The sequence below is a fragment of the Lysinibacillus sp. HST-98 genome (assembly GCF_016757845.1).
Classification (GTDB): Bacteria; Bacillota; Bacilli; order Bacillales_A; family Planococcaceae; genus Lysinibacillus; species Lysinibacillus capsici.
On record NZ_JAENHX010000015.1, the window covers coordinates 1 to 57,671 of the forward strand.

The following is a 57,671-nucleotide window of genomic DNA, read 5'->3' on the forward strand; positions in this document are numbered from 1 at the left end:
AAGATGAGATTTCCCATTACGCAAGTAAGTAAGATCCCTCAAAGACGATGAGGTAGATAGGTTCGAGGTGGAAGTGTGGTGACACATGGAGCTGACGAATACTAATCGATCGAGGACTTAACCAAAACGTTTGAAACATTCAATGTATCGTTTATCTAGTTTTGAAAGAATAAGTCTTTCAGCTGAATAAGTGAAGTGATGATGGCAAAGAGGTCACACCCGTTCCCATACCGAACACGGAAGTTAAGCTCTTTAGCGCCGATGGTAGTTGGGGGCTTCCCCCTGTGAGAGTAGGACGTCGCTTCGCTTATTTTTTGTGGAGGATTAGCTCAGCTGGGAGAGCATCTGCCTTACAAGCAGAGGGTCGGCGGTTCGAGCCCGTCATCCTCCACCATTTTGGTCCCGTGGTGTAGCGGTTAACATGCCTGCCTGTCACGCAGGAGATCGCCGGTTCGATCCCGGTCGGGACCGCCATTATTATTGCCGGTGTAGCTCAGTTGGTAGAGCAACTGACTTGTAATCAGTAGGTCGTGGGTTCGACTCCTATCGCCGGCACCATTCCCTTGGAGGGGTAGCGAAGTGGCTAAACGCGGCGGACTGTAAATCCGCTCCTTAGGGTTCGGCGGTTCGAATCCGTCCCCCTCCACCATTTTAGGGGCATAGTTCAACGGTAGAATAGAGGTCTCCAAAACCTTTGGTGTGGGTTCGATTCCTACTGCCCCTGCCAGGTATTGAGGTACTCGTTCATAATATAGCTAATATAATTTATATAGTGGCGATTGTGGCGAAGTGGTTAACGCATCGGATTGTGGTTCCGACATTCGTGGGTTCGATTCCCATCAGTCGCCCCATTTTAAAATTGGGGTATAGCCAAGCGGTAAGGCAACGGATTTTGATTCCGTCATGCCTAGGTTCGAATCCTAGTACCCCAGCCATTTTTAATTGCACGAGCCATTAGCTCAGTTGGTAGAGCATCTGACTTTTAATCAGAGGGTCGAAGGTTCGAGTCCTTCATGGCTCATCATTTTTTAATTAGCATGCGCCCGTAGCTCAATTGGATAGAGCGTCTGACTACGGATCAGAAGGTTATGGGTTCGACTCCTGTCGGGCGCGCCAATAAAATCATGTTTACGGAATGTAGCTCAGCTTGGTAGAGCACTTGGTTTGGGACCAAGGGGTCGTAGGTTCGAATCCTGTCATTCCGACCATCTTTCATGATAAATGGGGCCTTAGCTCAGCTGGGAGAGCGCCTGCCTTGCACGCAGGAGGTCAGCGGTTCGATCCCGCTAGGCTCCACCATTGTAATATTTTTGGAGGTATACCCAAGTCTGGCTGAAGGGATCGGTCTTGAAAACCGACAGGCGGGTAACACCGCGCGGGGGTTCGAATCCCTCTACCTCCTCCATTTTTCGGGTCAGTAGCTCAGTTGGTAGAGCATTAGATTGAAGCTCTAAGTGTCGGCGGTTCGATTCCGTCCTGACCCACCATTATTGCGGGTGTAGTTTAATGGTAAAACCTCAGCCTTCCAAGCTGATGTCGTGAGTTCGATTCTCATCACCCGCTCCAAAATGGGCCTATAGCTCAGCTGGTTAGAGCGCACGCCTGATAAGCGTGAGGTCGATGGTTCGAGTCCATTTAGGCCCATCATTATTCCGAAGTAGCTCAGTTGGTAGTAGCACCTGACTGTTAATCAGGTTGTCGCAGGTTCGAGTCCTGCCTTCGGAGCCACGGCCCGTTGGTCAAGTGGTTAAGACACCGCCCTTTCACGGCGGTAACACGGGTTCGAATCCCGTACGGGTCATCAAGCATGTAGCACAGATGTGTGTTACATGCTTTTTTCTATTCTCCTTTAAGATATTCTCCTTTTTCATGTTGTTGAGAAAAGATCACTAGCAGAAAAAGACACCTATTAGCAAGGTAAGAGGTTGATTTCCGTTCCGCCAGCTTCCTTTCCAGGGGGCGTCCGATGAGCCACTTCACTCATTTACGTTTGCTCCAGGGTCTCATCTGTGACGCTGGCTCCACTACAATCAACCATTCTGCAAAGTGTCTTTACTTTACTTTTTTCATAGTAGCATAGCGATCAAAAAGCCCATTATCTGTATGCTTAGAGGGGATAAGCTCTTATTTTCAATGTGGAGTAGGGAATCAGTTACAACAGCCATCCATAAGTGAATACCTTCAATTTATTTGTGGGATAAAAGAGGAAGACTACTTGATTGCCGGGGTTAGCCAGAAAGAGGCTAGCCGCACCGCGAAAGCCAAGCGTCAGCATGTAATTAGCCTAAAATGGAAAGACTTTTATCTTTCACAAAAATTCTATTGATGGCTTTGCTACAACACTATGAAGGTTACATGATTAATGTAGACTTTTTACAATAGTTAGGATCCCTCTCCCTTACATTCTCTTAAGAAAGAGAGTCTATAGAGTAAATATGAACAAACTATTTCATATATAAAATATGTATGTTTTTTCAATTACTATTTTCATGGTGCTTGTTGTTTTGTTCCTCTAATATGAGGATAAGTGGAGGAATCGATATGAATATACAGGAGATACAGCAATTTTTAAGTCTATATCAGACAGAACAAAATGAATCAGAACTTTGGTTAAAGAATAGATTACAGGCAGTTAAGGATGCAGGTGAATATCACCCAACAACAGAGGAGCTAGTTTTTGGCGCACGGGTGGCATGGAGAAATAGCAATAAGTGTATTGGACGTCTGTTTTGGCAGTCACTGCATGTAGTAGATGCACGTGATGCTTTAGATGAAAAGGCTATTTTTCAAAAATTACTAGAACATATTGATTATGCGACAAATCATGGGAAAATCCGTCCAACTATAACAGTGTTTGCTTCAGATAGAGTACGGATTTGGAATCATCAACTAATTCGTTATGCTGGCTATGAAACGGAGGCAGGCATTATTGGTGATTCGCAGTCCATTAAATTTACAAAAGTGTGTGAGTCGTTAGGATGGAAAGGTAAAGGAACTGATTTTGATGTACTACCACTCGTTATCCAGGTGGATAATCGTGCTCCTCAAATGTTTGTAATTCCTGAAGAAAATATAGTAGAGGTCTCAATCCGTCATCCAGAGTCAATCGATGTGGAGAAATTAGGAATGAAGTGGTATGCCGTACCTATTATTTCGAGTATGCGTTTTCAAATGGCTGGAATTGATTTTCAAGCAGCTCCATTTAACGGCTGGTATATGGGAACAGAGATTGGTGCACGAAATTTAGCAGATCATGATCGTTATAATATGTTACCTGCAATTGCAGAGATTTTTAATCTTGATACAACCAAACAAGCGTCTCTTTGGCGTGATCGTGCTTTAGTAGAACTTAATATTGCTGTTCTTCACTCATTTAAAGAAGAGGGTGTGAGCATTGTTGATCATCATACAGCAGCTCAGCAGTTTAAATTGTTTGAGGAGGCAGAAAAATCAACAGGAAGAGAAGTTACTGGCAACTGGACATGGTTAATCCCACCACTTTCCCCTGCCACAACTCACATATTCCATAAACCCTATGTAAATATATATCATACACCAAATTATTTTTATCAAAAACCATGCTATTAGTGTAAAGGAATTGTTTACTTTCAACAATTTTGATGAGAGAGGGCGCTTACTATGTTAAATCAGCAAATTCCCAATATCCCATGGAGACAATTGACGACACCTTATGGTAGAGGTACAGCCATTCCTAAGCTGATAGAACAGGAGCAATACACACAACTAGCTGAATTAATTGAACATCAAGGTACACTGTGGCAGGTGACACCATGGGTTTTGCTTGTCCTGCTAAAAAAGCTTACTAGTAAAAAATTAGAGGTTGTCTCCTTACAAGAGGTACAGTTATATTTAGCTGTGGCACATGCTATTACCAAGGATTATCTCGACCCAGTCAATACTGTTAAAAATATGCAGGAGCTATTAGACGTCAACTATTTGTGGATAGAAAATGAAGATAATGATGAGCAGGAGTGGGAGAAAGAAACGCCAAAGGGCTATGAGGAGCAAGCTTTTGTAGGCTATTACTTTTATAGTTATCTGCTTTTACAAGAGGCTGTTCCTATTTTTTCTACTATAACAGCTCGTAATAATGAAGCATCAGAATGCCTTGCTGAATTGCTAACATTACTCCGCAATCCGACAATTAAGTAATGTTTAAACACTATAGAAATAGAGCAGATGGAGGAATCTAATCCACCTGCTTTATTTAATGTTAATGCACATACTCATCCTTAGAGGCTCTCATTGAGCAAAAGAAGAGTAACATTGCTACAACGACAAAGAGCCATCCCGCAATATTCCAGCCACCAAATAAATCATGCAAGTAGCCAAAAAGAATAGGACCAATTGCGGCAAATAAATAACCCAAAGATTGTGCAAAGCCTGATAAATCTGCTGCTTCAAATGCAGTACGAGTACGGAGAGTGAAGAACATCATTGCTAGGGCGAATGAAGAACCACCTGCTAACCCTAGAAGAACCATCCACAGGACCCCAAGACTTGTCCATTCCATGACAACTCCAACAAAGCCTACTAAATAGAAGGATGTAAACATCAATACAAGTGGGCGTTGAGAAGTCATTTTACCTGCAATAATAGGGACTGCCAAAGCCATTGGTACTTGTGAGAATTGCATGATTGAAAACATCCAGCCAGCATTATCAGGCGCTAAACCTTGAGCAATATAAATCTCAGGTATCCACGCTGCTGTTGTATAGAATAATAAAGACTGTAAACCCATTGCCCCTGTGACAGCCCAAGTAACAGGTGATTTCCATAAAGGTGTACTGGTCTTTTTAGATGTAGTAACTGGTTCTGGGTAATTTGACTTTAGTTGAGGTATCCAAATTAAGATTGTAATTAGAACGAGTATGAGTGCAATGGAAAGCGCACCTTGCCAGCCTAACGATGAATTAGCTATCGGATAGCTAATACCAGCTCCAAGGCCAGCAGTAAAATTCATGGACATGGTGAAAAAGGCCATTAATAAACCCACATGATAGGGAAATTTCAATTTTAATAATCCTGGAATTAGTACATTTCCAAAAGAAATGGCTACGCCAATTAACACAGTACCCAATAGAAGTAATTCTGTCGTACCAAGTGAACGTAGGACAATTCCTAAGGCCAAGAGAAAAGTTGATAAAAATAATGTTAGCTCAAGCCCTAGTTTGCGTGCTACAACTGGTGCAAATGGAGATATAATAGCAAAAGCCAGCAATGGAATCGTTGTTAGAAAGCCTGCCAATACATTAGATATTCCAAGATCTTCACGGATAAAGGATATAATTGGACCAACAACAGTTAGTGGCATTCGTAATGTAGAGGCTATAAAGATAACGCCAAAGACTAAAAGTAAGGTTGTTCCTGTCCAGCTAATTTTTTTACTTGGATAACTAGTGGTATGATCATTTGTAGTCAAAATAAATCCCCCCTAATAATAACCATTCTAATTGAACTACTATAACACTTTATCACACTATTAAAAATAGTAGAAGATTCATAAAATACGGAACATTTCTTGCAGTATTGAAATGTCTATGGTCTTATGTTAGTATAATAAACATCATAAATTTAATAATTATATGCCTCATGTTTGTATTGAGGTAGAGGTCGCGATATTTATAAGTATGCTAATTGAAATGACAAGCATTGATGAGATTAGCTGAAAGGAAATATTGCCGAAGTGTGAGGGGACTTGAAAACCTCATGCTGGGGCTGTCTCCGAAAGGAACAGAACTGTCACGTTTGTACAACGTGTTGAGCTATCATGTAGGGAAAACTGAGGATTAACGTAGCCATCACAGTGTATATGTGATGGCATTTTTTTGCCTCATAAATAGGAAGGAAGCTATATCGTGAGTGAAATAAAAGTAAATCAGCTCGGACATAAAGCGCCGAAGCTGAAAAAAGAATTAAAAAGCCGTCATATTACAATGATTTCTTTAGGCGGTACAATTGGTACGGGGCTATTCTTAGCTAGTGGAGGTGCTATTGCTCAGGCAGGGCCTGGGGGAGCATTGCTTGCCTATGCTTTAATCGGTATTATGGTGTATTTTTTAATGACAAGCTTAGGGGAAATGGCTGCCTATATGCCATCATCAGGTTCATTTAGTACGTATGCAACCAAATTTGTAGATCCCGCTTTGGGCTTTGCATTAGGCTGGAACTACTGGTATAACTGGGCAATCACCATTGCTGCCGAAATTGCTGCTGTGTCATTAATTATGAAATATTGGTTCCCAGAAAGCTCATCAGCACTTTGGACAGTATTATTTATTGCTGTTGTATTGACGTTTAATTTACTATCCGTAAAAAGTTATGGTGAAAGTGAATATTGGTTTGCCATGATTAAAGTAGCAACGGTTATTGTTTTTATTATCATTAGCTTACTAATGATTTTTGGTATTTTAGGTGGGCAGGCTCCTGTAGGTTTTACTAATTTCTTTGTTAGTGATGGGCCATTCCATGGTGGCTTCCTTGCTACATTTGGTATTTTCCTAGCTGCAGGATTCTCATTCCAAGGGACAGAATTACTAGGAATTACAGCTGGTGAAACAGATAATCCTGGTAAAAATATTCCGAAGGCTGTTAAATCTGTATTTTGGCGTATTCTATTGTTTTATATTTTAGCGATTGGTGCAATCGGGATGTTGATTCCATTTACAGACGAACGTTTGTTATCAGAAGATATCGCAGTATCACCGTTTACACTAGTGTTTGACCGTCTAGGTATTGCCTTTGCTGCTTCTTTAATGAATGCCATTATTTTAACGGCTATGCTGTCAGCAGGAAATTCAGGACTATATGCATCTTCTCGTATGCTATGGCAATTAGCAGTGGATGGACATGCACCTAAATTTTTTGCAAAGCTAAGTCGTAGAGGTATTCCGATTTATGCACTTATGGCAACATTAGCTGTAGGCTGTTTAGCATTTTTGGCATCCTTCTTTGGCGATGGAGTGGTATATATCTGGCTATTAAATGCTTCTGGAATGTCTGGCTTTATTGCATGGCTAGGTATTGCGTTTAGTCATTATCGTTTCCGCCGAGCGTTTGATGCACAGGGCTTGGATCCAAAGTTATTACCTTATAAAGCCAAATTATATCCGTTTGGACCACTATTTGCTTTTACAGTTTGTATGATTGTAGTCATTGGACAAAATTACACAGCCTTTACAGGCGATAAGATTGATTGGTACGGTATGCTTGTTTCGTATATTGGGATTCCATTATTTTTAGCATTATGGTTGGGCTATAAAATAAAGCACAAAACAAAAATGCTTCCACTTAAAGATTGTGATTTAAAAGTTGAAGATTAAATAATAGGGCTGTTCTGTAAACCTAAGAGTGATGGTTTATGGGGCAGTTCTTTTTTCAACACTCATAAACAAAATCTCTCTAATCAAACATCATAAATATGGTAATGTAATATACATATGGAAATTGGGTTTGATAGGAGAGGTGCATGATAGTGCAAAAGCATATTTTACTTGTAGAAGACGATGAAGCCATTCGTGAAATGGTTGATAATTACTTAACGATGGAAGGTTTCAATGTCACAACAGCGACTAATGGCGAAGAGGCATTACATAATTGTTTGCAAAATACCTTTGATTTGGTCATTTTAGATATTATGATTCCTAAATTAAATGGATTGGAAGTATTAAAGATTATTAGAGAGCAGGCAGCACTTCCTATCATTATTATGTCTGCAAAAGACAGTGATGTTGATAAAGCGTTGGGCTTAGGATTAGGGGCAGATGATTATATCGCTAAACCCTTTTCTATGCTGGAATTTTCAGCACGTGTAAAGGCTGTTATCAGAAGAGCGACGAAATACTCTAGTCAAGCTGAACAAAAGCAAGAGGTCCTCGAAATTGATAATTTAAAGATAGATATCGTTAATTTCTCAATAGCAAAGAGTGGACAAGAGATAAAGCTGACATCAAAGGAATTTTCCATTTTAAAATTGTTTGTGACAAATCGTCAACGGGTTTTTACCAAAGAGCAAATTTATCAGATGATATGGAAAGATGCCTATTACGGAGATGAAAATATTATAAATGTACATATCAGAAGACTACGTGAAAAAATAGAAGATGATCCATCAAATCCTCAGTATATTAAAACTCTATGGGGAATCGGCTATAAGTTTGAGGGATAAAAATATGATGATATTTCTATTAATAATAATTGTATTGCTAATCGGAGTCCTAATTTTTCAATGGAAAGTCAAGAGGGAACAAGAACGCGCTATCCAATACATTCATAGTAAACTACACGTAATTGTAAATGAACAGACATATGAAAAGATTCTAGTAACAACTACAAATTCAGAAATTCAACAGTTACTTATTACACTGAATGCTTTGCTAGATCAGCATCAAAAAATCCAGGCTACGCATCGTAAAATGGAAAATTCCATGAAAAAGATGTTGGCCAATATTTCGCATGATCTTAAAACACCTTTAACCGTTGTACTTGGCTATATTGAAATGCTTCAACTTCAAAATGCGATGAGTGACGAAGAACGCCAACGATTACTTACAGGTGTACATGCTAAAACATTAGAAGTGTTAAAAATTATCCATACATTTTTTGACTTGGCAAAATTAGAGGCTGGGGACACAGATTATCCAATCACTAAAATCAATGTCAGTGAAATATGCCGTAAAAATATTTTGTCTTTTTACGATCTGGTTACTTCAATGGGATTAGATATTAATATTGATATTCCTACAAGCCCCATGTATGCCCTTGGTAATGAAGAAGCATTAAATAGGGTTCTAAACAATCTACTGTCTAATGCTATTGCGTATGGAGCAGATGGCAATGTAATTGGAATTACCGTAAGACATGAAGAAGCCAATATTGATATTGATGTGTGGGATTGTGGCAAGGGTATTGATGAATATCATATCGATAGCGTATTTGAAAGGATGTATACACTTGAGGATTCTCGAAATAAATCTTTTCAAGGCAGTGGTTTGGGACTAACGATTACAAAGCGGCTAGTAGAAATAATGAATGGCTCCATCCGGTTATCGAGTATTCCTAATGAAAAAACTACTTTTACCATTTCGCTAAAACGAATGATGTATTGAATCCAATTGTGCTTGTAAAGCTTTAAGGCTTTGCAGGCTTTTTTACTTAAGAAATTTGTAAGAATGCAGTAATAAAATAGAGAGTTTCATTTTTTATAATGAAGCTAGTCACAATTGAGGGAGAGAATTACATGACATACATTGTAAAAACAAATCAGCTTACGAAAGTTTATGATGGAAAAGAAGTTGTTTCAGCTGTCAATATGAACGTTAAGAAGGGGGAGATTTATGGATTTTTAGGTCCCAATGGTGCAGGTAAAACCACTGTTATGAAGATGCTAACTAATCTAACGAAGCCTACTAGTGGGGATGTAGAAATTTTAGGGGAGAAATTGACAGACAAATCCTATGAATTACTAAAAAGAATGGGAACAATTATTGAATATCCTATTTTCTATGAAAAATTAACGGCTAGTGAGACCCTGGAATTACATTGTGAATACATGGGTTATTATGATAAGAAAGAAATTGCACATGTTCTTAATTTAGTAAAGTTAACCAATACAGAGAATAAGCAGGTTAAAGATTTTTCTCTTGGGATGAAACAGAGATTAGGCATTGCAAGAGCCATCATTACAAAGCCAGAGTTACTTATATTAGATGAACCAATTAATGGATTGGACCCAGTTGGGATAAAGGAGTTAAGAGAGCTTTTCAAGATGCTTTGTAAGGAGTACGGCATAACTATTATTATCTCTAGTCATATTTTGGCTGAAATAGAACAATTGGTCGATACAATAGGTGTTATTAAGAATGGAAGGCTCATCACTGAGGTAGCAATGGATACTATTAATCGTGATCAGGTAAATTATACCGAAGTGATCGTAAGTGATGGGAAAAAGGCAGCGTTTATTATTGAAAGCGAATTAAACATTACTAATTTTAAGATGATGGATGATAACTCTATACGTATATACGACTCAACAGTATCCCAACAAAGCCTATCAAGAGCATTAATTGAACATGACGTGGAGATTGAAGAGATTAGTAAAAAAACAAGTTCATTAGAGGATTATTTCTTAAAGCTAATCAATGGAGGCGTTGTCCATGCTTAATTTAATGCGTTTAGAAATGAAGAAATTCCATTTAGGATCATATGTTAGAGGAGCTATCATTGCTAATTTAGTCATTCTCGGGTTTCTGTTTATGATTTTATTTATTTCTAAAGTAGAAGGAGATCCAGGGCTTGAAAATTACAAGGTTGCTTTAAGTGTCATTGATTCATTTGTAAGAGCAGTTTTTATTATTTTTGCTTCTACGTTAATAGCTAAGTTAATCATCGGAGAATATAAATTTAAAACCATTACTTTAGCCTTTATGTATCCGATAAGTAGAAGGAAATTGATGGTCGCAAAGCTTGCTATTGTCATGCTATTTACTTTCAGTATGATCATTATCTCCAATGCTCTTATTACAGCCATTTTTTGTGTCGTAAGCGATCGATATGAATTAATTCCAGATGTACTATCAAGTTCTTTAATTATTCAGCATATACCTTCTGTATTGATGAATGCGATAGCTGCCTCAGGCATAGCTTTAATCCCATTGTATTTTGGGATGAGAAAATACTCTATACCGACAACTATCATTTCATCTATTATAATTGTGTCTGTAACTTCGTCAAATTCAGGTGACTTTACTTTAAACGATATAATTATTATTCCAATTACTTTAGCAATCGTGGGTCTGGGTATTGCTTATTTAGCCATTAGAAATATCGAAAAGGTGGATGTTTAATCAAAAAGATACCAGGTGCTCATTCCTATAGAGTACCTGGCTTTTTATTATCCAAAAATTGTTTCCCAAAGTAAGTAAATGTTTAACGTAACAACAATGACTACGACAAACCAACCTAAAACAGTTGTAATACGGTGATTAACTAGGCTTCCCATGATGTCTCGTTTACTTGTAAACATAACAAGAGGGACAAGTGCAAAGGCAATACCAAATGATAAAACAACCTGACTAAGAACCAAAGCATAGGTAGCATTCACACCAGAGGCAATGATTGCAAGTGGTGGCACCATGGTAATCGCTCTACGTAAATAAAGAGGTATTTTTCTTTGAATGAAGCCCTGCATCACTACGTCACCGGCTAAAGTCCCTACAGAGGAGCTAGCAAGCCCTGCAATAAGTAAACCAAGACCAAAGGAAATGGCAGCCAGTGGGCCGAGCGCATCTTTTAAGCCATTATAGGCAACATCTAAATCTTCAACAATAACGCCTTGGGTATGGAATACTGCTGCGGCAATTATGAGCATGCTCATATTGATGGCACCAGCAATAATCATAGCGATGATAATATCGATAAATTCAAAACGGAAAATACGTTTTTTTTCTGCCTCATTTCGACCAATAATACGACTTTGTGTTAAAGAGGAATGTAAGTAAATAGCATGAGGCATAACGGTTGCACCTAAAATACCTGTTGCTAATAATAGTGAATCTACACCTTCAAAGTGGGGTGTGAACATACCGATCGCTACATCGCCCCATGCTGGCTGCGCTAAAAATGTTTGGAAGGCAAATGCCAATACAACAATTAATACCATGCCAGAAATACCTGCTTCAAAGGCTCTAAATCCTCTTCTTTGCAGCTCTAAAATAGCAAATGAACCCACTGCTGTAATCAATGCGGCGGGAAGCATTGGGATATTGAAAAGTAAATAAAGCCCTAATGCTGCTCCGATAAATTCAGCGAGGTCAGTGGCAATGATGACCAATTCTGCCTGTATCCATAAAAAGATAGATGTTTTTTTAGAAAAATGCTCGCGTGCGACTTCAGGTAAATTTTTTCCTGTCGCAATTCCAAGCTTGGCAGACAGAGATTGAATTAACACAGCCATTAAATTAGAAAAGGCTATAACCCAAAGTAGCAGGTAGCCATATTGAGAGCCTGCTGTAATATTTGTAGCAAAATTACCAGGATCGATATAGGCGACTGCTGCAATGAAAGCAGGTCCTAGAAATGGTAAAAATCTTCGCCAACCTTTTATATCTCCATCTAAAACCGCCTCTGCAGCCGATTTTGTGACTCGTTTGTAAACCATATTGTTCCCTCGTTTCAAAAAGTATCACCGATGAAATAAAGTTTCCTATAGGAAAATGAGATATTAGTATTCTAACGCTAGGAATAAAAAAAGTGAAGTGGTTTGCTTTATCTTTCTGTAAGTATGTGCCATTCTCATCATTTTCTAATTAGACTTTCACCACTTGTATCGTATACGATGAAAAGAAAAGGCGAAGGACGGATTCGACATGACACATCGAATTTTAATTATAGAAGATGAAGAAAATATTGCGAGAGTGCTACAACTGGAGCTTCAATTTGAAGGATATGAGGCAGCAATGGCCCATACAGGAACAGAGGGCTTACTACAATACCGTGAGCAGCAATGGGATTTAATTTTACTTGATATCATGCTACCTGAGATGAGCGGTATTGATGTGCTAAAGCGTATTCGTGCAACAAAATCTCAAACACCTGTTATCATGCTAACTGCCAAAAGCGAGGTAGAGGATAAGGTAAAGGGCTTGGATTTAGGAGCCAATGATTATGTGACAAAGCCTTTTGAAATTGAGGAGCTACTGGCACGAATTCGCAATGCATTACGGTTTTCGCAGAAGGTAAGTCCAAAGCAAGTTGCACTTTCATTTGGCCATTTATCGATAAACGAGCAAACAAGGGAAGTTGTATATTTTGATAAGGAAATTCAGCTGACACCTCGTGAGTATGATTTGTTGTTCTATTTACTAAAGCATCCTAAACAAGTACTGACAAGGGAGCAAATATTAGAGGCTGTGTGGGGCTATGATTATTATGGGGATACGAATGTTGTGGATGTTTATATACGTTATGTACGACAAAAGCTTGAGGCTGCTAATCCAACACCTCTTATCCAGACAATTCGAGGTGTTGGATATGTGCTAAAGGAACATAGTTATGAGACTTAAAACAAAAATCCATCTACTAACAACATTGCTTATGCTAGTTATAGTAGTGGCAACAAATAGTGGAATTTATTTGTTGTATGAGAAATTTGCCTATGATACGGAATATAATCAGCTTCAGTCACGGGCAAATGAGTTAAGCTCTACACTGAGTCAGTTAAATGCACAAACCAACCTACAGCAAGTATTAAGAGCCTATATGCCAACAGATGGTGCCGTTTATATAAATGATGGTGAACTTTTGAAAACGAAGGTTCAGGCTACACTCGAAATGCAAGAGGTACCTTCTATTACCTATACAATGCCTGCCATTTGGATCGACGGAACGGTGGTGGACATAACTTTGCAGCAATCTATGGAAGAAGTAGAGCGGACATTAGATTTGTTAAAGTTCATCTTAGTTGTTGTATCTGTTGTGGCATCGATTCCTATTTTCCTAGCGAGCTTTGTACTCGGTCGACTTATTTTATTACCGTTAGAACGTTTAAATGAGACCATGCGCAAAAGTGCATCTACTGGGAAATATGAAAAAATAGATACCACAGAAAAAGGTGGGGACGAATTAACAAACATAAACCGCACTTTTAATATGATGATGGAGAAGCTTGAACAACATTATCAGAAGCAACAAGAATTTGTATCAAATGCCTCCCATGAATTAAAAACTCCTATAACTGTCATTGAAAGCTATGCAAAACTACTCCTAAGGAGGGGGTTTGATAATCGGGAGGTTGCTCAGGAATCCTTACAAGCTATTGCCAATGAATCATCTCGTATGCATGAAATGGTATTGCAATTGCTAGAACTAGCTAAAAACAAAGAGCAATTGGACGTTCATTTCGAACAACTAGAGCTTGCCCCGTTCTTAAATAAAGTAGCTTTACAAATGGAACAGGCTTATCATCGAACATTTAGAATTGATGAGCAGATTCCAAAGTATATTTATAGTGATGAAAAAATATTGAAGCAACTACTTTTTATTTTGCTGGATAATGCTAGGAAATATAGTGAGGATGAAGTACGTATTCAAGCCACTGAAACAACCAATCATGTACGTATTACCATCCAAGATTTTGGTATTGGTATTCCAATCGAGCATATTCCTCATTTGTTTGAGCGTTTTTATCGTGTAACAGAGGATCGTAATCGTAAAACAGGTGGTTCGGGGCTAGGGCTAGCAATAGCACATGAACTGGCACAACAACTAGGTATAACAATAGATGTGAAAAGTAAGCTAGGGGAAGGCTCGAGCTTTACTTTATGTATACCAAAGGAGGGACAGCAATGAAAAAGTGGATGTTAGTAATTGTTGGTATTATCCTTTGTAGTGGAGTAATTTGGTTTGTTCAACATCGTTATTTTTACGTTCAACCTATTAGTGAAGCGGAGGCTATTCGCCATATTGAGACTATCTACAATGGTCATGTTACACAAGTTGAAAAACAAGGAAATACCTTGGAAATGCTTTTTACGCGAGAGAATGTCAAGTATGCAGCTATACTTGATGTTACGACACAAAAGGTAACTGCTCTAATCATGAAAGAAGGACAAAGTAAATTACTATTAACAGAAAAGCAGATCAGACAAATGGTTAAAAAGGAATATGGAGATGTAGAAAGCGTTATGCTTACAGACTCCGTTTATACTGTACGTGTTGAAAATAAGAAAATTCAAATGGATTTAACCCTTGATGGTTATACTGGCGAACTACTGGCAGAGAAAAAGGTTGAGCCACAAGAACAACCTATCGAAGAGCCTATTATTACTGAGCAACAGGCTATTCAAATAGCTCTTAAGCAATTAAAGGGTGAAGTGGATTCAGTTGATTTTGAAGAAACCTCAGAGGGTGGTTACTATTTAGTTGAGATTGAAACGCAGGAGGACGAAGCTACATTTCAAATTCATGCTGTTTCAGGAAAAGTACTGTCTGTAACATGGGATGACGATCATTAAATCATTCTCATGAAATTCTAATGTTCCTCTTATAGTTCTATCATCTTCACTTGGTAAGCTAAGTTTAGATAAAACAAAGGAGAGATGAACATGAAAAAAATGATAATGATTCCAGCACTAGTAATTACTCTTGGAGTGGGTGCAGCGATTGGCTCGACGACTTTATTATCAGGAAATGCCCAAGAAAAAAAGGTCTTATCCATGCAGGAAATTGAGAAGAAAGCGCTAGCGGTAGTGGATGGTACAGTTGCCAATATCGAATTTGACCAAAATCAGTTTAGCTCTATTTATGAAGTAGAGGTGTATACAGATACAGAAGAATATGATTTAAAATTTGATGCTTATAGTGGGAAATTACTCAAGCAGAAAAAGGAACGTCTAGATGACGATGATTGGGATGATCATATTCCTGCTACGACTGCTACAACAAAAATAATTACAAAAGAGCAGGCTGTCAAGACAGCCCAAACAAAAGCAAAGGGTAAAGTGACAAAAATTAAACTTGATGATGGTGTATATGAAATTGAATTAAAAGACGGTCAATATGAATACGAAGTAGATGTGGATGCAGTCTCTGGGAACATTATAGATTTTGAACAAGGCTTTGATGACTAATTTAATGAGCTGTCTTAAAGGGAGAACATACCTTTAAGGCAGTTTTATTGTTTTTATTGTGGGTATTTACTAGATATTCAGGAAATTTACTTTAAGAAGTGGTTATTTATATGTTCAAAAAAGAAAAATTTTCTTCTTTACTTTTTCAATTAGCAGGCGTACTATGACATCATTATAAAAGTTTCAAATTTCTAAATCGCTGAAGCAACTAAACGCGGGGGAACCAATTTTGATGGATGGCATAGCCATTCTTGGGGTGAATCTCTTCCTTTTGGAGGAGTAGGGCTACTCAGGCCCGAATCCGACAGCTAACCTCGTAAGCGTTAAGAGCAGAAAAGTGGAGCTTGGCAGACGGATGAGCGTCTACAAGTCTTATTTAGTGATGACTTGTAGGCGTTTTTTGATGTCATTTAGAAAGGCGAAACACATTCTATGAAACTAGAAGGTGTTTATCAATGAAATCCTCATTCAAACGTTATGTAATCGGCAAACCATTAAGATCCGATGCGTTAGGGGAACAAAAGCTAAGTAAAACAAAGGCATTGGCTATATTATCGTCAGATGCATTGTCGTCAGTAGCCTATGGACCAGAACAAATTTTAATTGTTCTGATGACGGTAGGTACAATGGCTTTTTGGTATACTTTACCTATTGCCGCTGGAGTGGTTATTCTACTCGTGGCATTGATTTTATCCTATCGTCAAGTTATCTTCGCCTATCCACATGGGGGAGGCGCTTATGTCGTATCACGAGAAAATTTAGGCGTGAATGCAGGTCTTGTTGCAGGGGGTTCTTTGCTTGTTGATTATATTTTAACGGTAGCAGTAAGTGTGTCGGCTGGGACAGATGCCATTACATCTGCATTTCCAAGTCTTCATGCTTATAATGTACCCATTGCTATTATATTTGTGATTTTCTTAACGATTTTAAACTTGCGAGGTGTAACAGAGTCAGCCTCTATCTTGGCTTACCCAGTTTATCTATTTGTAGGCGTTATGCTGTTGCTAATCGGGATTGGGCTCTATAATGTGGCAACTGGACAGGTGCCTGCAGAGTTACATCCAAAGATTGGTACACCAGTGGCAGGGATTAGCCTATTTATTTTATTAAAGGCATTTGCATCAGGAAGTTCAGCGTTAACAGGAGTAGAGGCTATTTCTAACGCCATACCTAATTTTAGAAATCCTGCTCCAAATAATGCTGCTAAAACGCTTTTAGTAATGGGCGCCATTTTAGCCGTTTTATTCATCGGGATTGTTAGTCTAGCTTATTTTTATGGCGTTGCACCAACAGAAGAAGCAACAGTCGTTTCCCAACTAGCAGAAGCTAGTGTTGGTCGGAATTTTCTTTATTATATTGTCCAGGGGACAACTGCAATGATTTTAGTACTTGCCGCAAACACAGGGTATTCAGCATTTCCCTTGCTTGCTGTGAATTTATCGAAGGATGGTTTTATCCCAAGAATCTTCCAAATCCGAGGGGACCGTCTTGGCTATTCAAATGGTATTTTAATGCTAGGTATTGCTGCCATTGTTTTAATTATACTTTTTGACGGGGCCACAGAGCATTTAATTCCGCTCTATGCAGTAGGCGTATTTATTCCCTTTACATTAGCGCAAACGGGGATGATGAGAAAATGGTGGCGCGAAAAACCTAAAGGCTGGGTAGCAAGATTTACGATCAATACAATTGGGGCCGCTATCTCTTTCATCGTGGCAATGATGTTTTTTGTGACAAAAATGTCTCAAGTTTGGCCAGTGTTTATCTTTTTACCAATTATTATTTTTGTATTCCATCGCATTAAGCAACATTATCAAGCTGTTGGAGAACAGTTAAGATTAAATCATGAGGAACTGGCTACTATTGAGGGGAATGTTTTCATTGTGCCAGTAGCTGGTATAACAAAGGTGGTTGAAAACTCTCTACATTATGCCAAATCACTTAAGGTTGATAAAGTGATAGCCTTTTACGTAGCTTTCGATCAAGCAGATGCAAAAGCTTTTGAAGAGAAGTGGAATGTCTGGCAACCTGATGTACGATTAGTTACCTACTATTCACCATATCGCAGCATTACACAGCCATTAATTAAATTTATTGATAAAGTAGAACATCAATGTACGAAGACAGGTCATAAAGTAACGGTTGTTATCCCTCAATTCTTACCGAAAAAAGGGTGGCATCATATGCTACACAACCAATCGAGTCTTCTCATTCGTACATCATTGTTATTTCACAGAAATGTCGTCATTATGACAGTACCGTTCCATTTATCAAAATAATGCTAGCAAGCTAGAAAATAGTCTGTTATAATCAGTACGTTGATTGAAAACACGAACGTTTACAATTAAAAAGTTCCAGAATACCATTAAATTCCGAAAAATCAAACTTTTTTTGGTGAGAGATAGTAGCTCTTGCCGAATAAAGTGATAAATTGGTTATTCTGATAGTTTCATACAAATTCACTCATATAATAGCGAGAATAGGGCTCGCAAGTTTCTACCGATTTACCGTAAATGAATCGACTATGGGTAGCAATGCTTTTAGAGAACTTCTATTTTAATGATGTTTTCTATTCATTTCGACGTTTTTGCGCTGAATGCTTTGCTCCACTCGTAGCAGAATGGAATCAAAGTATTCAGCGTTTTTTTATAATTTTTTACGAAAGAAGGATATGAAAGAAATGAAGTTATTACAAGACAAAATTATGCAAGAGGGTAAAGTATTATCTTCATCCGTATTAAAGGTTGATACATTTTTAAACCATCAAATTGATCCAATGCTAATGAAGGAAATTGGTCATGAATTCGCAAATCGTTTCTCTGATCAAGTGATTACAAAGATTTTAACAATAGAATCTTCAGGTATTGCCCCATCTGTGATGTTAGGCTTAGAAATTGGCGCACCTGTCGTGTTTGCTCGTAAACGTAAATCATTAACGCTTTCAGATAACCTTTATTCATCAAAGGTACATTCATTCACAAAAAATGAAACAAATGAGATCTCAGTCTCACGTAATTTCTTAAGCGAAGATGACAATATTTTAATTGTAGATGATTTCTTAGCCAATGGTGAGGCTGTCAAAGGCTTACTTGATATTGCTGCACAAGCGGGTGCAAATGTTGTGGGAGTTGGAATTGTTATTGAAAAGGGCTTCCAAGATGGAGGGAAATTATTGCGTGAGCAAGGTGTTCGCGTTGAGTCATTAGCAATTGTAGATTCTCTTGAAGATGGCAAAGTAACATTTGCTATGGAGGCTCGCGCGTAATGAATACCTTTAAATCGACTGCGCTAGCGATTCAACATTTACTTGCAATGTATGCCGGAGCCATTTTAGTGCCACTGATTATCGGTGGGGCAATTGGCTTCGATTCAACACAAATGACGTATTTAGTAGCGATTGATATTATGATGTGCGGGATCGCTACACTTTTACAAGTTTATTCAGGTAAATTCATTGGTATCGGCTTACCTGTAGTACTTGGCTGTACATTCACAGCGGTAAGTCCAATTATTGCGATTGGTACAAACCCAGAGCAGGGTATTACGGACATTTATGGTTCTATTATTGCCTCTGGTGTAATTGTAATGATAATTGCGGGCTTCTTCGGTAAGCTTGTGAAATTCTTCCCACCAGTCGTAACAGGTTCAGTTGTTTCAATTATCGGTATTTCCTTATTACCAGTAGCATTAAACAATATGGCAGGTGGACAAGGTGCTGAGGATTTTGCTTCTGCTTCTAATGTAGCTTTAGCCTTCATTACATTGGTTATCATTTTAGTCGTTTATCGCTTTTCTACAGGCTTTGTTCGTGCTATTTCTATTCTGATAGGATTAGTAGTAGGTACCGTTTTAGGTGCCTTCATGGATAAGGTAGATTTCACGCCAGTTGCAGATGCGAATGTATTTCACATGGTACAACCTTTCTACTTTGGCATGCCAACATTTGATGTAACGGCGATTATTACCATGACACTTGTAGCAATGGTATCTTTAGTAGAATCATCTGGTGTCTATTTTGCGTTAAGTGATATTTGTAATAAAAAATTAGATTCAAAAGATTTGGCTCGTGGCTACCGTTCAGAAGGTCTAGCTTCAGTAATTGGTGGTATTTTCAATGCCTTCCCATACACAACATTCTCACAAAACGTGGGACTAACGCGTATGTCAGGTGTTAAAGATCGTAAAGTCATTTACATCACAGGTGGTTTACTAGTAGCACTTGGCTTCCTACCAAAAATCGCAGCGTTAACAACGATTATTCCTACATCTGTACTAGGTGCCGCAATGTTAGCGATGTTCGGTATGGTCATTACACAAGGTATGGGGATGCTCGTACCAGTTATGAACGAGTCAGCAGAAAACGCGATGATTGCTGCTATTGCAGTCAGTTTAGGTGTTGGTGTATCAGTCGTTCCTGGCATTTTTGATGCACTACCAGAAAAAGTTTCTATTTTAACATCTAACGGTATCGTTTGTGGTTCAGTCACAGCGATTATCCTGAATATTTTATTCAACATGATTGGGCCAAAGCATAAAAAAGACCCGATGCACGGGGAAGTATAAAGAAAAATATTAAAAATCATCTAAGTGCTCTATTTTTAATTAAAACAATATTGTCACCTGCTTTTATCTATTATTCTAGATTTGAGGAGGTGGCATTTTTTTGAAGGGCTATTTAATGATGATGTATTTTAAAGTGGGATAATGGGCGTGCTTACTTGCTTAAATGAAAAGATTGTCATGTATAATTAAATAAGGGAGAGATGCAGATGGAAAACTTTGAAGATCTTTTGCCAAGACATAAATCTGATAATGCGAGAGTAGAAATGATTAAGAAAATGGAAAGAGATAAAATAATGCCTTTACTGCCTAGCCTCCTTGAATGGGTTCAAGATATGAATTGGCCAGTGGCCCCAAGTGTATTAGAGTTACTTTTAACTTTTCCAGAAGAAATTGTGCCACATGTGCAAGAAGTCTTATCTTCAGATGATGATAACTGGAAATGGTTTATTTTAAACTATTTAGTTATTCAATTACCAGTAGAGTCTAGAGTTCAGTTTAAAAAATATTTAACAAGAGTGGCTGAAAGACCTACACAGAATGAACTCGCAGAAGAAGTTAATGAAATTGCAAAAGAAATTTTGGAGACAATTTAAAAAATAGTATGTAGAGAAATATTTAGTTTAGTTTCTTATTATTTTTGTCACGTATAATAACTTCATATGGAATTTCCTCGATGGATAGTTCTTCTTTTTTCAATTCTATTATCTTATCCACATAATACATTAGCTGCTTAACCTTTTTGTTATATTGCCAAAACCCTTTTGGTTTTTCTAAGTCAGTTTTAATAATTATTTGTAACGGTTCAGGGTGGAACGAATATGCAAATCCTCTGTATTCCTTAAATTGTTTTTTAGTTTCGTCTCTGATTGCACTAAATACAGGTTGCCATTCTTGGTCTTTGATTTTACTTTTGCTTTTTTCTTTTATTAAAACCTTTAAGTTCATGTTGGTATTAGAATAAACTGAACTGGCGATAAGCTTTTCGATTTCATTCTTATTTATTAATTCCCCGTTTATTACCTCAATTATGATTCCCTTACTTGGGTCAATAGTTAATGAATAATTGGTTTTATCATAACCATTCGCTTTTAATAAATCTAAGGTTATTTTTAGTACTTCATTTAACTTACCATGTTCCTCACTTAATTCGTAACCATCCAATACAATGTAATCCACTTTGAAGTTTTTGAAACCCGACTCTTTTGTAATATTTAAGATAATATTATCAATAATACTCTTATTCCTTTCAATAAAGTCTTTATCTTTGGCTTGAATTGTAAATACACGGTTATCTTCGGAAAAACCAAATCCTATTTGATCGAATCCTTTTTTAGTAAACTCTAGGGAAATTTTGTTTAATATCTCGTTTTTCTGCTCAATTTTCTTTTTAGTTTCCTCCATACTTTTAACTAAAGTCATTTTCAACTTTTCTTCAGAATGAGCAGACCTTGATTTATCTACATTTATCGTTATGACCATGGCAATAATGGTAGTGGCAGTTATAAAACCAATTAAGGTTTTTTTCATAATAGTCACCCCTCAAGTAAAATTTTATGTTTTTAACTATTGATTATGATTTTTGTTAAAATTTGTTCCTTTAAAATAACTCTAGACAGTCATATGGAATGTTTAACATTAGAACTAAAAGGGAATTTAAAATAGAGTTGTTGAAATCGCATGTAACTCTCTCTTTCAACATATACTTATATAAAACTACTCTCAGAAAGGTCTAGTACAAATGCAAAGTATTGTTTTAATTTTAATCCTACAATTAGTATATGTACCTTTTTTAACATTACGAACAATATTTTTAGTAAAGAATATCACGTTCCTTGCTGCGATATTTGGGATGCTGGAGATGTTGGTGTATGTATTTGGCCTTTCACTCGTTTTCAGTGGGAAGCAAAGTATGTTATCTATGGTTGTCTATGCAGTTGGGTTTGGATTAGGTATATTTTTAGGAGCAAAAATAGAACGAAAGCTAGCGATAGGCTATGTTTATACAACCATTAATACGCAAAATAAGAATGAAGACCTTGTGAAATTTCTTCGCAACGAAGGGTTTGCAGTCACGATTTATATAGGAGAAGGGCGAGATAGTAACCGCTATAAATATGAGATCTTAACGAAGAGGAATCGTGAAGGAGAGCTCTTTCAAATAGTAGAGCAATTTGAGCCGAATGCGTTTATTATCTCGTATGAGCCTAAATCATTTAAGGGCGGCTTTTTACTTGCTCGTATGAAGGCCAAGCAAAAATAATAGTCTATATGAGAGGACCTTCGCTAAAAGCGAAGGTCCCTTTTTACATTTTTGTTTCAACCCAGTTTTTAAATAAGTCATAATCTGTATAGACGGTTTCTTTGTAGCTCATTGCTTGTAAAATTGTATGTTCTATAAATACATTTCGTTCTTTACCGATCGCTTTTAAAATCTCCTCCTCGCTGTGATAGGTAAAAACATGAGAATAATCGATGTCAGCTCGTGCATGTATTTTAGCGGCAATTTTCCCCATAAGTGATGTTGTTGTAAAGTAATCCTCTACATCCTTATAGTTTTTGGGCTTAATCTTCTTTTTATAAGGAGAACGTTCTCGAATATAAAATTCCTGACCATTCATCGTAATAAAGGCTAAATGTGGATCCTCTAAGTGGTGCATGGCTTTTTGAGTTCCAACTACTCGTGCTCCTTGGTGTTCATAATGAGCCCAAAATAGATCCTGATAGGGAAGAAAGTAGGCAGGAATGGCTGTGCGTACTTCTTTCATTTCTAACACTAAATTTTCAACTCCTGATGCACCCTTATCGTCTTCCACTAAAATATAGTAACGTTTTAAACCGATAGATGCTGTCCCAGAGCCATACTTATAAGCTATGTCCCTAATTTTATAAGTAGAAAGTGCGTTTGAAATGGCACTGTATTCCTCAGCAGTGACTGGTTGAATTTCTTCATTCCATAAGAAAGCACGTTCGCCATCTTCATTGAGATACGTAATATCTTGTAAAAAGTAAGATCTTTGGCGTTTTTCAAGCTTTTTCAATAACCTCTTTGCGGGTCCCTTTGTATTATCTTTTGTAAAAATGAGTGTTAGAGGATCATCCTGTTTACGCTCAAATCGTTTTAGCTGATCAATATAACTGTTAAGAAAATGTTGAATAGCCGTTTCTTGGGTTACCTTATGTAAGCCTTGTTCCTCTAAATAGAGCGCAATACTAACACTCATTCTAACAATGTCGTATAAATAAGAGCCAACATAGCCCTCATCGAAATCATTGACATCAAAAACAATGGAGCCAGCTTCATTTTGAAAAGCACCGAAGTTATCCATATGCATGTCACCTTGAATCCAAGTCGGTTTTCTATCAGGAGTATGGAAGATTGAAGCTGATTTTGTCATATCAAAATAAAAGAGATAGGCACTTCCACGGAAAGATCGAAAAGGACTTTCAAGCATTTTACGGTATTTCTCCAAGCGCTGTCCCTCTGTTAAACGCATTCGTTGACCATCAAACTCTTCAAAGATTGTTTCCAATTGTTCTTGTCTTAAAAAAGTTCTTGTATGTTTAACTTGTTCCAATAAAGCATGCTCCATATCATAATCCCCTTTGTTAATTTAAAATTTATCTGTATATACGGAAATAAATTGAATAAGTTTCGAAGAAATTTAGCAAATGTACTCGATAAAAATGGCTAATCATCTAAGGTTATTTCATAACATGTTCAATAACCTATTTTCATACTATAAGACATGCATAGACACGGAGGGGGGTTGTATGTATTTCTTTACAAAAAGTCTTGTCATTATAATAGGAAGTATTTCATTGTCGTTAGGAATAAACTTATTTTTAACGCCCTATGAAATTTTAGATGGGGGAGTAGTAGGGTTAGCGCTAATATTACATTATTTATATAAGCTCCAAATTGGTTTAATGATTATTATCATTAGTATTCCGATTTTTATTATTGCGTGGTTTAAATATAAAACCTATTTTTACAATAGTATACATGGCTTACTAACGTCTTCCTTCATTATCGATTTTTTAAAGCCTGTCCGCAATCTTGTGCAAATTGATGCGCTCTATAGTGCCATTCTTGGAGGAATACTTGTAGGCTTTGGTATTGGTCTAATGCTGCGTTTTCAGACAAGCACAGGGGGGACTGACTTGATAGCACAATTTATCTGTGATAAAACGGGTATCAATGTTGGGGTATTGATATTTTTTATTGATTCCATCGTGATTGTTATAGGCGGATTCCTCCTATCCACCTCGACCTTTCTATTATCTATAATTACAGTGCTAGTTGTGGGGATTACGACAAGCATTATTACTAGTCGAGTTTAATAAACAAAAAAAGTTCCAGTATAAACTGAAACTATTTGGGGGGCTGATTATCGAGTGCTTTCATTAGCTTCTTTTTTGGATGTGCGGGTTTCACTTCGGCAATTAGTATAGCTAGTAAAATAAGTACGGCACCAACGACCATACGGCTTGTTAGCATTTCATGCAAGAAGATTACGGATAAAACCATGCCGAAAAAAGATTCAGTTGATAGTATAATCGCAGCTTTTGTGGCAGTTGTATATTGATTGGCCACATTCTGGAAAAGATAAGCTATGGTCGTAGAAAAAATCCCTAAATAAACAAGAGAGTAAATTGCCTCTTTTTCAAGTGACGTAGGAATTTCACCTTGGCTAATGACAACGAGAACACCTATAAAGGAAGCTGTGAGAAACTGAATAATAGTTAGAGCAATGGCATCTTCCTTTTGAACAAAAAGGTTAGTACAAAAGATATCAAAGGCAAAAGCAACAGCACAAGCTAATGATAGGGCATCACCTATATTCATTGTCAAGGAGCCTTGTAATGATAAAAAGCCAATGCCCACAATCGCCATTATCGAACCAATGATTTCGTAGCCATCGATACGACGTTTATAAACGGCATATGCTATTAAAGGAACAATGATGACATTTACTGCGGTTAAAAAGGCATTTTTAGATGGTGTAGTATATTGCAGTCCGACTGTTTGAAGGGCAAACGCTATATATAAAATCGTACCTAATAAAGCTCCCTTCCAAATTACTGATTTCGAAGCCTTTTTTAATCGGGCGCCAAATAAAACGGTTAATATGATGGAAGCTAATAAAAATCTGCCAGCCATTACTTGATAAGCTGTTAAATATTCTAGAGCAATGGCTGTTACAACAAATCCACTACCCCACACGATTGCAGTAACTAATAACATGCCATCAGCTATGTAAGTTTTCATGTTTTCTTCCTCCTAACTTCAATAGAATAGCATAAGAGAGAAGAAAAGAATTTGATTTTATTTCTAAATATTCAGGCGTTTTTTTGTACTTATTCCAAAGCGATTAGTCATTGTTCATTTTGCTATGTAATAAGTACAATTTAACGGCTGCAGCTAGGCGTTCATAAAAAACATAATCATTATCTATGGGTGCTACTAGCTGACGTATTTTAGCCATACGATAGCGAATTGTATTTGGATGACAGAATTGTGCTACAGCCACTTCCTTAATATTTCCTTTTTTAATGATATAAGTTATGGCGGTTTCCATTAAGTCTGGATCAGCCTTATCATCAAGTAGAGGGGCTAAAAAGGAGGTAACATAGTCCATAGCGAATGTTGTATCTTTACGGTATAACTCGATTAATAAACAATCGGACGCGAGATTCTTATAATGACAGTTAGGGAGCATATCGATTTCAGCAAAAATATTGGCAAAAAAAGCTTCGCGTAATGCCGTTGGGAATCCAGTCTGGGTATCATTACAACTGCTATAGCCGAAAGTGATGGTATCAGTGGGTATGGCGTATAATGCTAGCCATTCATGTAAAACCCTTTCAAATTGGAATTGCTGAGATGGATGTGTCATGATGATAAATAGACTTTTTTTATAAGAACAAATCATACCCGATTTTAATAGTGGCTCCAACGTGTAAAAGGGCTGCATCCAGCTCGGATGGATTGTGTCACTAGCTCGTAAATTTGCTATAAATACATATTTTTCAAAGGGCTTATTGAGCTGTTGTAAAATGGATTTGATTTGCTCCTGTGTTACATCTTCCTCCATTAGCCTTCGTAAAATCGTTTCTATAAAATAGGAATAATCCTGTGTCTTAGCGTAAGCCATTGTTTCTAAAATGATTTTTTCAAAAAACTCATCTCCACCAAAGCGCAATATAGGGAAATTATGCTGCTCTGCATACATCAAAACTTCTTCAGGTAATTCCTTAAAAATAACAGGCTTATAAGCTAAAGCACTAGCCCCAAGCTCAATTAGATTTTTAACAGCATTGAGTAAATACTCAGGCTTTTGTTTAGCAAATAATAAACTACTTAACACAACGCTGTTGGGGGTAAAGATGGTATCTCTGACATGGTGGATGTCAGGTGAAAATTCAAAGTCTAATATTTCTACATTTTGAACAGCTTTATGTAAGCCGCTGTGACCAGCAATAACAGTGAAGTCTTTTGTAATAGGTAGTTGTAAAAATTTCTCTACATTCATGTGTGGATCATTGCCTTTCCTGTAATAAGCTTCTTGCTTCTATTATAAAATTACTTGTACATAAAAAACCATTAGTATAAATGCTAGCAGGTTTCTCCCACAAAAAAATCTGCTCATTCAGCGGTATACCGTGAAGTGAGCAGATTTCCAGTGCTTAACGTTTAGATATTAGCAAAAATATTTGGTTTTCTAGTTCTCTGTGGATTTGCTTGCTCAACAGCATAGCCTACATTTAAAATGCGTCCTTCTTTAAAGGCTGGTCCAATAATTTGTAGACCTATTGGTAAGTTTCCTTTAAAGCCACAAGGAACCGAGAGGGCAGGTAAGCCTGTTAAGTTACTAGGGCCTGTAAAGCGGATAATATTATCAATTAAATCTACCTTTTTACCGTTTAACACTGCAAAATCATCCCCAATTGTACTAGCTACAACAGGTAGGGTAGGGGAAATGAGCACATCTACCTTATTAAAAATCTCTGTAAACTCCTGCTTGATTTGACGACGTACCTGCTGAGCCTGCAAGTAATCGACTGCAGAAGGCAATTCACCAAGCTCAAATAGCAGACGAATATCGTCACCAAAGTCTTGTGGTCTCTTTTGTAAATCTGAATGGTGTATAGCTGCTGCCTCTGAAAGAGACGTCACAAGCTCTGCCCATTCTGCATATTGTAGGGAAGGAATACGCACCACATCTACTTTAGCGCCTTGATCCACTAAGCTTTGAATACTTGCTCTAACAGCCTTCTCTACATCAGTATCAACATTATTAAAGAAGTACTCTTCATTGATACCAATCACTAGATCCTTGATATTGCCAGTAAGCTGCTTCTCATAGTTGTCTATTGGAATATCAATGCAGGTAGGGTCTCGATGATCAAAACCAGCGATAACTTCGAGCAAGCCCGCTGCATCCTTAACGGTCTTTGTCATCGGGCCAATGTGGTCTAAGCTCCATGCTAGCGGGTAGCAGCCGTATTTACTTACACGACCGTGTGTAGGTTTTAAACCTACAATGCCGCAAGCAGAGGATGGAATTCGAATAGAGCCTGCTGTATCTGTCCCTAGTGAAGCAACACTTGCTCCAGCTGCAACAGCCGCACCAGAGCCTCCACTTGAACCACCAGGAATTTTATCTAAATCCCATGGGTTACGGACAGGGCCGTAATGAGGGTTGTTATTGGTAATTCCCCAAGCATATTCATGCATGCTTAATTTTCCAGTGAAAATAACACCAGCGTCACGAAGCTTTTCAACTACTGTCGCATCATAATCAGAAACGAAGTCCTTATGAATTTTTGAGGACATCGTTGTTATTTTATCTTTAAAATACAAGTTGTCCTTTAAGGCCATAGGTATCCCATGATACATACCCTTATAATGACCTTGGAGAATCTCCTGTTCAACTTCTTTTGCCCTTGCTAAGGCTTCTTCCCGATAAAAGGCCATATAGGAATTAATTTTAGGCTGACTTTCCTCAGCAAAATCTAAAATAGCTTTCGTTAATTCCACGGGAGATAGCGACTTTGATGCTAGTAAAGGTGCCAACTCTTCAACAGATTTTAAATGTAAATCAGTTGTCAATATGATCACCTCCAGGAATACTACGTATAGCAATGTCCGCATCATCAATCGCAATACCTTCTAAATTGCTGCGAAGTGACTGCATACCTTCCCAGCGTGTTTTTAATAGTTCAAGGTGTTCAGGTTTCGGTGTAATTCCTTTGTTCTCCAATAACTGTTGAATAGACAAGCTCATTAACAGGATCCTCCCTTGAATAATTTTTATCTAAATAGGTTTCCCTATTAAGACCAATACAGTAAAAACACAAAAAAATATAATAGGTAATATAAACCTATTATTACAATCATACACTAATATCATTTTATATCAAATAAATTATTTGTAATAGTTTTAATATTGTGAAATATTAACTAGAAAAGCGTTTTGTTAAAACCTATTGCTAGAACTTGCTCTTTTTACATTCGGTTCACAGTCTATTTACAATCAAAGCGTACAATGAACCATAATAACCAAATTGAAGAGGTGCAAGAATGGAGTCTGCAGTGGGACAAAGTATAAAAACAAGTAATATATTTTCTTTTTTTAAATATTTATATGGGCAGCATCAAAGCAGTTCATTATATATGAAACGTTTAAAGGCATTGAAACAAATTATTCAGCATAACGATTTACATACATACTTTCAACCTATTGTAGATTTACAGTCAAAGCAAACAATAGGATTTGAAGCATTAAATCGACCATTACCCTCAACATTATTTAACAGTGTGGATCAGTTTTATGAGTTTGTAGGACAAACAGATTGTGTTTTTTTATTTGAATGTTTTTGTAGAAATCTTTCCTTGCAACGTTTCAAGGAACGTTTACACAAAGACTTGGTGAATAAAAACTTTTTAGTGTTCCTTAATATACATCCGAATGTTTTATTAGATAAAAAATATCACAGTGGCGAAACGTTACAATTATTGAAGGAGCTTGGTATTAAGCCTCAGCAAGTGGTTTTTGAACTGACTGAGCGGAGTGCAGTAATAGATTTTATGGAGTTTGAACGTGTATTATCGCATTATCGATCACAGGGCTATCGCATTGCCGTCGATGATGTGGGATCTGGCTATAATAGTTTAAAAACGCTCATCTATTTAAAGCCAGAATTTATTAAGCTAGACCGTTCATTAATTCAATTCATAGACCAAAATAATGAACAACAGCAGCTCGTCACATTGTTAATGAAATATGCTGAACAAGCCAATACTAAAATCATCGCTGAAGGGATTGAACGACAAGAGGAGCTTGATTATCTCCATCGTATTGGCATTCATTATGCACAGGGGTATGCGATAGGAAAGCCAGCAAAGGAAATATATATGGGGAAAATAAGGGTGGGTGACCATGAAGATAGGGGAAGTCATTGAGAAAGTTCCATGTATTGATGAATTTGTGAAAAATAAAGAAGTAGATGTACTTTTTACAAGTAATCCATCGTTGCGTAGCGTTGTTGTTGTGCGTGATGAAAAACCAATTGGCCATATTACACGCACACATTTCTATCAAAAAATCGGTACTCGGTATGGCTATCATTTATTAATGGAACGTCAAAATCAGCTGATGATCAAGAAAAATCCTTTAATCGTTGATCGTAATACACCAATCACAGAGGTTAGTACATTAGCTATGGCTAGACCTCCTGAGGATTTATATGATGATGTCATCGTCACGAAAAACAATCTTTATTATGGCATGGTTAGTATTCGAGAGTTATTGTTAAAGCTTGTTGATACACAAGTAGCCATTGCAAGCTTCCTGAATCCATTAAGTAGTCTTCCTGGCAATAAATTAATCGATGACAAATTAGAGGAAGCATTACAGCTATCGCAATATAGTTTAATTTATTTTGATTTAGATCACTTTAAATCCTACAATGACACATATGGCTTTAATAAAGGCGATAAAATTTTACGGTATTTAACAGAAATACTAAAAAGACATATTTGCGGCGTAGAAGATTTTTTAGGACATATTGGTGGAGATGATTTTGTAGCTATTCTGCCGTATTATGAGGTAGAAAAGATTTGTCAAAAGATTATTGATGACTTTGATGCCAACATACTTAGTTTTTACGAGTTAGAGGATTTAGCATATGTTCAGGTAGCTAGTAGATCAGGCGAATTGGAACCTTTAACGTGTACATCCTTATCCATTGCCATAATTACGAATGAATATCAGTATTTTGACTCTGTCGAACAATTATCCAATGCGGTAACACATGTGAAAAAACAGTGTAAAAAAATCGCTGGTAGTTGTTACCTCATTAATAAACAACAAAACTATTTTGTTCATTAGACAAATTATGCTAGATTTGTGGAACTAATATGTAAAATATATGAAAAATTAAAATTTGGTTACAAGAGGTTTAGATGGATTCAAGAAGACTACACATTTGGCAACCTGTCACCTGCTTAGAAAGAGCCTAAATTTTAGAAAAATGCTTAAAAGGCTGCCCCTACACTGTTAAAAACTAACAGTATAGGGGCAGTTAATCATTTGTCACCAAATGTAGTGCAATTGATTAAACTAGCTATACAACTACACTCTTTCCTTTGTCGGAGGATGATTGTTACGCCATTATTCGGGGAATAATTCTAAGCAAGAAAGCATTCTGTTATAGGAATTTATTAATCTTAATAAAACATACTTGAATTATAGGGATTATGGGTATATAATTCGATTACATTATTATAAAACATCTTAGGAGGCATTCCATTGTCGAATTTACAAATCATTCTTAACGTAGCAGTGTTACTTGTGTTCGTTGGAATTTTATATGTTATGAATAAAAAGCACGTGAAGTTTTCTAATCGTGTTTTTGCCGGTTTAGGCTTAGGGATTGTACTTGGTCTTGGACTTCATTTTATTTATGGTCTCGATTCTGAAGTATTAGCCAAAACAACATCTTGGTACAATATTATCGGTACTGGGTATGTGAAACTGCTCCAAATGGTAGCAATGCCATTAGTATTTATCTCCATTTTAATTGCATTTACTAAAATGAAGATTGGTAAAAATTTCGGAAAAATGGCAGCTCTTATTTTAGCCATTTTAATCGGTACAACAGCCGTTTCTGCAGCTGTAGGTATTCTTTCTGCAACAGTCTTTGATTTAGATGCAACACAAATTTTACAAGGTGATGCTGAAACTGCACGTGGTCAATACCTTGAAGAGAAAACAACGGGCTTAGCGGCTCCTGATTTACCAACACAAATTATTGAGTTATTCCCAGCAAATCCGTTCCTTGATTTAACGGGTGCTCGTTCTACTTCAACGATTGCGGTTGTAATTTTCTCAGCATTCCTAGGTTTTGCTTATTTACGTGTGGCACGTAAAGATGAGGGAACTGCAGCTACAATTAAAAAAGGTTTAGATGCCATCTATGCCCTTGTAATGGGTGTCGTAACAATTGTATTACGCTTAACGCCATACGGAATTCTCGCGATTATGGCTCGTACTGTCGCAACATCTGATTTTGGAGCGATCTACAATTTAGGTAAGTTTGTCATTGCTTCTTATGTAGCACTATTTATTGTTTTAATCGTACACTTATTAATCATTACATTAAGTGGTTTAAATCCATTTACGTATTTGAAAAAATCTGCAGAAACATTATTATTTGCCTTTACATCACGTTCTAGTGCCGGTACTTTACCGATGAATATTAAAACGCAAACAGGTCGCCTTGGGGTATCTGAGGGGATTGCAAACTTCTCAGGCTCATTCGGATTATCAATCGGGCAAAATGGTTGTGCCGGTGTATATCCTGCGATGTTAGCCATTATGATTGCACCAACAGTCGGCATTAATCCACTTGATCCTGTGTTTATTATTACAGTTATCGCAGTAGTAGCGGTTAGCTCGTTTGGTGTAGCAGGTGTTGGGGGTGGTGCAACATTTGCAGCTATCCTTGTATTATCAGCACTTGATTTACCAATTGCTCTAGCAGGTGTATTAATCTCTGTTGAGCCTTTAATTGATATGGGTCGTACAGCGTTAAATGTAAGTGGTTCAATGACTGCTGGTGTTACAACAGCGCGTATTACTAAAGAATTAGATACAGAAATGTATAATAATAAAGAGTTAGGTGCTCAAGTAGCAGACCTATAAGATCGAAGAAGCCCCGTTAAAGTTTTAACTTTAACGGGGCTTCAGCTTTATACGATTTTTACATAAAAATCCTTACCATTGATTAATTCAGATATCTCAATATTATAATTTTGTTTATAGTAATCATAAATATTGTAGGCTAAACCGGAGTGTCCATTCAAATAGGTTCCCTTTTTAATTTCTTTACGTGGATTATGGAAATCAAAATATAAGCGTGAATCATGACTCATTGAATTTAAAATAGCAAGAAATTCTTGTTCTTCAATATGAATTCCCCGTGTATACCGACATTCTCTACGATACGTATCATGTGACACATTTACGGGAGAAGCTTCAAGAATCATTTCAATATGTTTATTCAAATGATGACAGCTCCTTTCAAATTATAGGTAAAAACCATAAGAACAATCAGCTTTTATTACTTCTAGTATATAATTGTCAGAAAATTATATCAATATTTTTCTACCAGTTTTGCTGTTGAATTTCTTCAGCTATTAATTGTAAGTCATAGGCAGTTACTGTTAAAAGATTATAATCATGGGACTCCATATATTTTTCTGCAAGCCGTTTGATATATTTCGGTGAACCCTCATTTTCTTCATCATAAATTAATAAAAGTCCATCTGTATTTTGGATAATAAATTTGTCCTTCTCAATAAATTGCCAAGGAGCTTCATACGGTTTTTTGGTCACGCTTGTGACAAAATCAGCTTGGGCAATTAATGCTTGATACTTTTCTTTTTTATGATCTTGCCAATTTTTCTCTTGCTCTAAAAAAGGTGTGATCACGGCGTATTTTAAAAGTGGGAATTCTTTTTTTAACATTAAAACAACTTCAGCACTCCAAGTTTCTACGCCCTGCTGACCGCTGATAATAACCCATTCAAGTCCTTCATCAAGCAGTGTACGTAGACGAGCTTCCAGTGCTTTCTTTATGATGACAATACCAGGATGTTTATCATTAAAGATACCAAGCTCATGTGGTTTATAGCCAGTAATCATAATACGCTGTAACACCAAAATACCCCCTAAGCTGTATAGTTGTAAATACTAGTATACAGCAAGGGGGCAAATGAAATCGATGTTATCTATGAAAAGGCAAATAGTGTTAAAATTACTGCTACAGCTGCACAAATGCCTAAAAACCACCATGAGTCTGTAAAGTCTTCTTTTGTGTCACTATTCATAAAAAATATTCCTTTCTAATTTGCTTGTTTGAGGGGTGTTACTTTACTTGCCCAGTCCAAGACCAATTTGTCCATATTCGTAAGATTGTTTCAAAGGGACCACGTTTAAATTTCTTTAAATAGGCAAGGCTGAAAACACATTGCAAGCTATAAACAATGATTCCAAAAAGGATTCCGCCAAAGACTCCTAATTTGCCATATAAGCCAAGGCCATAGCCATAAAAAACAGTTGTACAAATGATGGTTTGTAGTAAATAATTGGTTAGTGATAGTTTGCCAACGCTCTCAAATGCAGGAGCTAGTAGTTGAACTGGACGGGTGTTATAAATGTATGCTGCGAGGCAAACATAGCCAATCGCTAATAACTGGGAGCCGCCCATTAATAAGATCGAAGAAAATGCACTTATACTTTCTATTAAACTTAAACTTTTACATACGAGTCCTATGGGTACAAGGAGAGCACCTAGCTTATACCATTTCATTTCCTTGTTCATCTCCACGAAGGCTTGCTTTTTAGCGAGCGCCATCCCAAACAGGAATAATGGTGCGTAGAACATAGGTGCAAAAATTAATATAATGAAAATAAATGAAGGATCCTCCATTCCTGGTACTTCAGCATTAGCTCTAAAATCAAAAATTTCTAAGTAGCTTCCGTTAGCGTAAACATCATCCGCTTGCTCGATGTATGTCTCTATCTCTTTTTGTTCTTTTTTAGATGTTTCCATAGAGCCGTATGTTAACGCCGTAGTTAATACAAATAGGATACCAGCCCAAATAAATAAAGTTTTTGGTTTACGATTAATAAATGGGATTAAAAATAACATCATACAGCCATAAGAAAATAGAATATCGCCTTCCCACAATAAAATAGAATGTAATAAGCCAAGGGCAATTAATCCTGTTGCACGACGTAAAATAGACCAGCGGCTTTTATTCTTTTTTCTGCGGATGGATTCAATTAGTTTAATAAGTGAGAAGCCGAATAAAATAGTGAAGATGGGCATAAATGAGCCTTCAATCACAACTTTTACAAAATATAAAGCCCCGTTATCTAAGGTAGAAAGATTTTTTAATTCATCTTTGCCATACATCCCGAATTGGAAGATTAGCAAATTTGCCATTAAGATGCCAAATAAACTAAATCCACGCATTGTATCAATGAAAGTAACACGTTTAGTTGTCATTGCGTTTTATCTCCTTAATTGGTTATCTTATACATATAATAAATAGGGAAGCTTATGGTGAAATAATGACTACCTTAAAGTAATCTTAAAAGTAGGTGAGGAAATGCAGGAAGCATCAATTTTAGTGTTAGAGGATGAACGTGCCATTGCTGAAATGATTGAAATCATTTTAAGAAAAGAAGGAATTAACAATATTACCTTATGTAATACAATTGAAGAAGCAAAAGATGAAATGAATACTAAAACATTTGACTTTTATCTATTAGATATCATGCTACCAGATGGAAGTGGGCTGGATATGGCGAATAGTATTCGAGAAAAAAGTGATGCCCCTATTTTTTATTTAACCGCAAAAAGTAGTGATGCAGATAAGCTTCGTGGTTTTATGAATGGTGCAGATGATTATATTACAAAACCATTTAACCCCTTAGAGCTTGTAGCACGAGTAAAAGTGCAGCTAGTCCGTTATATGAAGAAAAAAAGTGTACCAGAAAATCACATATTTACTTGTAGCCGTTTTACATTTGACATTGATGCAGCAGAAATTGAGGTAGACGGTGTAAAGGAAATAATTAGCGGTCGCTTGTTTCATTTATTAAAATATTTATGTGACAATGCAGGGCAAGTGTTATCAAAAGAGCAAATATACGAACGTGTATGGGGTGATTGCTTATTTGATGATAATACAGTGATGGTACATATAAGAAAGCTGCGAGAAAAAATAGAAAAAAATCCTGGAAAGCCGACATGCATTATCACTGTCAGAGGCATTGGCTATAAGCTTGTTGGGGACATTTCTTCATGAAGCCAGCTGGAAAATTAACACTCCGTTTTGTTTCGTATTTCATCATATTCTATCTATTGATCATTTCAGGTTTTATTATAAGCTTGGTGTTTTTTGCTATTTTTATCAATGACCGTGTTGGTGACAACATTCATGTGATGAGCTCCTTTGAAATCGAAGATGATGCAGTTGTAGAGAAAGGGAAGACAGTTAAAATTGCTGACTATTTAGTGAAGAGAGCTGAAGAAAATGTTGGACAGCTGTATTTATTTGATCCAACCATGACGATTGTTGATTATACAGGAGATACCTGTGGACTATGTGGAAAGTCAGATAGTGAAATATTGGCATTGCAGCAACCAGGCATGCATACATGGGAATTGCCGAATTACTACTTATTATTTCTTCCGACTACTCCTGTGCAACCACTTTTTGAGGAGGCACTTGAAAACTGGACAGCAACAGGGGACATTTCAGCTGTAACACGGCAACGTCTAAAAGAAAATAAAGCTAGTGTTGAAATTTATGACGAGCAATGGAATCGGATTGAGGTCATAGGCGAACGTTATGAGAAGCTAAATAAGCCACAATTACTAGAGGAAAAATACGATATTTTCGAGCATGCGGAGTTAAAGCAAAGTACAACATTAGCCAACGATAGGACATTTGTTGTAAGAATGCCTAATCCATCGTATAAGCCATTTGAAGAGCCTTTTAATAAGGCAATGGTACTGTTTGTTTCTATCTTCTTTGGGGGACATGTTATTTTGCTGTTGGGTGTTATTTTCTTATCTATTAGTATTTCACGTCAATTCGTGCGACCACTTGTCTATGTGATATCGCGCATTGAGCGACTTACCCAATTTGATTACAGAGAGATTAGTGACAAAAAAATCCATCATAAAAAGACAGGGAAGTTGAAAAGAAAATTTAAACTGTTCCAACCTGTAGAAGAGTCACTCAATCACTTATCGGAGCGACTTGATTCAAATGAAAGGCAAATCAAGCATGCAGAGCAATTACGGGAGGAGTGGATAACAGGTTTATCGCATGATTTAAAGACCCCGTTAAGCTCAATTTACGGCTATTCAACGATGCTGGCATCGGAGGATTATGAGTGGACAAAGGAAGAGATGCGTATTTTTGCAACAACCATGCAGGAAAAGGCAACCTATATGGACGCACTGATTCAGGATTTGACGTATACGTATCAATTAAAAAATAAAGCCATACAGCTAGATAAAGTGGTACTGCCGCTAGCAACATGGCTACCACAATTTGCAGACGAACAGGTGTGTGTGAAGGTGTATGGTGATGTGTTGTTACAAGCAGATGAGCTTTTACTCAAGCGAATAATGGATAATTTAATTACTAACGCGAAAAAATATACACCTGAAGGAACGAAGGTAATTGTGGAAGCACAACATACTGGTAAAGAAGTGATGCTTACCATTGCTGATCAAGGACCAGGTATTCCTCAGGAGGAGCTCGATAATCTATTCGAACGCTATTATCGAGGTACGAATACAACAGACGATATTACAGGAACAGGGCTAGGACTAGCCATTACGAAGCAGCTCATTGATTTACACAATGGCACAATTAGTGTTCGTTCAGGTCAAAATGGGACAATCTTTGTGCTAAAATTTCAATGTCATTAAGGTGAATCACTGTGTTTTCTTAATACTGGACAAAAGTCTGTCATAGAACTTAATTTCATTCAACAGAGTAAAGAGGTATCAAAGTATTCATTTGATACCTCGTTTTTTATTTATTTTTCGTACAGCGTTCAGCGGGCTGTTCAATTTTTACGTAACGCCATAAGTTATTGGCGATGTCACGGGCTTCTGCTATATGTTCAGTGCCGACGAAAGCCTTACGAAAAGGTGTAAGAAGTGATTCGATGATAAAAAGCTTTGGTTTTTCTTTCTGCAATTCTTCTAATAAGAATTGTGCATACTCCAAACCCTCCCTAGTTTCATTATTTGATAATCCCTTTGTAAATCCTTGTAGTTGTTCAATAACCATTTCTTTTGTAACGGTCTTATAGTTCACGACATTTTGAATGGTATTAATCATTTCAACACTTACGATAATCTCTTTCGACTCAAGCATAGTGGGTATAATAACGCTAATATTACGCAATGCTACACGTACAATAGCTTCTCGATTGATATATTTATAATCGGCAATAAAGACAGCGCGTAGAGTGAGGTTAATCATTCCAAGTGTTTGAACTGCACATTCATAGCTAATAGGGCTAATCTCTTCTCCAAAGACTTGTACTAGACGATTGGCGAGCCATTCTAGTTCTTGTAAATGGTAATTAATAATAATTTTTTTTAGTTCTTTATCTCTTGATTGGAAGATGGATTCGAATATCTGTACTAAATTATGTTCACGATTGACATACATGAGAACAGCGACTTGCTGCGTCAATACCTCTAAATCTGTAGGGTCTTTGCCATAAATGAGCTCGTGGCGACGATTACTGGCTTCTTCACGACCTTCATCTAAAATGGCGATTAAGCATTCATTTTTCGAAGTAAAATGATTATAAAATGTACCTTTAGAGATTTTAGCTGCATTGATGATGTCATTAATCGATGTATCTAGAAAGCCTTTTTCAATAAAAAGTTCACGTGCTGCTGTTATAATTTGTCTTTTTCTTTTGTTCATAACCTCACCTTTTTTATAATATTATACTCTTATTCTACACTTGAAACGCTTATATATCAACGTTTATAAAAAATATAAACTTATTTGTTGAAAAAAGTAGACTACGAGTATAAAATAAGTTTTATCGTAAAACACAAGAAAGAATTGAGGGATATAAATGAATAGTGAGCAAACAATGAAAAAGCCCCCTTATGGCATGATAGCTATTCTATTTGTGGGTGCTTTTGTTGCTTTTCTAAATAACACATTGTTGAATGTGGCATTACCAACAATCATGAAAGATTTTGGGATCAACTATTCAAAAGTACAATGGTTAGCAACAGGGTATATGCTTGTGAGCGGTATTTTAGTGCCTGCTTCAGCATTTTTTGTGACACGCTTTAAAAATAGGCATTTATTTATTACAGCGATGTCTATCTTTACAATTGGAACAATTATGGCAGGTTTCGCTCCTAATTTTGGCGTGCTGTTAGCAGGTCGTATGGTGCAAGCAGCTGGAGCTTCTAGTATGTCACCACTTTTAATGAACGTTATGCTAACAAGTTTCCCGAAAGAAAAGCGTGGAGCAGCAATGGGGATCTTTGGTTTAGTTATGATTATGGCGCCAGCAATTGGTCCTACATTATCAGGGTATATTGTGGAACATCATGATTGGCGTATGCTTTTCCAAATGATTATTCCATTTGCTTTAATTAGTTTATTATTTGGCGTTTGGAAACTAAGAAACGTGATGGAGACACGTGAAGTTCACTTAGATTTCCTTTCAGTACTTTTATCAACAGTTGCATTTGGTGGTATTTTATACGGCTTTAGTACAGCAGGGGATAAAGGTTGGTCAAGTCCGTGGGTATATGGCACGATTACAATCGGCTTCATTGCTTTAGTTATTTTCGTTGTTAAACAGTTGAAAATGGATGAGCCATTATTGGAATTACGTATCTATAAATATCCAATGTTTGCTTTAGGGTCAGTTATCTCAGTTATTGTCTCTATGGCAATGTTCTCAGGGATGATTTTAACACCAGCATATGTACAGTCTATCCGTGGTATCGAACCATTTGAAGCAGGCTTGATGATGCTTCCAGGGGCACTTGTCATGGGGATTATGTCACCAATCACTGGTAAGCTTTTCGATAAATTTGGTCCACGTGTGTTGGCCATTATTGGATTAACGATTACAACAATCGCAACATTCGGTTTAACAAAGCTAGAAATTGATTCAAGCTACACATTTATCGTATCGATGTACACAATCCGTATGTTCGGTATGTCTATGGTCATGATGCCTATTATGACAAACGGTTTAAACCAACTACCACAAATGATGAATCCACATGGTACAGCTATTAACAACACATTACAGCAGGTATCAGGAGCAATTGGTAGTGCAATTTTAGTTACATTCATGAATAATCGTACAAAAGCCAAAGCTGAGGAATTAATTGTCGAGGCAAAAGCAAATGCGGCACAAGCAGGGGCAGCACCTACAGCTGAGCAAATGCAACAAATGCAAGATCAAATTATGCAAACGGCCTTATTAGATGGTATTACACACTCATTCTTAATTGCCGCTGGTATAACAGTAATTGCAGTCGTGCTTGCATTCTTCTTAAAACGCGTAAAAGTTGAAAGCGCAGCAGCGTCAATGGATTTAAAAAAACCAACTAAATAATCAAAGTAGCCCTAGCCAGTAAATATTTACTGGCTAGGGCTTTTTTATTGAGTACACATGAAAAAAAATTTTAGGATTGGTGTTATTTTTCATCATTTTATTTTATATGATAATACTAATTTACAGAAAATTAAGATATTTAATAGTGGGGTGCTTCCTTGGTAGATGCATATATAACTGGCTTAGTGAAAGAACAGAAAATTCCAGGTGCTGTATTAATTGTTCAGCAGCAAGAAAGAAGGCTATTTTCAGGCAATTATGGAGCTTATACAGCTGTGGATGGCAGCGAGCAAGCTATTTTAAGTAATACGTTGTTTGATTTAGCCTCCTTAACAAAAGTTGTCGCAACACTCCCGGCTGTTTTACTCCTGATCAGTCGAAATCAAGTTTATATAACAGATCCAGTTCAAACCTATTTGCCTGATTTTAAATATCCCCTTATTACAATCCAGCATTTATTGCAGCATTGCTCAGGATTGCCAGCAGATTTAACACCTGTAGTTAAGAGACATCATAAGCGTGACATCCTTCAGGAGGTACTGGCAAGTGATGTAGTATGGCAGCCAAATGAACAAGTGCAATATAGTGATTTAGGTATGATTATTCTAGGAAAGGTGATTGAGAAAGTTACTGGCATTTCATTAAAAAGTTTTGTAGAGCAAGCGGTTTTTAAGCCATGGGGCATGCATCATACATCTTTTCAACTGCCTGTGCATACAAGAAGGCTTGCAGCATCTACAGAAATGGTGGCAGGTCAATTTTTGCAGGGAATAGTCCATGATGAGAAAGCTTTATTACTAGATGGTATTGCTGGTAGCGCAGGTTTATTTTCATGTGTAGAGGATTTAGCAAAGTATGCGGAAATTTGGTTGGGGATCAAGCAACAAAGTGTGATTCCATATGAATGGTTAGAGCTTGCCTATACGGAAACTTTTAAAACGAGGGGTCTTGGGTTTGAAGTATGGGGAGGTGAAGAAGCATCATTTTGTTTTGGTAGGAGGTGGAGCAAGGGTTCATTTGGTCATACAGGATTTACAGGCACGAGCATTTGGATGGACCCTGTAAAAAAGGCATTTGTCATTTTACTAACGAATGCTGTGCATTATGGGAGAAATACAAACATGGGAAGGATTAGAGAGAAGCTTCATACGATGATTTATGAAAAATTACTGATATGAAGGGTGGATCTGCTGGTATGAGACAAAAGAGTAAATGGTTATTGCTGCTTCTTTTATTACTCGTTGTGGGTTTAGTAGGCTGTAACACGAATGAGAAAATAACGACCTCAACAACACCTGATAATAAAGAGAAACCGAAAACTGAAGAGGTTTCGCTAACAATAGGGAGTTGGCGCACAGAAGATGTTGCCAAGTATGAAAAAGTGATTGCTTTATTCAATGAACAACATCCTGAAATACATGTTTCATTTAACCCAACTAAAAATACTGAATATAATACAGTCCTCAATACAGCATTACAGGCTGGAGAGGGTCCAGATATTTTTCACTTACGTCCTTATGCAGCTGGATTGAAGCTTGCAGAGGCAGGTTATGTTGAGAAGATAAACGGCTTAAATGGATTGAATGTATTTCCTGAAGAAGCATTAAAGGCATCTCGCGATGACGAAGGGAATCAGTACGGTGTACCAATTAACTTAAGCTCTACACAATTTTTCTATAATAAGAAGATTTTTAAAGATAATAATCTTGACATTCCTACTACATGGGATGAATTCATGGCATTAAATGATCAATTATTAGTAAAGGGTATTACACCAATTGCAATGGGTACAAAAGAAGGCTGGCTATTATCGTTGCTACACGGTATTGTTTGTCCTGCTGTTTATGAGGGTAATGACTTTTATCAAGCAGTGCTCGCAGGAGAAAAGGATTTTACAGATCCGCAGTTTATTGAATCCATTCAAGTAATGAATGACTTGAAAAAGTATTTTCCTGTCAATTCTGAAGGCTTAGGAATGGATGATATCCGTACTTTGTTTGCGCTAGAAGACGCGGCTATGTTCCCGTTAGGTAGCTGGGAAATTCCTGTTATATTAGAAATGAATCCAGATTTAGATTTAGGTTATTTTCCTATTCCATCTAAAGAGAGTAATACAACAGTGACGACTTGGGTAGATGGCTCATTTGCAATCAATGCTAATTCGAAAAATAAAGAAGCGGCTAAAGTATTTTTAGAATTTTTAACAACTAAGGAGTTTGGCGATTTGTTTGTAAAAGAGTTTTCTATGATCAGCGCTATTCCAGGTATTACCTCTGACGATGCATTGTTAAATGCTATTAGTCAATCAACTGCAAATGAAGCAACGCCATATATGTGGGTAACTAATTTTACTGGTGGGGACCCAACAACAAAGAGCTTGCTTGAAAGTGAGCTACAAGGCATGTATTTAGGTCAAGTAACGCCTGAAGAGGTTGCCACAAAAGTACAGGAAAACGCTAAAACTTGGTTTACGCCATTTCAAAAATAGTGAAAGCTTCAAGTCAGCAGACCCCTAAAGTGTTATAAGGAGTTTAGGGGTCTTGTTGTTTCATGATTAGTAAAAGGAGGCTACTCATGATAAGAGAATATACAGCTTCATCAGTTAGAAGGAGGAAATCTAGAATAAGATGGACTATCCATCTTTTTCCTATCCCTGCGCTGATAATCTATGGGTTGTTTGTGCTTTATCCGATAATAGCGGCCTTATCCTATAGTTTTTTTGAATGGAAAGGGATGGCTCGTGGTGATTTTATTGGTTTCCAAAATTTTGTGACTCTTTTTACGACAGAACCCTATGGCTCTATGTTTTGGAACGCCTTTAAACATAATGTCCTCTATTTTGTTGTGCAAATGATTGTTATGAATGGATTAGCCTTTTTTCTTGCCTTTATTATTTATCAAAAAATTAAAGGAGCAGAGTTTTTTAAGGCTGCTTTCTTTCTACCGCGTTTATTATCAGTTATTGTTGTAGGTTTCTTATGGAAGCTCATTCTCAATCCTAATTTTGGTACTTTAAATGTCATTTTGGAGAAATTAGGTCTTGAGACCTTACAAAAGGCTTGGCTTGGTGATCCCAAAACGGCATTAATCGCCATTATTTTAGTCAATTGTTGGTTTGGATTAGGTTTTGGTGTCTTAATTTTTCTTGCTGGCTTTCAAGGGATCCCGAGTGAGTTAGTTGAAGCTGCAAAGTTGGATGGCGCTAAGGGCTTTACTTTATTACGTACGATTTACTTACCTTTAATGGTGCCATCAATAATGATCATGGGCATTTTAACATTTATCCAGTCGTTTGAAGCATTTGAATTAGTATATGCAATGCAGGGCTCCATGGGAGAGCCTTACTATTCTACAGATACGTTAGCAGTGTTTTTTTATCGCTTAGCATTTGGTAGCTCTACCGCTTCTGGCACAACAGCTATTGGGTTGGGTTCGGCGTTGGCTACAGTACTATTCTTATTTATATTAGTTTGTACCACGCTATTTTTACGCTTTGCCAATAAAAGGGATGTTCAAATGTAAGGGGTGAGTCTAGTGAAGCAAGGCGCTATTTGGGTTCGACCATTTTATTATCTTGTGGTGTTTACGGTGGCGACCATTAGTTTATATCCAATTTTGTTAATGATTTTATCTTCATTTAAAAAGAGCGTGGACATCTATAAAAATCCATTGGGTTTACCGACTAGCTTTAGCTTAGATACTTACCGTACATTATTAGCAAAAATTCCATTTACCACGTACTTTCTAAACAGTCTATTTGTCAGTATTGTATCTGTTGTACTAATAGTGGTTGTTTGTTCACTGGCTGCATTTTATATTGCTCGCTTTAAATTCTCTTGGAATCAGGCATTGTTCTTTATTTTTTTATTAGGCATGATGATTCCTATAAAGTTGGGGATTGTACCGCTCTTTATTTTAATGCGTGATTTAGGGCTGATAAATTCCTTATGGTCTTTAATTTTGATGAACATGGCGACAGGTATTCCACTATCCATGCTAATCTTAACTGGCTTTTTTAAAACGATGCCTTATGAATTGGAGGAAGCAGCCCGTATAGATGGGGCGGGGAACTTAAGGGTTCTTTGGCATGTAATGTTACCGTTAATGAGACCTGCACTTGGAACAGTGGTGATTATAAATTTTATTGCTTCATGGAATGATTTCTTCTTTCCTCTTATTTTTATTACAGAAAAAATGAAACGGACAATACCTGTTGGAATGATGTCACTTTTTGGGGAGCATTCGGCAGATTGGGGCTCTCTTTTTGCAGGTTTAACATTAGCTTCATTACCAATGATCCTATTATTCTTTATTGCCTCAAAGCAATTTATGGAGGGACTGACGGCTGGTGCCATTAAATAGGCAATACATTATTGGGGTCGATGGTGGTGGGACGAGAACCCGTGCAGTGATTGGGACAAGAAATGGGGAAGTGCTAGCTTTTGTTGAAGGAGCTGGAACGAATATAAAATCAACCCCACCAGACGAGGTAAGGCTACATATTATCAAGCTCCTTGCCACGTTACTACAAAAGATAGATGCGACAAATAATGATATTGCTGCGGTGTTCTTATGTGTGGCAGGGGGCGATCGCCAATTAGATAAAGAACGCTGGGAGCAATGGGTTAGCTTCCTTTTCCCTGCTAGCTCCTGTAAGATAACCATCACCAATGATGCGGTAGCGGCACTTACTAGCGGCACATATACACAGCAAGGGCTCGTTGTGATAGCAGGAACGGGTTCCATCGTATATGCGGTTGGAAAAAATCATCAAGTTAGTCGTGTTGGAGGATGGGGTTATTTATTAGGAGATGAGGGCAGTGGGTACTATATTGGGCAAGAGGCATTGCGATTTATTACGCGACATTATGATGCTATTGGCGTGAATGAGGATCTGTTTACAGCGACTATTTTGGAGCAGCTAGCGTTAAAAGATCCTAATGAAATTATTACGCGTGTTTATGAGCATCCACAGCCACGTGTACTCATAGCCTCTATAGCTCGTGTAGTGTTGTGTTTAGCAGAGCAAAATAATGATAGGGCACAAAAAATTATTGAACACGCTACACATCATTTAACTCAATTTATCCAAATAATGTTAAAAAATGAGCCGCAGCTAAAAGGTGACTCTATTGTCCTATGTGGAGGTTTATTCGAAAATTTTTATTTTGTTCAATGCTTTCGAGAAAGATTACAGCTTGCTAAAATACTTAATCGACTAATACAACCAGAGGTGCCACCTGTTATAGGAGCTTTCGTTAATGGACTTCTCAGTGAAAGAATTCCAATCACAGAGGCTTTACAACGAAAGGTAAAAGGAACTTGGATGAGTATCCATGAAAAATAGTATGGAGGGATTTGATTTCAATGGAACGAATGACAAAACTGACGACTGAAGGCTATCATCCAGATACGACAAACCTAGACTTAATGTCCACTATTGAAATTGTAAAGCTGATGAATGAAGAGGATAAAAAAGTACCATTAGCCATAGAAAAGGTTTTACCTGAAATCGAGCAAGCTATCACAGCTGTTGTGCATGCACTAAAGAATGGCGGTAGATTATTTTATGTTGGTGCAGGGACAAGTGGGCGAATTGGTTTGCTAGATGCCGTAGAATGTCCACCTACATTTAGTACGTCACCAAAGCTTGTGCAGGCAATATTGGCTGGAGGAGCAGATGCAGTAATGATTGCCATAGAAGGTGCAGAAGATGATCTTTCATTAGGAGAGGTTGAACTACAGAAACACCAGCTAACAGACCAAGATGTAGTAATAGGGATTGCAGCAAGCGGTCGAACGCCTTTTGTCAAAGGGGCATTAAACTATGCTCAACAACTAGGGGCAAAAACAATCAGCTTAGTCAGCAACGCTCATTCTATTATTAGTAAGCATGCAGATATTGCTATAGAGGTGATTACAGGACCAGAAATTTTAACAGGTTCTACAAGACTAAAGGCTGCAACAGCTCATAAACAAATATTAAATATGATTACAACGACAACCATGATTAAGCTTGGAAAGGTCTATAAAAATTTAATGGTGGACGTTCATGCTAGTAATTTTAAATTGCGTGAGAGAGCCAAACAAATCGTCTGTGAGGTAACGGGTGTTTCTTATAGTCAGGCTGAAAGTGTTCTAGAGCAAAACAATTATCAAGTAAAGCTCGCGATTGTGGTGCTACTAACGAATGCAACGATTGAAGAGGCAAAGGAATTACTTGCTCAATCAGAAGGGCATGTGCGTAGAGCGGTGGCACTAAAGAAATATTGAGGAAGGAGGTGCGTGGATAACTTCCTTTTATCTAGAGATGGAGCTGGAAAAATGGAAAAAATAAATGCGGGTTTAATTATGCTTGCTGAAATGTGCGAAAAGCTTCCACTCTCCGAAAAAAAGGTGGCCAGCTATATATTAGCACACCCAACACAGGCTATAAAAATGACAGCGGTTGAACTAGGAGAGGCAAGTCAAACAAGTAGTGCCGCAGTTATTCGGCTGTGTAAATCGTTAAATATTAGTGGTGTTCAAGAGCTGAAATTGCGCATTGCTGGTGATTTACAACATGCTAAAACTGAAGATCGGGATATTGAGGCGAATGAAGCGTTGCCATCGATTGTAGAGAAGGTAACGATGCAAAGTAGTGAAATTTTGACACAAACAGCTAATTTAATCGATATTGCTGAATTAGAACGTGCCATAACGGCCTTATCACAAGCCGATAAAATTATATTTTTTGGAGTGGGTGCATCAGGTATAGCAGCAATGGATGCAGATCAAAAATTTTTACGAATCAATAAAAATAGTAGGGCATTTGTAGATTTGCATTTAGGAGCTACAGCCGTTGTCAATACACAGAAGGGGGATGTGGTAGTAGGTATCTCCTTCTCAGGGGAAACGCATGAAGTGGCTAAAATCCTTGAAATAGCTAGCCAAACACCAGCCACTACAATCAGTTTAACACGCTATGGTAGTTCACTAGTGTCTAGCCTAGCAGACATTTGTTTATATGTATCTCCCAATGTTGAAGCTACCTTTAGAAGTGGTGCCACTTCCTCACGTCTAGCGCAGTTACTTGTCATTGACATTTTATTTATGGGAGTAGTGACGAGTGCCTATGAGGAGACAGTGGATCATTTAGATGAAACACGTTCAGTTATTCAAAGGCTGCATAAAAAAGTGGCTAAACGAAAAAATAAAATAAAATAAAAACATATTAAAGTTTGTATGTTCAGACTGTAGACAAAAGCTATCGAGAAGTTTCTCTCGATAGCTTTTGAATTTTTCTTTCTCAGAAATAAAACGAATTCAGGTTTGGAGGTAGATAGTTAGATGTAATATCAATACCCACTTTTCTGAAATCTTTCTTATAAGCAACAATATTGTATTGATATTTTGGATTAAATGGTAGGTGAGTTAGTCCGTTTTGGAAAAAATATATTTTTTAACCTAATTTTAACCTTGTTATTGTAATGTGCTAGGTAAAGCAATATTTTGTAAGGAGGTTTTAAGGATGGAACAATATGTCGGAGAAATTCGATTATTTGCTGGTGATTATGCCCCGGATGGCTGGGCTCTTTGTAATGGTCAACTATTATCTATTTCCGAAAATGAAATACTTTTTTCTCTGATTGGCACAACCTATGGGGGAGACGGACAAACGACCTTTGCATTACCCAATTTTCAAGGCAGGGTTGTTGTACATCAAGGACAGAATCCAATGACTGGCACTACCTTTGTCAATGGTCAAATGGGAGGAGTGGAATCTGTCACTTTAATCTCATCACAGCTTCCTGCACATACACATCAGGTAAAGGCATCTTCTCTTGATGGCACAACACCCAGTCCAGAAAATGCTGTTTGGGCAAAAGATATACAATATTCGACACAACCACCAAATGGCACAATGAATGCCGCCATCATTTCAAGTGTTGGAGGAAATACACCTCATGACAATGTAATGCCATTTTTGACAATTAGTTATATTATTGCGCTTTACGGTATGTATCCAATGGAATAGGAGGTATGAAGGATGAGCGAACCATATGTAGGTGAAATTCGATTGTTTGGCTTTGGTACAGTTCCGAGGGGCTGGGCACGATGCGATGGGCAAGTATTGCAAATTAATACAAACCAAGCTCTATATTCAATTTTAGGAGCAACTTATGGTGGTAATGGAACATCGACCTTTGCATTACCTGATTTAAGAGGCAGAGTTCCAGTTCATGTAAGTAGTAGTATCACACTTGGAAAAAAAGCAGGAGAAGAGGTACATGTATTAACAACTAATGAAATGCCAGCTCATACACATGTTGTCAATTGTAGCTCGGTAGGTGCTACGTTGAAAGAAGCTACTGGTAATGCATGGGGAACATCGACTAATAATATCTATTCAGTCAATCAACTGAATACTAATATGAACGCGCAAGCTTTGTCAGCGACAGGAAACTCACAGCCGCATCAAAATATGCAGCCTTACACTGTAGCAAATTACTGTATAGCTTTAGTCGGAATATATCCATCAAGAAACTAGGGACGAAAGGAGGTAGGAAAAAGTGTCAGAAGCATATATTGGGGAAATTAGAATATTTGGTGGTAATTTTGCACCAAGAGACTGGGCTTTATGCAATGGTCAGCTTATAAACATTGCTTCGAATAGTGCATTATATGCAATTTTGGGTACCAGATATGGAGGAGATGGAAAAACAACATTTGCTTTACCTAACTTAAATGGTAGGGCAGCTATTCATCAAGGAACTGGAGCAGGATTAACACCGAGAAGTGTTGGAGCATCTGGGGGTTCAGCTACTGTTACACTATTAACGACTCAAATGCCTAGTCATAATCATATAGCTACTTGTAACAATACTCAAACAACAAATAATGAGCCAACTGGAGCAATATGGACCGAACAACAAGGTAGAGGTTCTCTCCCGGTATACTCAACTTCTTTGAATACATCAATGAACGCCTTAGCTATTGATCAAACTGGGGGAAGTCAACCACATAACAATATGCAACCATATTTAGGACTGAGTTTTATTATTTGTTTATATGGGGATTGGCCTCCTAAGAGTTAATGATTCATTAAATGAAGGGTGTGAAACCAAGAAGGAGAATATTAAATGGGAAAAAAGATATTTACAATAACCTTATGTTTGATGTTAATCGCTTATAGTCAAATGGTAGGAATAGGGTTCGTGTCACCTTTAAAAGTGGAGGCGGCTGCATGCGATTCGCCAGATTTTCCAAGTTGTATACAGGATTTAACACAAGCTTCGTGGAAAGATGATACAAATAATGGCTTTGTAGTGAGTGGTATTCCTGGTGATGATGGTATTAATATATTCAAGTATAGCAATGGATCACAATTTCCAGCTGGTTATTATTTTGATGCAGATGAACATTCCCCACCAAAATCAATTAGAATTTCTGCTGGAGAAAGCTTTGCAGGTGGTATCTTCGATTTAAAATCATTAAAAATTAATACGATTAATAAACACCCTGAAAACGATGCATTGTCCTTAACAATTCAAGGGTATGATGGAGCAGGAAACCCAAAAGGAAATCCAGTAACTTTTAAGACAGTTGCAAATCATGAGCCTATTTATGATATTCCTATTAATATAGAAGGAATCAACTCATTTTTCATTACTGCGAGTGTAAATTTTATACCTACTGTACAGGCGGGACTATGGGATTTAACGTTTACTCAATTTATAATAGATATCCCAAATAATAATCCGCCAACAATTACAAATGGTGCTATTGCTACCTCAAACATTACTACATCAGAAGTACAGTTGGGCTGGGCTAAAGCCTCTGATGATATAACAACACAAGGGGACTTAGAATATCGAGTCTATCAATCTAGTAGTAATAATATTGGTACGGTTAGTACAATTGAATCGAATGGGACACCGTTAGGCGGCTACACCAAAGATATTACTTCCTTTAATGTGGCAGGTCTTGCTGCCAATACTACCTATTATTTTAATGTCATTGTCAAAGATACTGATGGCAATAAGAGCGCATATATGATGCAGCAAGTAACAACCCTAGCATTAAATAAGCCACCGACATCCAGTAATGGAACCGTAAATGTAAATGAGGGTCAAGTGTATACATTTAATAATACTTCCTTTGCTTTTTCTGATGAAGATGCTGGAGATACTTTGCAACAGATTCAAATCTCTACAATCCCAAATAGCGGGCAGCTCTTCCTCGATAGCAATAATAATCAGCAATTTGATGGTGGGGAAGCTATTACAAATGGGATGACAATTAGTAAGGCTAATTTAGATGCTAGTAAATTAAAATATGTTACTGAAAATGGTTCTAATTCATTTTTTACATTTATGGTAAGCGATGGGGTTAATTATAGTACTAACTATACAATGAATCTAGTCGTCAATGCGCGTCCAGCAGTGACAATTACACCAAATAATTCTAGTCCAACAAATAGCAATCCAATTCTTATAACTATGGTATTCAGTGAGTCAGTGACAGGCTTTACAGTTGATGATATAGCTGTTACAAATGGAAATGCTACATTACTGACAGGAAGTGGTACCACATATACGGCACAAATATCACCTAGTGCAGATGGAGCTGTGAAAATCAAAATTCCTGAAAAGGTTGCTGCAAATAGCGGTGGTGCATTGAATAAAGCATCAAATGAATTACAAATAATCTATGACGGTACACCACCAACTAATATTGACCTTAATAATACTATAGTACAAGAAAATAAGCCGATTGGTACAACTGTTGGTACATTGACAGCAACAGATTCAGGAAGCTCACAAACATTCACGTATTCATTACAATCAGGGGATATGAGCTTCTTTACGATAAATGGAAATGTATTAAGAACCAATGCGCTGTTTGCATACGATACGAAAAATAGCTATAAGATTACAATCAGAGTAACAGATGAGGCTGGCAATACGTTGGATAAGGAGTTTACAATCCAGATTACTAAAAATCACGCACCAACAGGCTCTATCATTGTTAACAGTGGGCAAATCTCGACAAGTTCTATAAATGTTACCTTAACTTTGACGGCAACAGATTTAGAAGGAGAAGCAATAGAAATGCGCTTTTCGAATGATGGTATTACTTGGTCCAGTTGGGAGTCAAAAGTATCTACGAAAAGTTGGACATTGTCAAATGGAGAAGGTAGTAAAACAGTTTATATGCAACTAAGGGATACTGCTGGCAATATATCAAATGCATTCTCAGATACAATTGTTCTAGATACAACACCACCAGTCATAACAGGGGTTACAAATAACGGTGTTTATAACACTGACGTAACAATTAGTCTTAATGAAGGAACGGCTACCCTGAATGGAGCAGCTTTCACAAGTGGAGCCACTGTAAGTACATCTGGAAATTATACTTTAGTAGCAACAGATAGTGCAGGGAATACCACAACTATTACATTTGTGATTGATAAAGCTCTGCCAAAAGCTGTAGAGGTAAAGATCAAATCGAATAATCTGGATCCTACAAAGGCTAAGGCAGGAGATACGATCACCTTAACAATGAAAACAGATAAAAATATACAAGCACCTATAATTACCATTTTGGGGAAAGCTGCTATTGTAACAGGAGCATCCACAAACTGGCAGGCAACATATGTTATGGCGAATGGTGATTTAGAGGGAACAGCACCTTTTACAATTAACTTTAAAGATTTGCTAGGCAATTCAGCAATAGAGGTAACTGGCGTAACTGATGGAAGCTATGTCATAGTCGATGGCATAAAGCCAACTGTGAAGAAGGTGGCAATGGCTTCAAATAATGCTAATCCAACAGTTGCTAAGGTAGATGATGTAATCACAATCGACTTTGAGACAAGTGAGGACATTCAATCACCAGATGTAACAATCCTAGGACAAACAGCAAATGTAAATGATAAAGGTGATGGGAATGCTAAAACATGGCAAGCAAGCTATACATTGAAATCTGGAGACGCAGAGGGACCCATTATCTTTACAATTGATTATCAAGATATAGCGGGGAATGAGGGCTTACAGGTAACAGAGGTTTCATCAGGAACAATTGTGATGTTTGATAAAAAGTCTCCTGAAATAACAACCTATTTCCCAGCGCATCAGGCAATTACTGTACAGCCTGCAGATAATCTTGTATTAACATTTGATGAAAAGGTCTTACCTGTAACTAGTAAAAATATTGTCATAAGAAATGCTACAGATAACCAAATTGTCGAAACAATTGCTGTTACACAAGCAAATGTTTCTGTTACTAATGAAACTGTGACAGTAAATCCTACATTGGATTTAGCCCATAACACCACTTACAGCATTCAAATTGACGCAGGTGCATTTACTGATGTAGCAGGTAATGCGTATAAAGGTATTACTAATAATACTTCCTGGAATTTTACAACTAGTGCACTGCAAACATATACGGTTACGTATGACAGTAACGGGTCTGATGGGGGGACAGTACCAACAGATTCAAAGCAGTATAAACATCAGGACACTATTTTAGTACTGGGCAATACAGGTAATCTAATGAAAGCAGGCTATACATTTGTAGGATGGAATACGAAGGCGGATGGAAAAGGTGTTACTTATAAAATTGGGCAAACGATTCAAATGGGGAAAGGGAATTTGATATTGTATGCTTTGTGGTCTAAAAACAATGTACCAGGAGATGGAGGATCATCAACGCCTAGTACACCAACACCTGATCCTGTTGCACCAAGTAATCAGCTAAAGATAAATGTTGTAGATCAAAGTATGCCAGATGATGTGCTCCTCCAAACCGTGTTAACACGTGTATTGAGTAACGGTAGCTTTCAAGATACAGTAAACTTTACAGTTGCAAATGCAAACGAATTTCTCCGGATCTTAGGGAATAAGGAAGATAAAAGATCTCGACTTGTGATCCCTAATTTGGAACCACCAGCAAGTGAAACAAAGGTGATACTTGAAAGAGATGCTGCTAAACGACTAATTGAGGGCAAATCACATTTTAGTATAGCCATGGGAATGGTCAAAATAGATGTTCCTTTTACTTCAATGAATGATTTCAATGAAGATATTTTCTTCCGAATTGTACCGATTAAGGATGCATTGCGGCAAAAAGCTATCGAGGATCGGGCTAAACAAGCTGAAATAGTTTTACAACAGGGTAATGGCGCTAATGTAAAACTCATTGGTCAGCCAATATCTATCGACACAAATCTACAAAACCGTCAAGTAACATTGCTACTACCATTACCAGCGAATCTCACATCAGCTCAACGAGAAAATATCATGGTCTATGTAGAACATAGTAATGGAACAGCTGAAATAATACGTGGGCGTTTTGCAGAATTTACGAGAGGGCAAACAGGTATAGTATTTGATGTAGAGCACTTTTCTACATTTTCTCTACTTTATGTAGAACAACCGCAGGAAGAAGAGCAACCAGAGAAAGAACCAATAGAGGTAGACAGCACATTTTCTTCCTATATTCATGGCTATACAGATGGCACTTTCCGTCCGAATGCAAATGTCACTCGTGCCCAAATGGCAGCAATGTTGGCAAGAAACCTAAGTGACAATCATGTACCAGAAGCGCCTAACCTATTTTATGCAGATACAGCTACTTCATGGGCAAAAAACGATATTGAATATATTCGTACAGAAGGAATTATGCAAGGACATCATGATCGTTCATTCGGGCCGAATGAAATGATTACTAGAGCCCAAATGGCGGTTATTGCTGTAAGATGGATTGATAAGCAATGTGTAGAAGGGTCTACAGATACCTTGTATTGCGAAAAAACCACAAGTGGAGAAACATATCGTGATGTGGCGTTCTCACATTGGGCAGCAAAAGAAATCAGTCGCATAAGTGCGATAGGTATAATGGTTGGCTCAGGCAATGGTGAATTTAGACCTGAAGAGAAACTAACACGTGCACAGGCAGTAAAGGTACTGAATCGAATCTTTAATCGTCCAATACCAACTGAGGACACAGAACAAATCTTCAAGGATATACCTAAAGAGCATTGGGCTTACTTTGAGATTCAAGCCGCAGCAAAATAAGATTAATAGAATAAGCACGCTAGGTGATAATGCCTAGCGTGCTTTTAATTCGTTTGAAGAAATCAATTAATTTCTTATTTAAATGTACCAGATGTAAGTTTGAATATAAATTTGATTGCCATCAATGGGATATACAGCTGGCTTTCTCTTCTAGAACTCGTGGATTCGAAGCATGCATGCTTCAAAGACGTTCCTCTGTTTGAGGATCGAAGAAATGAATTTTTTCTTCCTTCATAACTAGGAAAACCTTGTCGGATGGATGCAAATTGTTATCAGCCTGTACTCGAGCAATAAAATTTTGATTCGCTAAAGAACAATAGAGATAAGTTTCTGCTCCGAGTAATTCTGCAACATCAATCGTTGCAGTGAAAGTGTAAGGGGAAATAACATCAGTCATTTGTAAATTCTCAGGTCGTATCCCCATAATAATCTCTTTCCCTAAATAATTTTTTTCCTTTAACATTGGTAAATGCATGGATGGGATAGGGAAGCTTTGCTCGCCTAAAAGGATCTCGGTATCTGTTAGACGACAGTGGAAGAGGTTCATGGATGGTGAACCAATAAAGCCTGCTACAAACATGTTTAGTGGTGTATTATATACTTCTTTAGGTGTCCCAATTTGTTGTATAAGGCCATCCTTCATCACTACCAGACGGGTAGCCATCGTCATAGCCTCTGTTTGGTCATGTGTGACATAGATCGTTGTCGTTTGAATTCGTTGATGGAGCTTCTGGATTTCTGCCCGCATTTGTACACGTAATTTGGCATCCAAATTCGAAAGAGGCTCATCCATTAAAAATACCTTAGCATCTCTGACAATTGCTCTTCCCAGTGCTACACGCTGACGTTGTCCACCAGATAGAGCTTTTGGTTTTCTTTTTAAATAATCCTCTAATCCTAAAATCTTAGCAGCTTCTTTAACACGACGATCTATTTCCTTTTTATCGACCTTTCGTAGCTTTAAGCTAAATGCCATATTATCATAGACTGTCATATGTGGATATAAAGCATAGCTTTGAAATACCATTGCAATGCTACGATCTTTCGATTCCACATCATTCATGAAAACATCGTCAATGTATAGTTCTCCCTTTGATATATCCTCTAAGCCAGCAATCATACGTAAAGTTGTGGTCTTACCACAGCCAGAAGGGCCTACAAATACAATGAATTCTTTATCATGGATATGCAAATTAAAATCAGTTACGGCTTGGATATTTTTATCGTAAATCTTATAGATATGCTCTAACCTTAATTCCGCCATACATACTGCACCCCTTTACAAGTCATAATTTCATTGTAAATGACTTTAGAATAGAGTGATATGGAAAGCTTGCACAGTGTTGAAGGCATAATTTGTGCAGTTTGTCTTAAAGTGATTCTAAGAAAATAATGGCAAGATAAACTTCTAGTCGATGGGAAAATTGCCGAATATCCTTTTGCGTCACTTGTTGAAATTTTTCTAGGCGATTTTGTAAGGTATTACGGTGCATATACATTTTTTTAGAGGCTAATGTAATATTTCCATCGCATTCAATCAATTTCTTGATTGTATGGAGTAATTCTGGCTGAGAAGTGGCTCTTTTTAGGATAGAGGAGATAAAAACCTCTTTCTCTTGATAGGCTAGATGCTGCGTTACATATGGCACTAAAAGCTCTTGCTGTGTGAGTATATGCTTTGGTGTATAAGTCCAAATGGATGGTAGAAGGTGAACATACCAGTTAAATCGTTCCTTGGTCGTGGTGATGTTGTGTATAATATCAGAAACAAAAATCTTAAAATGAGTCTCTAAGTCTGCCATTAGGGGATTAACATAATGAGCCAAATCTAAGAACTCATTGCAGTCGATACATTCGATTATGACAAATAATTGTGGTTGAAGCGATAGCAGTATAATATCCTTCCCAAGTAAAGCTTCAAAGATTGAACGCAATAATGTAGATGTGGTAAAGTCTTTATCAAAATGAAGAAATAACAAACGATGCATAGGAAGAGTAGTTGGAGCAATATCTGTTTTATCTGTTAAATAATCAAGCCAAACTATATCATAGTTATCGGATAAGACAGTGGGTTCTGAGAATATTCGCAATAGCTCATATTCATTTTGTGTCATTGTGTGTATTGGAATTTCGTAAAGCTGATTGTCAAAATTAAATACATAATTTCCATCAGTTCTACCTGAGAAGGGGCTTAATAATGGGAAACGTTGCTGTAATTTTTGAAGATCCATGCATGCCACTCCTTATTTAAATAGAATGTGATAAGGTCAATTTACTATCATTATATGATGAAATGCTTATAGTATTAATATAAAAAACACGGACATGAGCATGTATGACAATCATACCTAGCTAATGTCCGTGTTATCTATTTAGGCATCTTTTTTAAATAACTTACCTGGCCAGAAAGCGTATTTACCTAGTACTGTTGTGATAGCTGGTACAAGTAATGGTCGTACGATAAATGTATCGAGCAATACACCAATGGCTGTCACAACACCAAATTGAACAAGCACTTGAATCGGTAATGTTGCCAGCACCGCAAATGTACCTGCTAGGATGAGTCCAGCAGATGTAATAACGCTTCCTGTTCGGACAACACCTTCTTCTACAGCTGTTAAATGGTCAGTGGTTTTACGCTTTTTCCAAATTTCTGAGATCATAAAGATATTATAATCCTCTCCGAGAGCTACTAAGAACACGAAAGCATACAATGGAATAGCTCCAGAAATTGCTTCGGCCCCCATGATATGATGTAAAATTAACCATCCAGCGCCTAATGCCCCAAAATAAGAAATAATAACAGTGGCTAATAGATAAACAGTGGCTGTAATAGAACGTAAATAGACAAATAATAATAATGCAATTAAGGCAATCATGGTTGGCATGATTACTGTTTCATCTCGCTTAGTTATTTGTTGTGTATCATATTGACTAGCTGTTTCGCCACCAAGCCAAACATGTTTCTCAGCGTTGTTGAGACCTTGTGCCTCTAGTATTTTAATAACCTCTTTTTGTAGTTCAGGAATATGAGCTAATGACTCCTGTGCATAAGGGTTGGCATTGAAATTGAGTTCATACAAGTGTATATTCTTATTTTTTTCGCCAATTTGTACATCTGCCACACTATCAATATAAGAGATAGCTTCAAGTTGTTGCTGGATATTGATATCAGTACCTTCTGTGTCGATTACTAATTGAACAGGTGCTAGTTCTCCAGGCGAAAAATTCTCCTCTATTAATGTAAATCCTTCTCTAGACGGCATATCTTTTGGGAAGGATGAAAGCAAATCAAATGTATATTGAATTCGCGGAACAAATGCCGCCAACCCTCCAAGCAAGATGACAGTTACAGCGATAACGACCCAAGGTTTATGGGTAACAAATTGACCAATTTTATGACTAATCTTATGTGAAGGCTTATGCTGTTTCTTGCCCTTTTTATTGGCCATTTCCTCCGTTCGAGGAGTGAAGGGGAAGAACGCTACTCGCCCAATAAGGACAAGAATTGCTGGTAGGACAACAAGTGCTGCGACCCCCATGACAAGCACACCAAAACTAAATGGTACGGCAAAGCGTTGAAATGCGCCATAATGGGCAAGACTAAGGGTCGCTAAACCTATAACCACTGTTAGGGCACTCATTAAAATAGCACCACCCGATTCTTTAACAGCTAGCTT

The 57,671-nt window shown here is 37.4% G+C and carries 49 protein-coding genes, 17 tRNA genes, 2 rRNA genes and 3 riboswitches (1 of these 71 running past the window's edge); of the genes, 53 read left to right on the forward strand and 15 right to left on the reverse strand.

The features are described from left to right. The 21 genes from JIN86_RS22315 to JIN86_RS22415 all read left to right on the forward strand — a co-directional run. A 23S ribosomal RNA gene (locus JIN86_RS22315) occupies positions 1-125 on the forward strand; the annotation flags it as partial. 66 nt (positions 126-191) lie between these two features. Then, positions 192-307: ribosomal RNA gene (gene rrf / locus JIN86_RS22320) — 5S ribosomal RNA — on the forward strand. An 11-nt stretch (positions 308-318) separates the two neighbouring features. Then, positions 319-394, forward strand: a tRNA-Val gene (locus JIN86_RS22325). Between the two features lie 4 nt (positions 395-398). Then, positions 399-474, forward strand: a tRNA-Asp gene (locus JIN86_RS22330). Positions 475-482: 8 nt separating this feature from the next. Beyond that, positions 483-558: transfer RNA gene (locus JIN86_RS22335), tRNA-Thr, on the forward strand. Between the two features lie 7 nt (positions 559-565). After that, a tRNA-Tyr gene (locus tag JIN86_RS22340) sits at positions 566-649 on the forward strand. Between the two features lie 4 nt (positions 650-653). Beyond that, a tRNA-Trp gene (locus JIN86_RS22345) sits at positions 654-727 on the forward strand. Positions 728-775: 48 nt separating this feature from the next. After that, positions 776-851: transfer RNA gene (locus JIN86_RS22350), tRNA-His, on the forward strand. Positions 852-860: 9 nt separating this feature from the next. Then, positions 861-935: transfer RNA gene (locus tag JIN86_RS22355), tRNA-Gln, on the forward strand. Between the two features lie 13 nt (positions 936-948). Further along, positions 949-1,021 (forward strand) — tRNA-Lys (locus JIN86_RS22360). A gap of 18 nt (positions 1,022-1,039) precedes the next feature. Beyond that, positions 1,040-1,116, forward strand: a tRNA-Arg gene (locus JIN86_RS22365). Positions 1,117-1,131: 15 nt separating this feature from the next. Further along, positions 1,132-1,208: transfer RNA gene (locus JIN86_RS22370), tRNA-Pro, on the forward strand. A gap of 15 nt (positions 1,209-1,223) precedes the next feature. Further along, positions 1,224-1,299 (forward strand) — tRNA-Ala (locus JIN86_RS22375). A 13-nt stretch (positions 1,300-1,312) separates the two neighbouring features. Next, positions 1,313-1,405 (forward strand) — tRNA-Ser (locus JIN86_RS22380). A 6-nt stretch (positions 1,406-1,411) separates the two neighbouring features. Continuing rightward, positions 1,412-1,487: transfer RNA gene (locus tag JIN86_RS22385), tRNA-Phe, on the forward strand. A gap of 5 nt (positions 1,488-1,492) precedes the next feature. Continuing rightward, positions 1,493-1,566: transfer RNA gene (locus JIN86_RS22390), tRNA-Gly, on the forward strand. 4 nt (positions 1,567-1,570) lie between these two features. Then, positions 1,571-1,644: transfer RNA gene (locus JIN86_RS22395), tRNA-Ile, on the forward strand. A gap of 7 nt (positions 1,645-1,651) precedes the next feature. Then, a tRNA-Asn gene (locus JIN86_RS22400) sits at positions 1,652-1,728 on the forward strand. A gap of 1 nt (position 1,729) precedes the next feature. Further along, a tRNA-Glu gene (locus JIN86_RS22405) sits at positions 1,730-1,801 on the forward strand. A 740-nt stretch (positions 1,802-2,541) separates the two neighbouring features. Beyond that, on the forward strand, positions 2,542-3,588 hold the full coding sequence (locus tag JIN86_RS22410) for a nitric oxide synthase oxygenase (protein ID WP_202342918.1): 1,047 nt from the start codon (positions 2,542-2,544) through the stop codon (positions 3,586-3,588). A gap of 51 nt (positions 3,589-3,639) precedes the next feature. Beyond that, positions 3,640-4,173, forward strand: a complete 534-nt coding sequence (locus JIN86_RS22415; RefSeq protein WP_202342919.1) for a hypothetical protein — start codon at positions 3,640-3,642, stop codon at positions 4,171-4,173. 61 nt (positions 4,174-4,234) lie between these two features. Here the strand turns inward: JIN86_RS22415 and JIN86_RS22420 are convergent, their stop codons facing one another. After that, complete coding sequence (locus JIN86_RS22420; RefSeq protein WP_202342920.1) at positions 4,235-5,443, reverse strand: CynX/NimT family MFS transporter; 1,209 nt, start codon at positions 5,441-5,443, stop codon at positions 4,235-4,237. 177 nt (positions 5,444-5,620) lie between these two features. Further along, positions 5,621-5,797, forward strand: a riboswitch (Lysine riboswitch). A gap of 82 nt (positions 5,798-5,879) precedes the next feature. On the opposite strand from JIN86_RS22420, the gene JIN86_RS22425 reads away from it, so the two are divergent. The 5 genes from JIN86_RS22425 to JIN86_RS22445 all read left to right on the forward strand — a co-directional run bounded on the left by JIN86_RS22425 (position 5,880) and on the right by JIN86_RS22445 (position 10,865). Then, positions 5,880-7,343: an amino acid permease gene (locus JIN86_RS22425; RefSeq protein ID WP_009373363.1), complete on the forward strand. Its 1,464-nt coding sequence runs from the start codon at positions 5,880-5,882 to the stop codon at positions 7,341-7,343. 152 nt (positions 7,344-7,495) lie between these two features. Continuing rightward, positions 7,496-8,188: a response regulator transcription factor gene (locus JIN86_RS22430; RefSeq protein ID WP_004227669.1), complete on the forward strand. Its 693-nt coding sequence runs from the start codon at positions 7,496-7,498 to the stop codon at positions 8,186-8,188. A 4-nt stretch (positions 8,189-8,192) separates the two neighbouring features. After that, positions 8,193-9,128: a sensor histidine kinase gene (locus JIN86_RS22435; protein ID WP_004227672.1), complete on the forward strand. Its 936-nt coding sequence runs from the start codon at positions 8,193-8,195 to the stop codon at positions 9,126-9,128. Positions 9,129-9,259: 131 nt separating this feature from the next. After that, positions 9,260-10,183: an ABC transporter ATP-binding protein gene (locus tag JIN86_RS22440; RefSeq protein WP_004227675.1), complete on the forward strand. Its 924-nt coding sequence runs from the start codon at positions 9,260-9,262 to the stop codon at positions 10,181-10,183. Further along, positions 10,176-10,865 carry an ABC transporter permease gene (locus JIN86_RS22445; RefSeq protein ID WP_009373361.1) on the forward strand — a complete coding sequence of 230 codons (690 nt, stop codon included), beginning with the start codon at positions 10,176-10,178 and terminating at the stop codon, positions 10,863-10,865. The genes JIN86_RS22440 and JIN86_RS22445 overlap by 8 nt, the downstream gene beginning before the upstream one ends. A 47-nt stretch (positions 10,866-10,912) precedes the next feature. Here JIN86_RS22445 and JIN86_RS22450 read toward each other — a convergent pair whose 3' ends face one another. Next, positions 10,913-12,178: an Nramp family divalent metal transporter gene (locus JIN86_RS22450; protein ID WP_004227679.1), complete on the reverse strand. Its 1,266-nt coding sequence runs from the start codon at positions 12,176-12,178 to the stop codon at positions 10,913-10,915. 208 nt (positions 12,179-12,386) lie between these two features. Between JIN86_RS22450 and JIN86_RS22455 the strand changes: the two genes are divergently transcribed. The 8 genes from JIN86_RS22455 (at position 12,387) to JIN86_RS22490 (ending at position 20,803) form a co-directional block, all read left to right on the forward strand. Continuing rightward, positions 12,387-13,082, forward strand: a complete 696-nt coding sequence (locus JIN86_RS22455; protein WP_202342921.1) for a response regulator transcription factor — start codon at positions 12,387-12,389, stop codon at positions 13,080-13,082. Beyond that, positions 13,072-14,367, forward strand: coding sequence for a sensor histidine kinase (locus JIN86_RS22460; protein WP_202342922.1), 1,296 nt, complete (start codon positions 13,072-13,074; stop codon positions 14,365-14,367). Before JIN86_RS22455 ends, JIN86_RS22460 begins: the two co-directional genes overlap by 11 nt. Beyond that, positions 14,364-15,032, forward strand: a complete 669-nt coding sequence (locus JIN86_RS22465) for a PepSY domain-containing protein (protein WP_202342923.1) — start codon at positions 14,364-14,366, stop codon at positions 15,030-15,032. Before JIN86_RS22460 ends, JIN86_RS22465 begins: the two co-directional genes overlap by 4 nt. Before the next feature lie 90 nt (positions 15,033-15,122). Then, the gene (locus JIN86_RS22470) at positions 15,123-15,647 is read left to right on the forward strand and encodes a PepSY domain-containing protein (protein WP_202342924.1); all 525 of its coding nucleotides are present in this window, start codon (positions 15,123-15,125) and stop codon (positions 15,645-15,647) included. 187 nt (positions 15,648-15,834) lie between these two features. After that, a riboswitch (cyclic di-AMP (ydaO/yuaA leader) is annotated at positions 15,835-15,984 on the forward strand. 118 nt (positions 15,985-16,102) lie between these two features. Continuing rightward, the gene (locus JIN86_RS22475; RefSeq protein WP_202342925.1) at positions 16,103-17,926 is read left to right on the forward strand and encodes an APC family permease; all 1,824 of its coding nucleotides are present in this window, start codon (positions 16,103-16,105) and stop codon (positions 17,924-17,926) included. Positions 17,927-18,090: 164 nt separating this feature from the next. Continuing rightward, a riboswitch (purine riboswitch) is annotated at positions 18,091-18,192 on the forward strand. 135 nt (positions 18,193-18,327) lie between these two features. Further along, positions 18,328-18,912 (forward strand): xanthine phosphoribosyltransferase, encoded by a 585-nt coding sequence (locus JIN86_RS22480; RefSeq protein WP_009373354.1) that lies wholly within the window; start codon positions 18,328-18,330, stop codon positions 18,910-18,912. Then, positions 18,912-20,210, forward strand: a complete 1,299-nt coding sequence (locus JIN86_RS22485) for a nucleobase:cation symporter-2 family protein (protein WP_004227687.1) — start codon at positions 18,912-18,914, stop codon at positions 20,208-20,210. Before JIN86_RS22480 ends, JIN86_RS22485 begins: the two co-directional genes overlap by 1 nt. Before the next feature lie 206 nt (positions 20,211-20,416). Next, on the forward strand, positions 20,417-20,803 hold the full coding sequence (locus tag JIN86_RS22490) for a DUF5071 domain-containing protein (RefSeq protein ID WP_202342926.1): 387 nt from the start codon (positions 20,417-20,419) through the stop codon (positions 20,801-20,803). Positions 20,804-20,825: 22 nt separating this feature from the next. On the opposite strand, the gene JIN86_RS22495 is transcribed toward JIN86_RS22490, so the two are convergent. Beyond that, positions 20,826-21,737 (reverse strand): hypothetical protein, encoded by a 912-nt coding sequence (locus tag JIN86_RS22495; RefSeq protein ID WP_202342927.1) that lies wholly within the window; start codon positions 21,735-21,737, stop codon positions 20,826-20,828. Between the two features lie 211 nt (positions 21,738-21,948). Here JIN86_RS22495 and JIN86_RS22500 point away from each other — a divergent pair, with 211 nt between their 5' ends. Next, positions 21,949-22,470 (forward strand): DUF2179 domain-containing protein, encoded by a 522-nt coding sequence (locus tag JIN86_RS22500; RefSeq protein WP_202342928.1) that lies wholly within the window; start codon positions 21,949-21,951, stop codon positions 22,468-22,470. A gap of 43 nt (positions 22,471-22,513) precedes the next feature. Here the strand turns inward: JIN86_RS22500 and JIN86_RS22505 are convergent, their stop codons facing one another. Then, the gene (locus tag JIN86_RS22505) at positions 22,514-23,800 is read right to left on the reverse strand and encodes a DUF2252 domain-containing protein (RefSeq protein WP_202342929.1); all 1,287 of its coding nucleotides are present in this window, start codon (positions 23,798-23,800) and stop codon (positions 22,514-22,516) included. Between the two features lie 181 nt (positions 23,801-23,981). Between JIN86_RS22505 and JIN86_RS22510 the strand changes: the two genes are divergently transcribed. Continuing rightward, positions 23,982-24,551, forward strand: a complete 570-nt coding sequence (locus JIN86_RS22510; protein WP_004227695.1) for a YitT family protein — start codon at positions 23,982-23,984, stop codon at positions 24,549-24,551. A 31-nt stretch (positions 24,552-24,582) separates the two neighbouring features. Here JIN86_RS22510 and JIN86_RS22515 read toward each other — a convergent pair whose 3' ends face one another. The 4 genes from JIN86_RS22515 to JIN86_RS22530 form a co-directional block, all read right to left on the reverse strand. After that, positions 24,583-25,479 (reverse strand): DMT family transporter, encoded by an 897-nt coding sequence (locus JIN86_RS22515; protein WP_202342930.1) that lies wholly within the window; start codon positions 25,477-25,479, stop codon positions 24,583-24,585. A 103-nt stretch (positions 25,480-25,582) separates the two neighbouring features. Further along, complete coding sequence (locus JIN86_RS22520; protein WP_202342931.1) at positions 25,583-26,743, reverse strand: PucR family transcriptional regulator; 1,161 nt, start codon at positions 26,741-26,743, stop codon at positions 25,583-25,585. Positions 26,744-26,904: 161 nt separating this feature from the next. After that, positions 26,905-28,323: an amidase gene (locus tag JIN86_RS22525; protein WP_202342932.1), complete on the reverse strand. Its 1,419-nt coding sequence runs from the start codon at positions 28,321-28,323 to the stop codon at positions 26,905-26,907. After that, positions 28,313-28,498, reverse strand: a complete 186-nt coding sequence (locus JIN86_RS22530) for a hypothetical protein (RefSeq protein ID WP_202342933.1) — start codon at positions 28,496-28,498, stop codon at positions 28,313-28,315. The genes JIN86_RS22525 and JIN86_RS22530 overlap by 11 nt, the downstream gene beginning before the upstream one ends. A gap of 296 nt (positions 28,499-28,794) precedes the next feature. On the opposite strand from JIN86_RS22530, the gene JIN86_RS22535 reads away from it, so the two are divergent. From JIN86_RS22535 to JIN86_RS22545, 3 genes are all read left to right on the forward strand, one after another. Next, entirely contained in the window at positions 28,795-29,676 is an 882-nt protein-coding gene (locus JIN86_RS22535; RefSeq protein WP_004227704.1) for an EAL domain-containing protein, read from the forward strand. Continuing rightward, on the forward strand, positions 29,654-30,604 hold the full coding sequence (locus JIN86_RS22540) for a GGDEF domain-containing protein (RefSeq protein WP_009373345.1): 951 nt from the start codon (positions 29,654-29,656) through the stop codon (positions 30,602-30,604). Before JIN86_RS22535 ends, JIN86_RS22540 begins: the two co-directional genes overlap by 23 nt. Positions 30,605-31,024: 420 nt before the next feature. Further along, positions 31,025-32,419 (forward strand): L-cystine transporter, encoded by a 1,395-nt coding sequence (locus JIN86_RS22545; RefSeq protein ID WP_004227708.1) that lies wholly within the window; start codon positions 31,025-31,027, stop codon positions 32,417-32,419. A 47-nt stretch (positions 32,420-32,466) separates the two neighbouring features. Here the strand turns inward: JIN86_RS22545 and JIN86_RS22550 are convergent, their stop codons facing one another. The 3 genes from JIN86_RS22550 to JIN86_RS22560 all read right to left on the reverse strand — a co-directional run bounded on the left by JIN86_RS22550 (position 32,467) and on the right by JIN86_RS22560 (position 34,790). Next, a complete protein-coding gene (locus tag JIN86_RS22550; RefSeq protein ID WP_004227712.1) occupies positions 32,467-32,781 on the reverse strand; it encodes a hypothetical protein in 315 nt (104 codons plus the stop codon). Between the two features lie 100 nt (positions 32,782-32,881). Continuing rightward, positions 32,882-33,421, reverse strand: coding sequence for an SLOG family protein (locus JIN86_RS22555; RefSeq protein ID WP_237497401.1), 540 nt, complete (start codon positions 33,419-33,421; stop codon positions 32,882-32,884). Positions 33,422-33,644: 223 nt separating this feature from the next. Next, positions 33,645-34,790, reverse strand: coding sequence for a DUF418 domain-containing protein (locus tag JIN86_RS22560; RefSeq protein ID WP_202342934.1), 1,146 nt, complete (start codon positions 34,788-34,790; stop codon positions 33,645-33,647). A 103-nt stretch (positions 34,791-34,893) separates the two neighbouring features. On the opposite strand from JIN86_RS22560, the gene JIN86_RS22565 reads away from it, so the two are divergent. Both JIN86_RS22565 and JIN86_RS22570 read left to right on the forward strand, forming a co-directional pair. Next, positions 34,894-35,595, forward strand: a complete 702-nt coding sequence (locus tag JIN86_RS22565) for a response regulator transcription factor (protein WP_004227720.1) — start codon at positions 34,894-34,896, stop codon at positions 35,593-35,595. Continuing rightward, positions 35,592-37,235 carry a sensor histidine kinase gene (locus JIN86_RS22570; protein ID WP_202342935.1) on the forward strand — a complete coding sequence of 548 codons (1,644 nt, stop codon included), beginning with the start codon at positions 35,592-35,594 and terminating at the stop codon, positions 37,233-37,235. The genes JIN86_RS22565 and JIN86_RS22570 overlap by 4 nt, the downstream gene beginning before the upstream one ends. A gap of 106 nt (positions 37,236-37,341) precedes the next feature. Here JIN86_RS22570 and JIN86_RS22575 read toward each other — a convergent pair whose 3' ends face one another. Continuing rightward, positions 37,342-38,253, reverse strand: coding sequence for a TetR/AcrR family transcriptional regulator (locus JIN86_RS22575; RefSeq protein WP_202342936.1), 912 nt, complete (start codon positions 38,251-38,253; stop codon positions 37,342-37,344). Positions 38,254-38,410: 157 nt separating this feature from the next. Between JIN86_RS22575 and JIN86_RS22580 the strand changes: the two genes are divergently transcribed. The 12 genes from JIN86_RS22580 (at position 38,411) to JIN86_RS22635 (ending at position 53,991) form a co-directional block, all read left to right on the forward strand. Then, the gene (locus JIN86_RS22580; protein ID WP_004227726.1) at positions 38,411-39,925 is read left to right on the forward strand and encodes an MDR family MFS transporter; all 1,515 of its coding nucleotides are present in this window, start codon (positions 38,411-38,413) and stop codon (positions 39,923-39,925) included. Positions 39,926-40,083: 158 nt separating this feature from the next. Continuing rightward, complete coding sequence (locus JIN86_RS22585) at positions 40,084-41,103, forward strand: serine hydrolase domain-containing protein (protein WP_202342937.1); 1,020 nt, start codon at positions 40,084-40,086, stop codon at positions 41,101-41,103. Then, complete coding sequence (locus JIN86_RS22590; protein WP_202342938.1) at positions 41,100-42,413, forward strand: ABC transporter substrate-binding protein; 1,314 nt, start codon at positions 41,100-41,102, stop codon at positions 42,411-42,413. The genes JIN86_RS22585 and JIN86_RS22590 overlap by 4 nt, the downstream gene beginning before the upstream one ends. 86 nt (positions 42,414-42,499) lie before the next feature. After that, the gene (locus tag JIN86_RS22595) at positions 42,500-43,447 is read left to right on the forward strand and encodes a carbohydrate ABC transporter permease (protein WP_004227732.1); all 948 of its coding nucleotides are present in this window, start codon (positions 42,500-42,502) and stop codon (positions 43,445-43,447) included. Between the two features lie 12 nt (positions 43,448-43,459). Further along, positions 43,460-44,287 (forward strand): carbohydrate ABC transporter permease, encoded by an 828-nt coding sequence (locus JIN86_RS22600; protein WP_004227733.1) that lies wholly within the window; start codon positions 43,460-43,462, stop codon positions 44,285-44,287. Then, the gene (locus JIN86_RS22605) at positions 44,274-45,272 is read left to right on the forward strand and encodes an N-acetylglucosamine kinase (protein WP_202342939.1); all 999 of its coding nucleotides are present in this window, start codon (positions 44,274-44,276) and stop codon (positions 45,270-45,272) included. The genes JIN86_RS22600 and JIN86_RS22605 overlap by 14 nt, the downstream gene beginning before the upstream one ends. Positions 45,273-45,292: 20 nt before the next feature. Then, the gene (murQ, locus tag JIN86_RS22610) at positions 45,293-46,198 is read left to right on the forward strand and encodes an N-acetylmuramic acid 6-phosphate etherase (protein WP_009373331.1); all 906 of its coding nucleotides are present in this window, start codon (positions 45,293-45,295) and stop codon (positions 46,196-46,198) included. A gap of 51 nt (positions 46,199-46,249) precedes the next feature. Continuing rightward, positions 46,250-47,131, forward strand: coding sequence for a MurR/RpiR family transcriptional regulator (locus tag JIN86_RS22615; protein ID WP_202342940.1), 882 nt, complete (start codon positions 46,250-46,252; stop codon positions 47,129-47,131). Between the two features lie 304 nt (positions 47,132-47,435). Continuing rightward, positions 47,436-47,942, forward strand: coding sequence for a phage tail protein (locus JIN86_RS22620; protein WP_004227739.1), 507 nt, complete (start codon positions 47,436-47,438; stop codon positions 47,940-47,942). A gap of 12 nt (positions 47,943-47,954) precedes the next feature. After that, on the forward strand, positions 47,955-48,455 hold the full coding sequence (locus JIN86_RS22625) for a phage tail protein (protein ID WP_004227740.1): 501 nt from the start codon (positions 47,955-47,957) through the stop codon (positions 48,453-48,455). A 22-nt stretch (positions 48,456-48,477) separates the two neighbouring features. Beyond that, positions 48,478-49,002 (forward strand): phage tail protein, encoded by a 525-nt coding sequence (locus JIN86_RS22630; protein WP_009373329.1) that lies wholly within the window; start codon positions 48,478-48,480, stop codon positions 49,000-49,002. 45 nt (positions 49,003-49,047) lie between these two features. Next, the gene (locus JIN86_RS22635; protein ID WP_202342941.1) at positions 49,048-53,991 is read left to right on the forward strand and encodes an S-layer homology domain-containing protein; all 4,944 of its coding nucleotides are present in this window, start codon (positions 49,048-49,050) and stop codon (positions 53,989-53,991) included. Between the two features lie 181 nt (positions 53,992-54,172). Here JIN86_RS22635 and JIN86_RS22640 read toward each other — a convergent pair whose 3' ends face one another. The 3 genes from JIN86_RS22640 to JIN86_RS22650 all read right to left on the reverse strand — a co-directional run. After that, a complete protein-coding gene (locus JIN86_RS22640; RefSeq protein ID WP_202342942.1) occupies positions 54,173-55,255 on the reverse strand; it encodes an ABC transporter ATP-binding protein in 1,083 nt (360 codons plus the stop codon). Positions 55,256-55,361: 106 nt separating this feature from the next. Further along, a complete protein-coding gene (locus JIN86_RS22645) occupies positions 55,362-56,222 on the reverse strand; it encodes a PucR family transcriptional regulator (RefSeq protein WP_202342943.1) in 861 nt (286 codons plus the stop codon). Between the two features lie 141 nt (positions 56,223-56,363). Further along, positions 56,364-57,671 carry the 3' portion of an MMPL family transporter gene (locus JIN86_RS22650; RefSeq protein WP_004227747.1) on the reverse strand. Its footprint extends 879 nt past the window's final position, so only the last 1,308 of its 2,187 coding nucleotides appear in the window; its start codon lies beyond the right edge, outside the window; its stop codon occupies positions 56,364-56,366.

Coding starts and splice junctions, on each gene's coding strand:
- JIN86_RS22520 (WP_202342931.1), bottom strand. CDS start 26,743: ATGAATGTAGAGAAATTTTTACAACTACCTATTACAAAAGACTTCACT.
- JIN86_RS22505 (WP_202342929.1), bottom strand. CDS start 23,800: ATGGAGCATGCTTTATTGGAACAAGTTAAACATACAAGAACTTTTTTA.
- JIN86_RS22485 (WP_004227687.1), top strand. CDS start 18,912: ATGAATACCTTTAAATCGACTGCGCTAGCGATTCAACATTTACTTGCA.
- JIN86_RS22490 (WP_202342926.1), top strand. CDS start 20,417: ATGGAAAACTTTGAAGATCTTTTGCCAAGACATAAATCTGATAATGCG.
- JIN86_RS22445 (WP_009373361.1), top strand. CDS start 10,176: ATGCTTAATTTAATGCGTTTAGAAATGAAGAAATTCCATTTAGGATCA.
- JIN86_RS22450 (WP_004227679.1), bottom strand. CDS start 12,178: ATGGTTTACAAACGAGTCACAAAATCGGCTGCAGAGGCGGTTTTAGAT.
- JIN86_RS22465 (WP_202342923.1), top strand. CDS start 14,364: ATGAAAAAGTGGATGTTAGTAATTGTTGGTATTATCCTTTGTAGTGGA.
- JIN86_RS22565 (WP_004227720.1), top strand. CDS start 34,894: ATGCAGGAAGCATCAATTTTAGTGTTAGAGGATGAACGTGCCATTGCT.
- JIN86_RS22415 (WP_202342919.1), top strand. CDS start 3,640: ATGTTAAATCAGCAAATTCCCAATATCCCATGGAGACAATTGACGACA.
- JIN86_RS22475 (WP_202342925.1), top strand. CDS start 16,103: ATGAAATCCTCATTCAAACGTTATGTAATCGGCAAACCATTAAGATCC.
- JIN86_RS22570 (WP_202342935.1), top strand. CDS start 35,592: ATGAAGCCAGCTGGAAAATTAACACTCCGTTTTGTTTCGTATTTCATC.
- JIN86_RS22625 (WP_004227740.1), top strand. CDS start 47,955: ATGAGCGAACCATATGTAGGTGAAATTCGATTGTTTGGCTTTGGTACA.
- JIN86_RS22540 (WP_009373345.1), top strand. CDS start 29,654: ATGAAGATAGGGGAAGTCATTGAGAAAGTTCCATGTATTGATGAATTT.
- JIN86_RS22620 (WP_004227739.1), top strand. CDS start 47,436: ATGGAACAATATGTCGGAGAAATTCGATTATTTGCTGGTGATTATGCC.
- JIN86_RS22455 (WP_202342921.1), top strand. CDS start 12,387: ATGACACATCGAATTTTAATTATAGAAGATGAAGAAAATATTGCGAGA.
- JIN86_RS22440 (WP_004227675.1), top strand. CDS start 9,260: ATGACATACATTGTAAAAACAAATCAGCTTACGAAAGTTTATGATGGA.
- JIN86_RS22640 (WP_202342942.1), bottom strand. CDS start 55,255: ATGGCGGAATTAAGGTTAGAGCATATCTATAAGATTTACGATAAAAAT.
- JIN86_RS22560 (WP_202342934.1), bottom strand. CDS start 34,790: ATGACAACTAAACGTGTTACTTTCATTGATACAATGCGTGGATTTAGT.
- JIN86_RS22580 (WP_004227726.1), top strand. CDS start 38,411: ATGAATAGTGAGCAAACAATGAAAAAGCCCCCTTATGGCATGATAGCT.
- JIN86_RS22635 (WP_202342941.1), top strand. CDS start 49,048: ATGGGAAAAAAGATATTTACAATAACCTTATGTTTGATGTTAATCGCT.
- JIN86_RS22595 (WP_004227732.1), top strand. CDS start 42,500: ATGATAAGAGAATATACAGCTTCATCAGTTAGAAGGAGGAAATCTAGA.
- JIN86_RS22645 (WP_202342943.1), bottom strand. CDS start 56,222: ATGGATCTTCAAAAATTACAGCAACGTTTCCCATTATTAAGCCCCTTC.
- JIN86_RS22555 (WP_237497401.1), bottom strand. CDS start 33,421: ATGATTACTGGCTATAAACCACATGAGCTTGGTATCTTTAATGATAAA.
- JIN86_RS22510 (WP_004227695.1), top strand. CDS start 23,982: ATGTATTTCTTTACAAAAAGTCTTGTCATTATAATAGGAAGTATTTCA.
- JIN86_RS22470 (WP_202342924.1), top strand. CDS start 15,123: ATGAAAAAAATGATAATGATTCCAGCACTAGTAATTACTCTTGGAGTG.
- JIN86_RS22435 (WP_004227672.1), top strand. CDS start 8,193: ATGATGATATTTCTATTAATAATAATTGTATTGCTAATCGGAGTCCTA.
- JIN86_RS22530 (WP_202342933.1), bottom strand. CDS start 28,498: ATGAGCTTGTCTATTCAACAGTTATTGGAGAACAAAGGAATTACACCG.
- JIN86_RS22575 (WP_202342936.1), bottom strand. CDS start 38,253: ATGAACAAAAGAAAAAGACAAATTATAACAGCAGCACGTGAACTTTTT.
- JIN86_RS22460 (WP_202342922.1), top strand. CDS start 13,072: ATGAGACTTAAAACAAAAATCCATCTACTAACAACATTGCTTATGCTA.
- JIN86_RS22500 (WP_202342928.1), top strand. CDS start 21,949: ATGCAAAGTATTGTTTTAATTTTAATCCTACAATTAGTATATGTACCT.
- JIN86_RS22410 (WP_202342918.1), top strand. CDS start 2,542: ATGAATATACAGGAGATACAGCAATTTTTAAGTCTATATCAGACAGAA.
- JIN86_RS22535 (WP_004227704.1), top strand. CDS start 28,795: ATGGAGTCTGCAGTGGGACAAAGTATAAAAACAAGTAATATATTTTCT.
- JIN86_RS22495 (WP_202342927.1), bottom strand. CDS start 21,737: ATGAAAAAAACCTTAATTGGTTTTATAACTGCCACTACCATTATTGCC.
- JIN86_RS22515 (WP_202342930.1), bottom strand. CDS start 25,479: ATGAAAACTTACATAGCTGATGGCATGTTATTAGTTACTGCAATCGTG.
- JIN86_RS22615 (WP_202342940.1), top strand. CDS start 46,250: ATGGAAAAAATAAATGCGGGTTTAATTATGCTTGCTGAAATGTGCGAA.
- JIN86_RS22480 (WP_009373354.1), top strand. CDS start 18,328: ATGAAGTTATTACAAGACAAAATTATGCAAGAGGGTAAAGTATTATCT.
- JIN86_RS22590 (WP_202342938.1), top strand. CDS start 41,100: ATGAAGGGTGGATCTGCTGGTATGAGACAAAAGAGTAAATGGTTATTG.
- murQ (WP_009373331.1), top strand. CDS start 45,293: ATGGAACGAATGACAAAACTGACGACTGAAGGCTATCATCCAGATACG.